The organism is Parashewanella curva (assembly GCF_003675895.1).
GTDB classification, from domain to species: domain Bacteria; phylum Pseudomonadota; class Gammaproteobacteria; order Enterobacterales; family Shewanellaceae; genus Parashewanella; species Parashewanella curva.
In genome coordinates, this window is sequence record NZ_ML014779.1 from 1 (window position 1) to 56,182 (window position 56,182).

At 39.9% G+C, this 56,182-nt stretch carries 51 protein-coding genes and 3 tRNA genes; 33 read left to right on the plus strand and 21 right to left on the minus strand.

Features of this window, described 5'->3' with window-relative positions; genetic code table 11:
* Both D5018_RS21980 and D5018_RS11085 read left to right on the plus strand, forming a co-directional pair.
* A partial coding sequence (locus D5018_RS21980; protein WP_207819278.1) for a hypothetical protein occupies window positions 1-232 on the plus strand: 232 nt, incomplete at its 5' end.
* Window positions 216-680 (plus strand): hypothetical protein, encoded by a 465-nt coding sequence (locus D5018_RS11085; RefSeq protein ID WP_121839073.1) that lies wholly within the window; start codon window positions 216-218, stop codon window positions 678-680. The genes D5018_RS21980 and D5018_RS11085, both read left to right, overlap by 17 nt.
* Here D5018_RS11085 and relA read toward each other — a convergent pair.
* A complete protein-coding gene (gene relA, locus D5018_RS11090; protein WP_121839074.1) occupies window positions 677-2,893 on the minus strand; it encodes a GTP diphosphokinase in 2,217 nt (738 codons plus the stop codon). The genes D5018_RS11085 and relA overlap by 4 nt on opposite strands.
* 36 nt (window positions 2,894-2,929) lie before the next feature.
* Window positions 2,930-4,255, minus strand: a complete 1,326-nt coding sequence (gene rlmD, locus D5018_RS11095) for a 23S rRNA (uracil(1939)-C(5))-methyltransferase RlmD (protein ID WP_121839075.1) — start codon at window positions 4,253-4,255, stop codon at window positions 2,930-2,932.
* A 72-nt stretch (window positions 4,256-4,327) separates the two neighbouring features.
* Here rlmD and barA point away from each other — a divergent pair, with 72 nt between their 5' ends.
* The 3 genes from barA to D5018_RS11110 all read left to right on the plus strand — a co-directional run bounded on the left by barA (window position 4,328) and on the right by D5018_RS11110 (window position 8,331).
* Complete coding sequence (barA, locus tag D5018_RS11100) at window positions 4,328-7,126, plus strand: two-component sensor histidine kinase BarA (RefSeq protein ID WP_121839076.1); 2,799 nt, start codon at window positions 4,328-4,330, stop codon at window positions 7,124-7,126.
* 78 nt (window positions 7,127-7,204) lie between these two features.
* Window positions 7,205-7,801, plus strand: coding sequence for a YjaG family protein (locus D5018_RS11105; protein WP_121839077.1), 597 nt, complete (start codon window positions 7,205-7,207; stop codon window positions 7,799-7,801).
* Between the two features lie 62 nt (window positions 7,802-7,863).
* Window positions 7,864-8,331: a DM13 domain-containing protein gene (locus D5018_RS11110; RefSeq protein WP_121839078.1), complete on the plus strand. Its 468-nt coding sequence runs from the start codon at window positions 7,864-7,866 to the stop codon at window positions 8,329-8,331.
* A gap of 57 nt (window positions 8,332-8,388) precedes the next feature.
* Here the strand turns inward: D5018_RS11110 and D5018_RS11115 are convergent, their stop codons facing one another.
* Window positions 8,389-8,982 (minus strand): hypothetical protein, encoded by a 594-nt coding sequence (locus D5018_RS11115; protein WP_121839079.1) that lies wholly within the window; start codon window positions 8,980-8,982, stop codon window positions 8,389-8,391.
* 867 nt (window positions 8,983-9,849) lie between these two features.
* On the opposite strand from D5018_RS11115, the gene recN reads away from it, so the two are divergent.
* On the plus strand, window positions 9,850-11,511 hold the full coding sequence (gene recN, locus D5018_RS11120; RefSeq protein ID WP_121839080.1) for a DNA repair protein RecN: 1,662 nt from the start codon (window positions 9,850-9,852) through the stop codon (window positions 11,509-11,511).
* Window positions 11,512-11,586: 75 nt separating this feature from the next.
* Here recN and D5018_RS11125 read toward each other — a convergent pair whose 3' ends face one another.
* The 10 genes from D5018_RS11125 to glyA form a co-directional block, all read right to left on the minus strand.
* Window positions 11,587-12,129 carry a hypothetical protein gene (locus tag D5018_RS11125; protein ID WP_121839081.1) on the minus strand — a complete coding sequence of 181 codons (543 nt, stop codon included), beginning with the start codon at window positions 12,127-12,129 and terminating at the stop codon, window positions 11,587-11,589.
* Between the two features lie 100 nt (window positions 12,130-12,229).
* The gene (locus tag D5018_RS11130; RefSeq protein WP_121839082.1) at window positions 12,230-12,721 is read right to left on the minus strand and encodes a phosphatidylglycerophosphatase A family protein; all 492 of its coding nucleotides are present in this window, start codon (window positions 12,719-12,721) and stop codon (window positions 12,230-12,232) included.
* Window positions 12,721-13,680, minus strand: coding sequence for a thiamine-phosphate kinase (gene thiL / locus D5018_RS11135; protein ID WP_121839083.1), 960 nt, complete (start codon window positions 13,678-13,680; stop codon window positions 12,721-12,723). Before thiL ends, D5018_RS11130 begins: the two co-directional genes overlap by 1 nt.
* Before the next feature lie 71 nt (window positions 13,681-13,751).
* Window positions 13,752-14,159 (minus strand): transcription antitermination factor NusB, encoded by a 408-nt coding sequence (gene nusB / locus D5018_RS11140; protein ID WP_121839084.1) that lies wholly within the window; start codon window positions 14,157-14,159, stop codon window positions 13,752-13,754.
* Between the two features lie 85 nt (window positions 14,160-14,244).
* Window positions 14,245-14,724 carry a 6,7-dimethyl-8-ribityllumazine synthase gene (gene ribH / locus D5018_RS11145; RefSeq protein WP_121839085.1) on the minus strand — a complete coding sequence of 160 codons (480 nt, stop codon included), beginning with the start codon at window positions 14,722-14,724 and terminating at the stop codon, window positions 14,245-14,247.
* An 84-nt stretch (window positions 14,725-14,808) separates the two neighbouring features.
* Window positions 14,809-15,912, minus strand: coding sequence for a bifunctional 3,4-dihydroxy-2-butanone-4-phosphate synthase/GTP cyclohydrolase II (gene ribBA / locus D5018_RS11150; protein WP_121839086.1), 1,104 nt, complete (start codon window positions 15,910-15,912; stop codon window positions 14,809-14,811).
* 37 nt (window positions 15,913-15,949) lie between these two features.
* On the minus strand, window positions 15,950-16,606 hold the full coding sequence (locus D5018_RS11155; protein WP_121839087.1) for a riboflavin synthase: 657 nt from the start codon (window positions 16,604-16,606) through the stop codon (window positions 15,950-15,952).
* A gap of 71 nt (window positions 16,607-16,677) precedes the next feature.
* Window positions 16,678-17,796, minus strand: a complete 1,119-nt coding sequence (ribD, locus tag D5018_RS11160; RefSeq protein WP_121839088.1) for a bifunctional diaminohydroxyphosphoribosylaminopyrimidine deaminase/5-amino-6-(5-phosphoribosylamino)uracil reductase RibD — start codon at window positions 17,794-17,796, stop codon at window positions 16,678-16,680.
* A gap of 29 nt (window positions 17,797-17,825) precedes the next feature.
* Window positions 17,826-18,275, minus strand: a complete 450-nt coding sequence (gene nrdR / locus D5018_RS11165; RefSeq protein WP_121839089.1) for a transcriptional regulator NrdR — start codon at window positions 18,273-18,275, stop codon at window positions 17,826-17,828.
* A 101-nt stretch (window positions 18,276-18,376) separates the two neighbouring features.
* The gene (gene glyA / locus D5018_RS11170) at window positions 18,377-19,630 is read right to left on the minus strand and encodes a serine hydroxymethyltransferase (RefSeq protein ID WP_121839090.1); all 1,254 of its coding nucleotides are present in this window, start codon (window positions 19,628-19,630) and stop codon (window positions 18,377-18,379) included.
* A gap of 707 nt (window positions 19,631-20,337) precedes the next feature.
* Here glyA and ettA point away from each other — a divergent pair.
* From ettA to D5018_RS11195, 5 genes are all read left to right on the plus strand, one after another.
* Complete coding sequence (ettA, locus tag D5018_RS11175; protein ID WP_121839091.1) at window positions 20,338-22,005, plus strand: energy-dependent translational throttle protein EttA; 1,668 nt, start codon at window positions 20,338-20,340, stop codon at window positions 22,003-22,005.
* Between the two features lie 48 nt (window positions 22,006-22,053).
* Entirely contained in the window at window positions 22,054-22,626 is a 573-nt protein-coding gene (locus D5018_RS11180; RefSeq protein WP_121839092.1) for a dienelactone hydrolase family protein, read from the plus strand.
* A gap of 418 nt (window positions 22,627-23,044) precedes the next feature.
* Entirely contained in the window at window positions 23,045-25,540 is a 2,496-nt protein-coding gene (locus D5018_RS11185) for a hypothetical protein (RefSeq protein WP_121839093.1), read from the plus strand.
* Between the two features lie 169 nt (window positions 25,541-25,709).
* Window positions 25,710-26,183, plus strand: coding sequence for a LabA-like NYN domain-containing protein (locus tag D5018_RS11190; RefSeq protein ID WP_121839094.1), 474 nt, complete (start codon window positions 25,710-25,712; stop codon window positions 26,181-26,183).
* A 12-nt stretch (window positions 26,184-26,195) separates the two neighbouring features.
* Window positions 26,196-26,609, plus strand: a complete 414-nt coding sequence (locus D5018_RS11195; RefSeq protein ID WP_121839095.1) for a thioesterase family protein — start codon at window positions 26,196-26,198, stop codon at window positions 26,607-26,609.
* On the opposite strand, the gene D5018_RS11200 is transcribed toward D5018_RS11195, so the two are convergent.
* Window positions 26,566-28,095: a putative bifunctional diguanylate cyclase/phosphodiesterase gene (locus D5018_RS11200; protein WP_121839096.1), complete on the minus strand. Its 1,530-nt coding sequence runs from the start codon at window positions 28,093-28,095 to the stop codon at window positions 26,566-26,568. The genes D5018_RS11195 and D5018_RS11200 overlap by 44 nt on opposite strands.
* A gap of 264 nt (window positions 28,096-28,359) precedes the next feature.
* Between D5018_RS11200 and trhP the strand changes: the two genes are divergently transcribed.
* The 7 genes from trhP to D5018_RS11235 all read left to right on the plus strand — a co-directional run bounded on the left by trhP (window position 28,360) and on the right by D5018_RS11235 (window position 35,669).
* Window positions 28,360-29,745 (plus strand): prephenate-dependent tRNA uridine(34) hydroxylase TrhP, encoded by a 1,386-nt coding sequence (trhP, locus tag D5018_RS11205; protein WP_121839097.1) that lies wholly within the window; start codon window positions 28,360-28,362, stop codon window positions 29,743-29,745.
* A 143-nt stretch (window positions 29,746-29,888) separates the two neighbouring features.
* Window positions 29,889-30,326: a hypothetical protein gene (locus tag D5018_RS11210; protein WP_121839098.1), complete on the plus strand. Its 438-nt coding sequence runs from the start codon at window positions 29,889-29,891 to the stop codon at window positions 30,324-30,326.
* A gap of 293 nt (window positions 30,327-30,619) precedes the next feature.
* Complete coding sequence (locus D5018_RS11215) at window positions 30,620-30,856, plus strand: hypothetical protein (RefSeq protein ID WP_121839099.1); 237 nt, start codon at window positions 30,620-30,622, stop codon at window positions 30,854-30,856.
* Window positions 30,857-31,037: 181 nt separating this feature from the next.
* A complete protein-coding gene (locus tag D5018_RS11220; protein WP_121839100.1) occupies window positions 31,038-31,298 on the plus strand; it encodes a YfhL family 4Fe-4S dicluster ferredoxin in 261 nt (86 codons plus the stop codon).
* Between the two features lie 175 nt (window positions 31,299-31,473).
* Window positions 31,474-32,814: an SLC13 family permease gene (locus D5018_RS11225; protein ID WP_121839101.1), complete on the plus strand. Its 1,341-nt coding sequence runs from the start codon at window positions 31,474-31,476 to the stop codon at window positions 32,812-32,814.
* Between the two features lie 41 nt (window positions 32,815-32,855).
* Window positions 32,856-34,292: a class-II fumarase/aspartase family protein gene (locus D5018_RS11230; protein WP_165905045.1), complete on the plus strand. Its 1,437-nt coding sequence runs from the start codon at window positions 32,856-32,858 to the stop codon at window positions 34,290-34,292.
* A 33-nt stretch (window positions 34,293-34,325) separates the two neighbouring features.
* Window positions 34,326-35,669, plus strand: coding sequence for an OprO/OprP family phosphate-selective porin (locus tag D5018_RS11235; RefSeq protein WP_121839103.1), 1,344 nt, complete (start codon window positions 34,326-34,328; stop codon window positions 35,667-35,669).
* 37 nt (window positions 35,670-35,706) lie between these two features.
* Here the strand turns inward: D5018_RS11235 and D5018_RS11240 are convergent, their stop codons facing one another.
* Window positions 35,707-36,258 (minus strand): prepilin-type N-terminal cleavage/methylation domain-containing protein, encoded by a 552-nt coding sequence (locus D5018_RS11240; RefSeq protein WP_121839104.1) that lies wholly within the window; start codon window positions 36,256-36,258, stop codon window positions 35,707-35,709.
* Between the two features lie 349 nt (window positions 36,259-36,607).
* On the opposite strand from D5018_RS11240, the gene yiaY reads away from it, so the two are divergent.
* Complete coding sequence (gene yiaY, locus D5018_RS11245) at window positions 36,608-37,756, plus strand: L-threonine dehydrogenase (RefSeq protein WP_121839105.1); 1,149 nt, start codon at window positions 36,608-36,610, stop codon at window positions 37,754-37,756.
* 12 nt (window positions 37,757-37,768) lie between these two features.
* Here the strand turns inward: yiaY and D5018_RS11250 are convergent, their stop codons facing one another.
* Complete coding sequence (locus D5018_RS11250) at window positions 37,769-39,619, minus strand: hypothetical protein (protein ID WP_121839106.1); 1,851 nt, start codon at window positions 39,617-39,619, stop codon at window positions 37,769-37,771.
* Between the two features lie 259 nt (window positions 39,620-39,878).
* On the opposite strand from D5018_RS11250, the gene D5018_RS11255 reads away from it, so the two are divergent.
* The 3 genes from D5018_RS11255 (at window position 39,879) to D5018_RS11265 (ending at window position 40,176) form a co-directional block, all read left to right on the plus strand.
* Window positions 39,879-39,954, plus strand: a tRNA-Phe gene (locus D5018_RS11255).
* 18 nt (window positions 39,955-39,972) lie between these two features.
* A tRNA-Thr gene (locus D5018_RS11260) sits at window positions 39,973-40,048 on the plus strand.
* Window positions 40,049-40,100: 52 nt separating this feature from the next.
* A tRNA-Phe gene (locus D5018_RS11265) sits at window positions 40,101-40,176 on the plus strand.
* A gap of 316 nt (window positions 40,177-40,492) precedes the next feature.
* Here the strand turns inward: D5018_RS11265 and D5018_RS11270 are convergent.
* Window positions 40,493-41,788, minus strand: coding sequence for an NAD(P)/FAD-dependent oxidoreductase (locus tag D5018_RS11270; RefSeq protein ID WP_121839107.1), 1,296 nt, complete (start codon window positions 41,786-41,788; stop codon window positions 40,493-40,495).
* Between the two features lie 313 nt (window positions 41,789-42,101).
* Entirely contained in the window at window positions 42,102-42,440 is a 339-nt protein-coding gene (gene glnB, locus D5018_RS11275) for a nitrogen regulatory protein P-II (protein ID WP_121839108.1), read from the minus strand.
* Between the two features lie 130 nt (window positions 42,441-42,570).
* Between glnB and D5018_RS11280 the strand changes: the two genes are divergently transcribed.
* The 4 genes from D5018_RS11280 to D5018_RS11295 all read left to right on the plus strand — a co-directional run bounded on the left by D5018_RS11280 (window position 42,571) and on the right by D5018_RS11295 (window position 44,952).
* On the plus strand, window positions 42,571-43,077 hold the full coding sequence (locus tag D5018_RS11280; protein WP_121839109.1) for a GspH/FimT family pseudopilin: 507 nt from the start codon (window positions 42,571-42,573) through the stop codon (window positions 43,075-43,077).
* 122 nt (window positions 43,078-43,199) lie between these two features.
* Window positions 43,200-43,748, plus strand: a complete 549-nt coding sequence (locus D5018_RS11285; RefSeq protein WP_121839121.1) for a GspH/FimT family pseudopilin — start codon at window positions 43,200-43,202, stop codon at window positions 43,746-43,748.
* An 80-nt stretch (window positions 43,749-43,828) separates the two neighbouring features.
* Window positions 43,829-44,308, plus strand: a complete 480-nt coding sequence (locus D5018_RS11290) for a DUF2947 domain-containing protein (protein ID WP_121839110.1) — start codon at window positions 43,829-43,831, stop codon at window positions 44,306-44,308.
* An 83-nt stretch (window positions 44,309-44,391) separates the two neighbouring features.
* Window positions 44,392-44,952: a chalcone isomerase family protein gene (locus D5018_RS11295; protein WP_121839111.1), complete on the plus strand. Its 561-nt coding sequence runs from the start codon at window positions 44,392-44,394 to the stop codon at window positions 44,950-44,952.
* Between the two features lie 12 nt (window positions 44,953-44,964).
* Here D5018_RS11295 and hpf read toward each other — a convergent pair whose 3' ends face one another.
* Window positions 44,965-45,321: a ribosome hibernation-promoting factor, HPF/YfiA family gene (gene hpf / locus D5018_RS11300; RefSeq protein WP_121839112.1), complete on the minus strand. Its 357-nt coding sequence runs from the start codon at window positions 45,319-45,321 to the stop codon at window positions 44,965-44,967.
* 166 nt (window positions 45,322-45,487) lie between these two features.
* Window positions 45,488-46,651: a PI-PLC domain-containing protein gene (locus tag D5018_RS11305; protein WP_133309279.1), complete on the minus strand. Its 1,164-nt coding sequence runs from the start codon at window positions 46,649-46,651 to the stop codon at window positions 45,488-45,490.
* A gap of 701 nt (window positions 46,652-47,352) precedes the next feature.
* Between D5018_RS11305 and D5018_RS11310 the strand changes: the two genes are divergently transcribed.
* Complete coding sequence (locus D5018_RS11310) at window positions 47,353-47,790, plus strand: OsmC family protein (protein WP_121839114.1); 438 nt, start codon at window positions 47,353-47,355, stop codon at window positions 47,788-47,790.
* A 127-nt stretch (window positions 47,791-47,917) separates the two neighbouring features.
* On the opposite strand, the gene D5018_RS11315 is transcribed toward D5018_RS11310, so the two are convergent.
* The gene (locus tag D5018_RS11315; protein WP_243637426.1) at window positions 47,918-49,708 is read right to left on the minus strand and encodes a M61 family metallopeptidase; all 1,791 of its coding nucleotides are present in this window, start codon (window positions 49,706-49,708) and stop codon (window positions 47,918-47,920) included.
* 390 nt (window positions 49,709-50,098) lie between these two features.
* On the opposite strand from D5018_RS11315, the gene D5018_RS11320 reads away from it, so the two are divergent.
* From D5018_RS11320 to istA, 6 genes are all read left to right on the plus strand, one after another.
* Complete coding sequence (locus D5018_RS11320) at window positions 50,099-51,652, plus strand: GGDEF domain-containing protein (RefSeq protein WP_121839115.1); 1,554 nt, start codon at window positions 50,099-50,101, stop codon at window positions 51,650-51,652.
* A gap of 69 nt (window positions 51,653-51,721) precedes the next feature.
* Window positions 51,722-53,077, plus strand: coding sequence for a nucleotide 5'-monophosphate nucleosidase PpnN (gene ppnN / locus D5018_RS11325; RefSeq protein WP_121839116.1), 1,356 nt, complete (start codon window positions 51,722-51,724; stop codon window positions 53,075-53,077).
* On the plus strand, window positions 53,074-53,829 hold the full coding sequence (xni, locus tag D5018_RS11330) for a flap endonuclease Xni (RefSeq protein WP_121839117.1): 756 nt from the start codon (window positions 53,074-53,076) through the stop codon (window positions 53,827-53,829). The genes ppnN and xni overlap by 4 nt, the downstream gene beginning before the upstream one ends.
* Window positions 53,830-53,855: 26 nt before the next feature.
* Window positions 53,856-54,242, plus strand: coding sequence for a DUF3192 domain-containing protein (locus tag D5018_RS11335; RefSeq protein ID WP_121839118.1), 387 nt, complete (start codon window positions 53,856-53,858; stop codon window positions 54,240-54,242).
* 73 nt (window positions 54,243-54,315) lie between these two features.
* The gene (locus tag D5018_RS11340) at window positions 54,316-54,666 is read left to right on the plus strand and encodes a DUF3147 family protein (protein WP_121839119.1); all 351 of its coding nucleotides are present in this window, start codon (window positions 54,316-54,318) and stop codon (window positions 54,664-54,666) included.
* A 213-nt stretch (window positions 54,667-54,879) separates the two neighbouring features.
* Window positions 54,880-56,182: IS21 family transposase (istA, locus tag D5018_RS11345; protein WP_133309280.1), on the plus strand; the 1,303-nt coding region annotated here is incomplete at its 3' end.

Genomic DNA, 56,182 nt, shown 5'->3' on the forward strand with positions numbered 1-56,182 from the left:
AAAAAACAAAAATAAGCATCCCAACAAAAAGAAAGCGAGCTTGGATGAAAACAGATTATCTCGAAAAGGTTTTAAAGGCTGGGCTAACTGTAGCGGACGAAATTTAAACACTCGCGCGGTTGCCCTGGAATTAACCTTTATTCATAATCCTTTTAACTGCTCTATAGGAAGGGTAGTCTTGGGGGGCAAGTTTACCTTAGAATCAAGGGGGCAAAATGCCTGCAATACATAAACTATTTGACAAAAAATCTATGCATCTAAAGGCTATTTTGTGCATGGTTGTCTCTCAATTTAGTTTCTTTTTTTCAATGAATTTGTATGCAGCAACGCCCCAAGATCAACCCAAACTAATTTTGACGTCACCTCAATCATTGTGTATTAAACCCAATGAACAAGCATTAGTTAAAATCGAGATTGACAATACCGACTCTCTGCCGAATTTTGAGATCAACGGCAAAAGCTATTATACGGTAACCAACCTCCCTGGAAACTATGAATGGGTTGGTAATGGCTTACTTTACACTAACGACAATCCTGAGCCCAATGACGAGGTAACGGTGATGGCTTATCTGGTCTATTGCCCTAACGATAAACCACCATTTTGCTCAGTTATCAAATCTCAAACCGCCACCATCAAAATAACGGGTGATGATAAGCAATGTCCTAAATCTTCGATTTAATATCTTTTAGCCTCAAACACTCCTTCGATTTGATTGAGCTTGGCAATCAAACGAGTTAAAGCATCTCTGTTGTAGAGCTCTAATTCTAAGTCGATGGTTGCCACCAGCTTTTTGGTATCCACTTTGGTCGACATATTCATCACGCTGGATTTCTCAGAGGCTAAAATACTGGTGATATCCCTTAACAACGCTGTGCGGTCGTTTGCTAACACTCTCAGTTTAACTCTAAAGCCGCCTTTGTAGTTTTCACCCCACACTACATCAACTTCACGCTCTGGAGCGACTGATAACAACTCTTTTAGTTGCTCACAGTCATCTCGATGAACCGAAATCCCACGTCCTTTAGTGATAAAACCAACGATTTCATCACCCGCAACTGGCTGACAGCAACGTGCTAAGTGACTCATTAAGTTACCAACGCCATTCACTTCAACTTTATCACCACGGCGATTGGTGGACTTATGGATTTGGCCTTTTTTCAGAAGATCTTCTACAGCATCAGTCGCATCGCCTTTTTCTTTTGGTGCGTAATAACCTTGAATGTAATTGGTAACTTGATTTAAACGAACATCTCCGCCACCAATGCCTGCCAATAAATCATCAAGGCTAAGCATGTTAAAACGCTTAACAGCGGGTTCAGCATCTTTGATGCTAAAGCCTAATGGGCTTAATTCAGCATCGAGCATTTCTCGACCAGCTTGAGTATTTTTTTCTTTATCTTGATGTTTAAACCAGCTTTGAATTTTAGAACGTGAGCGAGATGATCGGATATAGCCTAAATTCGGATTCAGCCAATCACGCTTAGGATTGGGGTGCTTAGCAGTAATAATTTCAACCTGCTCACCCGTTTGAACCTGATAAGTAAATGGCACAATGCGGCCATCGACTTTAGCACCAATGCACTTATGGCCGACATGGGAGTGAACATAATAGGCAAAGTCCAAAACAGTACAGCCAGAAGGTAAATCAATTACATCGCCTTTAGGGCTGAATACATATACTCTGTCTTCAAAAACCTGACTACGTACTTCATCAACCAAGTTACCACTTTCGGTAACATCTTCTTGCCATTGTAAAATTTTACGAAGCCAATTAATTTTTTCTTCGTAACCACTTTGTTTGCCTGATTGATTGCCTTCTTTGTACTTCCAGTGGGCAGCTACACCTAGCTCAGCATCTTCATGCATTTGCTCCGTTCGGATCTGAATTTCGACGGTTTTACCTTCAGGCCCCACAACAATGGTATGGATAGATTGATAACCATTAGGCTTTGGGTTGGCCACATAGTCATCAAATTCTTTGGGAATGTGATGCCAAAGAGTATGAACAACCCCAAGGGCGCTATAACAATCTTGTAGGCGATCGGTAACAATTCGAATGGCACGCACGTCAAATAGCTCATCAAATTTTAGATCTTTGCCTTGCATCTTTTTCCAGATACTAAAGATATGCTTTGGTCTGCCATAAACTTTGGCCTTAATACCCTCTTCATCTAATTTAGATTGCAAGTGCTCTACAAAGTGAACGATGTAAGATTCACGATCTAAACGCTTTCCATCAAGCTGTTTGGCAATATCTTTGTAAATTTGAGGATGCAGATAGCGGAATGAGATATCCTCAAGCTCCCACTTTAATTGCCCAATACCTAAGCGGTTAGCTAATGGCGCGTAAATATCCCTAATTTCTCTAGCTAAAAGCACACGCGTTTCTTCATCTGCATTTTTGACTTCACGCAATATACAAATGCGATCCGCCAACTTAATTACCACGGCACGTACATCTTCCACCATGGCTAATAACATTTTACGAATGTTATCAATTTGAGATTCTGGCGATTTATTATGAGGCGAGCTTTTTAACGCACCGATGGCATTCATGGTAACTGCACTTTTCACCAATAGCGCAAGCTTTTTACCGTACTTTTCTTCGATTTGCTCTTCTGTTAACTTCTCAGAATTCAACAAAATATACAGCACAGAAGCTTGAAGCGTCTCTATGTCCATGTGCAGCGGTGCGAGAATTTCCACCATTTCTCGAGCACGAGTAAACTCTTCTGCAGATAATGTTGCAGTTTTGCCCTCTTGCGCAGTCAACAATTCACTGAGGAAGTCTTGTAAACCTCTAGCTTCTTGCTCATTTGGCAAGTAGCGTTTAGTCCATTCTTCTAATTGGAATTGATCGTGCTGAAAATGGGTCTCACGAACCGATACCATAGCCCAATTACCTTTTTAATGGTTAAATGCTTATGACTACTTCTTGGAGAAAAGAGCCATTGCTTCAATATGATGTGTCTGAGGAAACATATCAATCATCGCCAACTTCTGCAATTGATATCCATGATCTAAAAGCACTTTTGTGTCACGAGACAAGCTTGAGGGATCGCAAGACACATATAACACTTGATTAGGGCTTAGTTTCTTGAGCCATTGTAAGCACTCAAATGCTCCGGCTCTGGCGGGATCTAATAATAATTTATCAATTTTCCCTAACCATGACTCTGCTGATAAATCAGCACTGAGATCACAATCGTAAAACTCTACATTTTTAAGCCTATTAATTGACGCATTGAATTGTGCTTGTTTTACCGCCGATTTTACACCTTCAACACCAATGACATGAGCGCCTGATTGCGCCAGTGGCAAACTGAAGTTACCCATACCGCAAAATAAATCCAATATGCGCTCACCCGATTGTGGCTGTAACCACTCTAAGGCTTGAGCCACCATTTTTTCGTTTATGCTAGCATTGACTTGAACAAAGCTCCCCGGTGAGAATTGTAAGCGTGAATTGGCAACCTGATAACTAGGAAGTAACTCATCACCATGGATACTTTCAAATTGATTGTCATTCAATTGCAGGATCATGTTTAAGTCATGTTCTAAAGCAAATTCTTTGAGTACATTTTTATCGGATGATGATAAAGCTTCTGGAGTTCGGATGACCACAAAAGCAAGCTTATCTCCTTGTATCAATTCAATATGCCCTAGTCGCTTCACACCTTTTAACTGATTTAGTGTGTCTGCTAACGGCTTAATCAGCCTATCTAAGGTTTCAGGTAACACTTTACAGCTTTCAATATCAATGACATCACGGCTTGCTGATTTTCTAAATCCAACGTTAAGACGATTAGATGCCTTACCGAAGCTGGTAGCCAGTTTGGCACGACGTCGATATCGCCAAGCCTCACCACTGATCATTTCAGGCTTTGGAGGGGTAACCTTAGCGAGCTTTTCCATTAATTGGCTTAATGTGTTGAGCTTATGTTGACGCTGGGCATCGACGTCTAAATGCTGTAAATCGCATCCGCCACATTCTTCGTAATATTGGCAGTCTGGAACAACTCGGTCGGGTGAAGGCACAAGCACCTTAATCAACTTACCTTTGGCGAATTTTTTCTTTTGCTCCACCAATTGCAACTCGACTGTTTCGCCGGATAAGGCCTTAGGAGTAAAAACTACTTTTCCCTGATGATGTGCAACCCCAGCGCCTAAGTGATCTAATTGGTTCATAGTCAAGGTCATTCTCGGTGACATTTTTTTTGATCTTTTAGGTTTATTTGTAAAAAATTGCGCCATATTCGCCTCAAAGTTGATAAAGTAGCGGGGATAAAAAAAATAATTCTAATAAAGGGAAATAAAATAAAGATCATGAGAGGTGCTGAAACCCCACCCAAACATAACTTACGTACTTGGGTATTGATGCTGGCTTTAGTCCCAACGGTGGTAATCGCTATTTTACTCGCCGTTTTTTTCACGGTAAACCGCACAATCGAGTTAGAGCAAAATATTTTATCGAAAACGAGACAGGTTGCAGAGCCTGTAGCTCTAGCAATGGGGTTGGCACTTAAGAGTAAAAATAGGGATGAAGCTAAACGATTACTCACAAGTCTACAAATCAGTGACCCCGAACTTGTAGAATCCATCGCGGTTTTTGACAACAATAATCGTCGCTTCGTTTCTTCACACTACAACAAAGGATTCATCGGGCTGAGGCACGGAGGTTCGTTAGTCACGCTCAATCAAGTTGAACAAGAAATTCACGACAATAAGCTGGTCATCAAAGTCCCTATTTTTGCCATTTCCGATGAAGAAAAACAAGCATATCAACAACCAGATTTGCCAATCGAAAAACCTGAACGCGGCCCGTTACTCGGCTATATATCGGTATTAATGAATGTTTCTGACATTATTGAAGCAAAGCACAGAAACATCATAATTTCTTTCGTAATCATCCTTATTGGGATTCAGCTCAATTTGATGTTCACGATCCGCTTAGTGAAATTTATCTCAGGGCCTATTGATGAACTGTCTATGTTTGTCAGCCGCATTAATAGCAATCAGGAGACAAATGAACTCAGTAAGCAATACATAAGCGAATTAGATTTTCTTAAAAGACACATCGTCACCATGTCTAAAACACTTGCTGCCTCTCAAAACGAGATGCAAACCAACATTGAGCAAGCGACCTCTGATTTAGTTAAGACATTGGAACAAATTGAAATTCAAAACGTCGAGTTAGATATTGCCAAAAAACGCGCTCAAGATGCGAACCAAACAAAATCTGAATTCTTAGCTAATATGTCTCATGAGTTACGTACCCCGCTAAATGGTGTAATCGGATTCGCTAAACAGTTGGCTAAAACGCCGCTTCACAGTAGTCAGCTTGAATATATACAAACCATTGAACGTAGTGCGAATAACTTGCTCAGCATCATCAATGACATCTTGGATTTCTCTAAACTTGAAGCTGGAAAAATGGTTATTGAAATCATCCCTTTTAGTATCAGGGACGCATTAGACGAGACATTAAAATTAATTGCACCTGCTGCTCATGATAAACACCTAGAATTTGTGATTGATATTCACGAGGATGTACCGGATGACGTGAGTGGTGATATGAAGCATCTCAATCAAATCATTACCAACTTAGTCGGAAACGCCATCAAATTTACCGAATCAGGAAGTGTCATGGTTAAGGTAGAATTGGAATCCAGCCACTTAGAGCAAATATTGTTGCGATTTGAGGTTCACGACACAGGTATTGGCATTAAGCCTGAGCATCAAAAACTGCTTTTCCAAGCTTTTAAACAAGCCGATTCTTCTATTTCTCGCCGCTTTGGTGGTACTGGTTTAGGGTTAATCATTACTCAGCGTTTAGTGGAAGCTTTAGGTGGAAATATTAACTTTCAGTCTGAACTTGGTAAAGGTTCTACGTTCTGGTGCATACTTCCACTTGAACGCTGCCAGCTTAGACTGGGTGATTCTCTACCCGTAGCAAATTTAAAAAATAAATCTGTACTTTTGTGTGAGCCTAACCCTCTAGCTGCAAGTGTTACATCAGATATTCTTTCAAGCTGGGAAATGCTTTATCGAGTAGCCACTTCACCTGAAGATGTTACAAATAAACTCGCAAGCAGCCAGAACTTCGATTATTTTATGTTGAGTATTGGAGATACTTGCAACCTGGCTAAAGTTCAAAAAGTTCTACAACTGGCCCAAACTAAAACAGAACGCATCATTTTACTCTTCAATAGTTCAAAGCATGAGAGACTGCTTGGCGACGTACTAAATTACACCGATGCAGTGATTAAAACCCCTTTTACCAGTTTATCATTAGCCAGACAGATGATTTACGCCCAAAAGACCACACAACCCGCTTTTTACAGTAGTCAGGCCGCAAGCCCACAACAAAAGAAGAATCTCAATGTTCTTGCTGTTGACGATAACCCTGCTAACTTAATGCTAATTGATGCACTTCTTAATGAAATAGTAACCAATGTCACTACTGCTTCTAGCGGTGAGAAAGCCATTAGACTGGCGAAACAATATCGATATGATTTGATTTTAATGGATATCCAGATGCCCGATATTGATGGCATTCAGGCTACCCAAAATATAAGAAAAGACTCGCTTAATCGCAATACTCCAATTGTAGCGGTTACTGCTCACTCTATGTCAGAAGAGAAAGAACGAATATTAGCGAGTGGCATGGAAGATCAATTACAAAAACCCATTGATGTTAGTGACTTACAAGAAACAATTGAGCGCTGGGTTAATAAACCTAGTTTTCTCCAATTTGAACGCCATACCCTCAATTGGGAGCTATGTCTTTCACAGGCAGGTCATAAAACTGAATTAGCCCTCGAAATGCTGCAGATGCTTGTAAAATCAATTCCAAATACCTGCGAGGATATTCAAACAACATTTGATGCACAAGAACCTAAATCAATGATTCAAATCATACATAAACTCCATGGTGCCTGCTGTTACTGTGGTGTCCCGACAACCCAAGGGCTTTGCAAACAGATAGAAACGGCACTTAAGGCAGGAGAAAACATTAAGCAACTTGAGCCAGAAATTTTAGAATTAATTGATGAGCTTATCAAAGTGGAGTCTGCAGCTAAGCAAATCATTACACAGATGTCTCCTGAATCGCTATACTCGTGATACTTGACGGTGTAGAATCCCCAAAACAGTGAGGTTGAGCCAACCAGAGCTCTGCCTCCTCCCATAGCGAAGAGTTACATGACTAAAAAAATCGGCTTTTTCAAACGCTTAAAATCCCTAAACCTTCATCAAAAACAAGTTTTTGCCATTGCTTTATGCCAACGCATGTATCCAAACTACGCCCTTTTTTCTCAGGTATGCGAATTTGGTAACCCGCAAGTTTTAAAAACCACCTTAGATTTATTGTGGCAAAAGCAATATGATAGAAAACTAAAATTTAACCTTGAATTGTATTTAGAGCGCTTAGATGAAGTCGTTCCAGAACCTGAAAACTATGATGTCTATGGCGTTTACCCTGCCGTAGATGCTGTCGTTGCTTTAACATCACTACTGAGTGCGATTCAAAGTAAAATTGAAGACGATATCACTAACATCAGTAAAATTTCTTCTAGTACTGTAGCAAGCTATATAGAAGCGACTTGCGAACAAGAATTCGAAACTGAAGAACAAATAGAAGATTACGTCTTTGCTCACCCTGCCATGGATGAAGAAAGAGAAGTTCAAGCTAAGCTGCTAGACGTTATTGAGTCAAACTTCTTGAGCCCTGAATTTATTAAAGAGCTAAGATCTGAAATCGTAGAAAGTGGCATATCTAATATTGGGATTTCTGTTTAGTTTTTTGATTTAAGACGGTCTACTAGTAGTATATCTTCGATTTCTCTACTTAGGCCGTTATTATGAAGTACCTTCTGCTTTTTATCTCTCACATTGCCATCGGCATCATTGGATTCGCTATCGGCATCTATACGCTTCCCATCTTGACTGCTCCCACCAGCCCAAGCTCAGCGGTTATTGAAAAGATGTCTGCAAACTCAATGTATCACACGGTATTTGTTAGGGACTTAACGGACAGCGATGCATTTCACTGGGGAGAGGGTGATATTTCAATCGGGAGAAAGCATATTAGCTTTAAAGGGAAGCTAGCTCCGGGGCCAGATTATAGGCTCTACCTTTCACCCAAATTTGTCGAAACCGAAGCAGATTTCAAACGTCTAAAATCACAAATGGTTTTGGTTGGAGATGTAAAAACCTTTGATAACTTTGTGGTTAACGTCCCTGAAAGTGTAAATCCAAGTAATTACCAAGCCGTAATTGTGTGGTGTGAAACCTTTGGTGAGTTTATTACAGCGGCAAAATACCAATAATTTGGCTTGAACTCACTAATAAGAATAATTAGCGCCTTGAATATGTGACCTTTTCTATTAAGTAGCAGAAGAATAACACAGCTTAAATTCGAGTTCTGTTGAGTAAAACTCAGGTAATAACCGAATGATCCTGCTGCTATCTGAAGGGTAGGATAATTTTGTCGCTTCTAATGATTGAAAATAAATATAAGTATTACCATGTCTACTTATATACCTGCTATCTCCTACATAAACCATGCTGTGAATGAGTTTACCCATATGAGTATGCTGAATGATATCTCCCCAACGAACCGTTAATTCGCTAAAAGAAAGAATTTCAACAAACGGGAGTTGGTCATACCATTCTTTAAAATCCCTATCTAAATAAGCTTGTTTCTTCATACCGAATATCAAATAATTAGCAAAGTGATGACAACAACCATCACTAGGAAACTTAACTCCCTTATTAAAAAGTACTGTTTGACAAACCTGTTCCAAGCCATCTGAAAAAAGCTTATTAAACCGAATCAAAGCTTGAGCCCATGGAGTAGATGCTTGGGCATATGGTAAGGTAACGTACATAATTTTAGTGGCCTGAGCACCACTAACAGATGGTTCAAATTTTGTGCTTAGACTCAGCTTCCATCCGGCTGGAAGTCGTTTATCAAACACTGAAGCGTTTGGGTCTATTTCTGTATGCTTAGAACCGAGAAGATGAAAAGGAATAACCCGAACCTTATATTCCTTTCCCCAGCGACAGTCTCTTTTATTTTCTTCATACTGACAAAATTGAATTTCATGAACTTCATCATTATGCCACTCATCCCAAAGTGGGTTTTTAACCAGTCCACAAGAAAAGTACTCGCCAGAAGTTAACTTGGCTGATGCATTAAACTTACTATCTGCTACAAAATCATAAGTCTGACAATCTTTTGCTACATTGTTGCTCGATGGGAGAATATTGAAGCACCTTACTTAATGTTATTAACACTATTTTCAGAGGCTAGCATCTCTGTGTATCAATTGTACTGATAACTACTTGGAATAATCACTCTGTTCAGCGAAACTTAAACTAGAAGGGCCTGTTGATCTTTCAGGCTTAAATTTTGTGCTATTTGAGCACTTTTCTGTTCAAGGCGTGAGCAGTGAAGCTTAGCCATCTAAGTAAGCTGGTCACAACACAAAACAGGAAGTGCTCAAAAGCATCAGAGACAGCGTAAATTGGTCACTTCTGCTGCGTTATCGTTTGCTTATGTGGAATAACCACACCGCACAAACTCTGCCTTGCATAAGATAACCAATTTAACGCTGCAAAAATAAGCACGAAAGATCAACAGGCCCTAAGCTTCACACTCCTCAGATAAAGCTGTACTGTTCATCTAATGATATAAAATATATCTTTAAATGAGATACCTTGAGACGATTCTCATTCCCAATGAGATTCACCAATTTAACCAAAAATCGCCAATCACTATTTACTGTATATAAAATCAGTATATACTGTTCATTAATACAGTACTATTTTGATTGGGGGTTAGGATGCTCTACCAACTAAACATTCAAAACTTTGCCATTGTAAAATTTCTGGAATTAGACTTTCAGCATGGAATGACCAGCATTACCGGCGAAACAGGCGCAGGTAAGTCCATTGCTATAGATGCGTTAGGTTTATGTTTAGGAGAGCGGGCTGATTCAGGTAGCGTCCGAAACGGGGCTAATAAAGCGGAATTGAGTGCAAGCTTTAATATCACAAACCTACCCCAAGCACAGCAGTGGTTAGCTGAACACGATTTAAATATCGACAGTGAATGTATTTTACGTCGAACCATTAATCACGATGGCCGCTCAAGAGCTTACATCAATGGTAGTCCTGTTCCATTATTTCAACTCAAATGTTTAGGTCAGTTACTGGTTGCCATCCACGGGCAACACGCCCATCACGCCATGCTCAAAAATGAGCACCAACTGACCTTACTGGATGGATATGCCGACCATCAGCCTTTGATCAATAAAGTCCAAAAGCAGTATCGAAACTTCAAAAATATTCAATCTGAATTAAAGCAACTTGAAGCAACACAAGAAGAGCGCAATGCCAGAAAACAGTTAATTGAATACCAAGTTGAAGAACTCAATGAGTTTGATTTAAAAGCGGGTGAATTTGAGCAAATCGAACAAGAACATAAACTGCAAGCAAACAGTGCTGAATTACAGCAAAGTTGCCAACAGAGTTTATCTCTCTTAACTGAAGATGAAACCAATATTGAATCTATGCTAAATCAAGCGGTTCAGTTTGCTGATGGCCTCGCAGAACTTGATCCCAAGTTAAAAGCGGTCACAGAAATGCTCAATGAATCACTCATTCAAGTACAAGAGAGCTGTGGCGAAATCCAGCACTATGTCAATGGAATCGAACAAGATCCTGAGTATTTTGCTCAACTTGAAGAACGACTCACCAAAGCAATGCAGTTGGCACGTAAACACTTAGTTACTCCTGTTGCGTTACCATTACATCACCAAAAATTAAAACAAGAACTCGCTTCACTATCACAAGCAGAGAATAAGCTGGATGATATAAAAGAAGTGTTACAGCAAGCACAATCAGAATATCAATCCGCAGCAAAAAAACTCAGCCAAAGTCGATTACGGTTTGCAAAAGAACTCAATAAATTAGTTACAGCATCCATTCAAGAATTGAATATGCCAAAAGCGAAATTCTATATTGAAGTCAATCATAACGAACAAAGCATGACTGATTTAGGCTCAGATCAAATCGACTTTCAGGTTACCACTAATCCAGGGCAACCATTACAGTCCTTGTCTAAAGTCGCTTCTGGTGGTGAGTTATCTCGTATTGGGCTTGGTATTCAAGTGATCACAGCTCAAAAAGTGTCTACACCCACGCTAATTTTTGATGAAGTAGATGTTGGAATTTCTGGCCCAACGGCTGCTGTGGTTGGTCGTATGCTCCGAACGCTTGGAGAGTCCACACAAGTATTTTGTGTAACTCACCTACCACAAGTCGCGGGCAATGGTCATCAACAAATGCTCGTCAATAAAAAAGTTATAAAAGGAGAAACTGAAACGTCAATGGTGCCACTATCTGAATCAAAAAGAATTGAAGAACTAGCAAGATTACTGGCCAGTGACAAAATCACTGAACATGCATTGGCTAATGCTAGAGAGTTGCTTCAGAAAGCATAAATATACTCGTGATATCTGAAGATGCATCTTCAAGTATCACGAGTATAGACGTCAGTCAGAGCGGTTACGATTCGGCTACTTTCTTGCCATTTTATTTGATGTATGAGCCATCGATTGCTCATACATCAATCGATGGCAACAAAAATATCCTCCCAACGAACTCACTTCTCCAGCGCTTGTGCATAAACAGTTATAAATAAATAGCTTGACTGCACTACCTTTGGCTAAACCAGCTAAGGTAGTTGTTCCAGCTGCAGCTAAAGCATGGCCAACAAAAACAAACAATAAACCACCACCAATTGTCAAGCTGAAGCAACAAATTCCATTGACCATATTTGTTCGATAATCACCATCCCTAATTTTTTCAGCTAAATCGGCATAGCCACTATCATCTAGACATCGGCTTAGAGCTTCTACTGCAGATTTATCAAGCCGATCATACCTAGAACCGTTTTGGGCGAAATTATGGAATAATGAGTAATCTCCACAACGACTTTTAGAAACTTTATACTTTCCTGAAAGATGTAAGTATTCTTCGCTATGCTCATCAACTTTTTGGCAGCTCCAGCAGAATAAGTCTGAAATTGTACTCGTTGAAAGGGAGTGATTGGAAGACATAAAGGTCACCACAGGTTAACTATGGCGATACTTTACTCACTGCAATAATATAAATCATTACTTTTTGATGAAGCTTTATTTAGGTGGGGGGCTCACTCAATTAAGTAAATGCATAAATCATTTGTAGACAAATCAAAGCAAAGACACCTGCCACCACGTCATCAATCATAATGCCAAAACCGCCAGAGACTTTAGAGTCCAGCCACTTAATTGGCCACGGTTTAATAATGTCGAAAAATCGGAATAGAGCAAAGCCAATCAGTAACCATATCCACCCTGCTGGCGCTGCAATCATAGTGATCAATAATCCAGCCACTTCGTCCCAAACGATGGCGCCGTGATCATGAACCCCCATATCTTTTGATGCTTTGTCGCAAATGTAGATACCGACGATAGAAACGATCAAGGTTACGATTAGATATACCGATAACGAAAATTGATTCAATACTAAATAAAGTGGAATTGCTGCTAGAGTTCCAAAGGTCCCGGGCGCCTTAGTCGCAAGCCCAGAGCCAAAACCCAAAGCTAAGAAGTGAACTGGGTTCGATAAGCTTAACTTTCTAACATTTGTGTCTTGAGTAAAGAATGCCATTAGAAGTGTTTGAATCCTTGCTTAACTGGATGATATTTCAATTTACCTTGTTTGAATGTGAGTTCAGACCCTGAAGTTATCTGGCCAATCTTTGTAAACTGAACACCAGTTTGCTTTAACGAAGTAATAAGTGAGCTTTCATTGGCATCGGAAACGGTAAACAGTAACTCATAATCTTCACCACCGGATATGGCATATTCAATCGCCTGCTCTTTACCAACAGACTCTACTAATGCTTCGGACAAAGGCAACGTATCTACATCAATTCTTGCACCAGTTCCTGAAGCTTTATTGATATGATTTATATCAGAGCCTAAACCATCAGATAAATCTATAGCTGAACTAGCAATACCTCGAATGGCCTGCCCAGCAAGTACTCTTGGAGTTGGGCGATAATGTCGTTTTACCAAGTAGTCTTTATATGATTCATTTTCAATTTGCTGTTTATCGAGCAAAATATCCAAACCTAACGCTGAATCACCGATCGTACCGGTAACATATATCCAGTCACCTACTTTAGCACCACTTCTTGTCATTGCCATTTGTGGAGGAACTAACCCATTTACGGTCAGCGTTAAACTCTTTGAACCATGGGTTGTATCGCCACCAACTAGCGCAATGCCGTAATATTCAGAAATCTCATAAAGACCTTTACAGTATCCTTCAAGCCAAGTTTCATCAATTTCAGGTAAAGTGAGTGCAAGCGTCATCCAAGCAGGTTCTGCTCCCATTGCTGCAAGATCAGATAAATTTACTGCGAGTGATTTATAACCTAAATCTTCTGCTTCCATACTCGGTAAAAAATGAGTGCCTTCGACCAACGTATCACAAGAAATAGCAACACTATTACCTTCTGCTGGGTTAACCAAAGCACAGTCATCCCCAATCCCAACAGCAACATCCTTACGCTTAGGACCTAATTCTGCAAAATATTTTTCTATAATTTGAAACTCTTTCAAACTGACTTCCGTTTATTTTAAAAATAAAAAGCATAGACAAAAAAAACGGTATCGTATGATACCGTTTTAATTTATTTTTGACTGGCAGCCAGTTTATCTAGCACACCATTCACAAATTTATGACTGTCATCAGCACCAAATGCTTTTGCCAGCTCAATCGCTTCGTTGATAGCTACTTTAAAAGGCACGCCTTTTTGAAAGGTAAGCTCGAAAGCTCCTAGGCGTACAATCGCTTTTTCAACAGGAGATACATCTTCAACATTGCGATCTAAAAATGGAGCGAAAAGCTCATCTAAGGCAGATGCTTTTGTTGCAACACCTGAGAGCAACTCTCTGAAATAGCTTACATCAACACCTTTAACGTCTTGCTCAGTTAAAAATTGATGCTCTACATCAGCAATGTTATTACCACTTAACTGCCAAGAGTAAATGGCTTGTACCGCAAGACGGCGGGCTTTGCGGCGTTCAGAAGGCTTCATGGGGTTTCCTATTACAATTGTTGCTCATGGAAATTCTCGATCTTATTGGTGTTGGCTAAAAGTCTCTTAGCTAACACCAACACGATTAATCAAGAATCTTTTCCAAATCATCTAAAACATTAACCATTTCCAGCATACCTAGAGCAGCTTCTCCACCCTTGTTACCCGCTTTGGTTCCTGAGCGTTCAATTGCTTGCTCGATAGTATCAGTAGTGATAACACCAAACGAAACAGGAGTATCAAATTCTAACGATACTTGAGCTAATCCTTTATTACATTCACCAGCAACAAAATCGAAATGTGGAGTTCCACCTCGAATAACAGCACCTAATGCAATGATACCGTCAAATTTACCACTAGCAGCTACACGACGTGCAGCAAGCGGTAATTCATATGCACCAGGCACACGAACTACGGTGATGTTGTCATCACTGACATTGCCAAAACGCTTTAAGGTATCAATCGCACCTTCTAACAAACTTTCTACTACAAAGCTGTTAAAACGTGATACTACGATGGCCACCTTGGCATTTTTAGCTTCAATCTTACCTTCAACTAGGTTCATTATATTACCTTTGACGTATTCGACGGGCTGAAAATTGGCGCAATGATACCATAATTCCAACCCCTGTTTTCAAATTAAAAAATATTATTCTGACACATACTCAGTGACTTCTAAGCCAAAGCCTGAAAGTGAATGATAACGCTTAGGTGAGCTTAACAGACGCATTTTGCTAACGCCCAATTGCGCTAATATTTGCGAGCCTACACCCACTCGGCGTGATGTACCTTCCCACTTCGCTGCTGGCGGTAACTCACCTTTATCTTCCAATTCAAAGGCTTTTACTTTTTCAAGCAAATCGCTACCAGACTCATGATTTCCTAGCAGAACTAATACACCGTCTTCCTGTGCAATTCGTTCCATAGCTTTGTCTAATGGCCAGCTACGGCTTTGATTTCGCTCTGAGAAAAGCAAATCGTTAAAAGTATTTTGTAAATGAACACGCACTAAGGTGTTATCTGTAATTTCACCTTTCACTAGTGCAAAGTGAGGTTGGTTATCAATGGTGTCTCGGAAGGTCACCATTTTGAACTCACCAAAGCGTGTTGGAAGTTTGCATTCTGACTCACGGACAACCGTGGTTTCTTTGGTGTTACGATATTCAATCAGATCCGCAATAGTACCTATCTTAATATCGTGTTTCTGGCTGAACACTTCAAGCTCAGGACGACGAGCCATTGTGCCATCTTCATTTAAGATTTCTACGATCACACCTGATGGCTCAAGCCCTGCAAGCCTAGCTAGATCACATCCAGCTTCAGTATGGCCAGCACGAACCAACACGCCACCTTCTTGTGCCATCAGAGGGAAAATATGACCAGGTTGAACTAAGTCTGCAGCTTTTGCATCTTTCGCGACAGCCGCTTGAACCGTTACCGCTCTGTCATGAGCAGAAATACCCGTGGTCACACCACGCGCAGCTTCAATAGAAACCGTGAAATTAGTAGCAAACTGAGCATTGTTATTGCTCACCATCAAGGGTAGGTTTAATTGCTCGCAACGTGCTCTCGTCATGGTTTGGCAAATAAGTCCTCGACCATAAGTTGCCATAAAGTTGATGGCCTCTGGAGTCACAAGTTCAGCGGCCATGATCAGATCGCCCTCGTTCTCTCTGTCTTCATCGTCCATCAAGATAACCATTTTACCTAAGCGAATATCTTCAATGATTTCTTCTATGCTGTGTAACGCCATGTTAAGACCTTTACTTCATTAGATTTTTTGAGTGGGTTCAACGTATAAATCCAGCTTTAGCTAGAGTTTCTATGGTTAAACCGGATTCAGTTTGAGTTTCTGTAGATGCTTGCATCAATCGCTCTAAGTAGCGAGCAATCTGATCTACCTCAATATTAACTTTATCGCCTGCCTGTAAATCGATAAGTGTTGTTTCATCTGCAGTATGAGGCACTATGGTTAGCCTAAATTTTGCACCTTGCACTTCATTTACCGTCAAGCTTACACCATCAATAGTGATTGAACCTTTATGGGCAATATATCTTGCCAACTCACTTGGAGCTTTAAGCCAAAACTCAATGGCTTTACCACGATTCTCACGTTTAACGACATGAGCGATACCATCGACATGGCCAGAAACCATATGTCCGCCAAGGCGTGTTGTTGGTGTTACAGCTTTTTCTAAATTGAGCTTTTCACCCACTTGGTAACGGTCAAAGCCTGTCAAGGCCACTGTTTCGGCTGATACATCAGCAACATAACCGTCCGTATTTAATGACACCACAGTCAAACAAACACCGTTAGTTGCAATACTGTCACCTAATTTTACATCCGAAAGATCAAGCTTGCCGCTTGATACGGTAAGCCTAATATCATCACTATTACGGTCTATATGTTTAATGTGGCCTACGGCCTCGATAATTCCTGTAAACATAGTTCTCACTACTCATTTATCCCCTCAAGTAAATTGGAAGATTGGGGGGGATGGTGATAAATGTGTATCGTTCAATTCAACTTAAATCGCATTCTCAAGTCTTGCCCTAATTGAACTCGCTCTAATAGATTCAACGATGGCAATTCTGACATTATCTGAAAATCAGGTAGCTGCATCATACTTCTTCCGCAACTTCCTAAAATTTTAGGTGCTTGATATAAATATAATTCATCGGCTAATTGTTCTTTGATAAAACTGCCAATTAATGTCGCTCCAGCTTCAATCATTACGCTATTGCAGCTTTGACCAAGAAAATCCATTAATGTCGTTAAGCGTACACGTCCGTTTTGTTCAGGAAGAACCTCATATTGGACATGGCTTGGCAGCTTATCTTTGAAATCTTGCGGGTACTCTTGTGTCGAAACTAATAATACTGGCGAGGTTATGTTGAGCAACTTCGCTGTTAAAGGCATGCGACAATGTGAATCAAGTACTACTCGCAATGGTTGTTTAATATCGCCTTGATTTAACTCGCCAGCTAATAATCCCAGTTCATCATAACGAACATTAAGACTGCAATCATCGTCAAGCACAGTATTAATACCCGTTACCACCGCACAATGCTGTAAACGCAATTTTTGTACATCTTGACGAGACTCAGTACCAGTGATCCATTTTGACACACTATTTGATAGTGCTGTTTTTCCGTCCAAGCTTGCAGCGACTTTAAGGGTTACCCAAGGTCGCCCAGCTTCCATTTTTTTCATGAATCCTAAGTTCAAGGCACGAGACTGTTCTGCATACAGGCCTGAATCAACCTGAATGCCCGCCTCTCTTAGGATTTTAATTCCTCGACCAGAAACTTGAGGGTTAGGATCATCTGCTGCAATGACGACTCTAGCAACTTTAGCTTTCACTAAAGCGACAGCGCATGGACCTGTTCTGCCATAGTGGCTGCACGGCTCTAAAGTGACATACGCAGTCGCACCTTGAGCTTTTTCTTGCGCTTGATTGAGAGCGTGAACTTCGGCATGAGGTTCGCCTGCACGTAAGTGGAAGCCTTCACCAACTATCTTCTCACCCTGAGTGATAACGCAGCCGACATTAGGATTAGGGCGAGTGGTATATTTGCCTTTAGCTGCCAGCTGCAAAGCTCTGGTCATCATTTTTCTATCGAAAGTCGACCACATGGTATTGAGTTCCACAGAGTAAATATGGGTTATTTTTCTAGTTTGGCTATGGCTTCGCCAAACTCAGAGACATCTTCAAACGCACGATAAACAGAAGCAAAACGAATATATGCCACTTTATCCAAAGTCATGAGCTGTTCCATGATTAAATTGCCGATGATTTGAGACTTAATTTCGCGCTCACCCGTTGCTCTTAACGTGGATTTTATCTTTGCTAAAGCTTGTTCAATTTGCTCGACTGAAACAGGACGTTTCTCAGCCGCAATAGTCATGCCTCTTCTTAGTTTTTCTTCATCAAACGGTTGGCGACTGCCATCACTTTTGATCACTTTTGGCATTACTAATTCGGCACCTTCAAAAGTGGTGAAGCGTTCATGGCAACAGGTACATTCACGACGACGCCTTACTTGATGCCCTTCTGAAACCAAGCGAGAGTCAATCACTTTCGTATCCGTTTTATTACAAAATGGACAATGCATTGTGCCCCCTGTGTTGCCATGACCAAAAAAAGTGGCCGAAAAGGTTCCCTTTCGGCCACAAGATTTTATCTTATTTCAATTGCTTCTGCTACTTATGCTTTCTATTTGTAAACAGGGAAGCGACTGCAAAGCTCAAGAACTTGTTCCTTAACTCGATTAATCACATCTTCGTTATGTGCGTCATCTAAAACATCACAAATCCAGTGAGTTAATGTTTGAGCTTCATCTTCTTTAAATCCACGACGGGTAATGGCTGGTGTACCAATACGAATACCAGATGTCACAAATGGAGAGCGAGGATCATTAGGTACAGAGTTCTTATTTACCGTGATGTTAGCGCTTCCAAGTGCTGCGTCGGCTTCTTTACCTGTCAACTCACGACCGATTAAGTCAACAAGCATAAGGTGGTTTTCAGTTCCGCCTGATACGATTTTATAACCACGCTCTAAGAATACTTCCACCATAGCTTTAGCATTCTTAACTACTTGTTGCTGGTAAGCTTTAAACTCTGGTAATAATGCTTCTTTAAAGGCTACCGCTTTACCTGCGATAACATGCATTAATGGCCCACCTTGACCACCAGGGAATACTGCAGAGTTTAGCTTTTTGTGTAAATCTTCATCTTGTTCAGCTGATAAGATGATACCACCACGAGGACCAGCCAGTGTCTTGTGAGTAGTTGAGGTAACAACGTGAGCATGAGGTAATGGGTCAGGATAAACACCAGCCGCGATTAAGCCTGCTACGTGAGCCATATCGACAAATAGGTAAGCGCCAATTTTATCAGCGATTTCACGCATCTTCGCCCAATCAACAATACCAGAATAGGCAGAGAAGCCACCAATGATCATTTTAGGCTTATGTTCGACCGCTAATTGCTCAAGCTCTTGATAATCAATTTTTCCTGATTCGTCGATACCGTAAGGCACGATATCATACAATTTACCTGAAAAGTTCACTGGTGAACCATGAGTTAAGTGACCACCGTGCGCTAGGTTCATACCTAATACTTTGTCACCTGGTTTCAGTAAGGTCATGTATACAGCCGAGTTAGCTTGCGAACCTGAATGAGGCTGTACGTTAGCGTAAACCGCACCAAACAGTTCTTTTACACGCTCTATCGCCAGCGCTTCAACAACATCAACGTGTTCACAACCACCATAATAACGTTTACCTGGATAACCTTCTGCGTACTTATTAGTTAATACAGAACCTTGCGCTTCCATCACTCGAGCACTGGTGTAGTTTTCAGAAGCAATTAATTCGATGTGTTCTTCTTGACGTACTTTTTCTTTTTGCATCGCTTGAGCCAATTCTGGATCAAAATCAGCGATTGTCATGTCATGTTGCTGCATTATTTTCTCCGAAAAAAATAACGTAAGTGTGGGTATAGGTTTAAATTTTTAATTTGGGCGGCATTTTACTCTTTCATGTAACATTATCCCAGTAAATTAAACCGTTTTTTCACACTGTTTTGCATTTAGAACATTTAACTCTGTTCTTCATCAAGAATAACTTTTGGTCAAAGCATTAAATGCCGAAAAGAGTTTTTCAATGTTTAAACTATTCTCATATAGTTACGAAATAAAAATTGAGATCGATCTTAATTGATAAAATAGGTGATAGATAAAGCAGGCACTTAGAGAACTCATAAATATTGTATTATTGCAGTCGTTAATTATCTATTGGGCTTCAGACATATATTAGGGCCTGTTGATCTTTCGTGCTTATTTTTGCAGCGATAAATTGGTTATCTTATGCAAGGCGGAGTTTGTGCGGTGTAGTTATTCTACATAAACAAACGATAACGCAGTAGAAGTGACCAATTTACGCTGTCTTCGATGCTTTTGAGCACTTCCTGTTCTGTGTTATGAACAGCTTACTTAGATAGCTAAGCTTCACTGGTCATGCCTTGAACAGAAAAGCGCTCAAATAGCACAAAATTTAAGCCTGAAAGATCAACAGGCCCTAGGTAAAAAATCACAATTCAGCCATCGGGTTTAAGTTTTCCTAGGATTACAATACAATTTAGTTCACTTTATTCATATTTTAGAAATAACCAATGGCACAATTCGTATATAGCATGTTGCGTGTGGGCAAGGTTGTTCCACCCAAAAAACAAATCCTAAAAGACATTTCTTTAAGCTTTTACCCGGGCGCCAAAATCGGTGTACTTGGTCTAAACGGCGCCGGTAAATCGACATTACTTCGCATTATGGCAGGTATTGATACCGAGATTGAGGGTGAAGCTCGCCCTATGCCTGGACTGAAGATCGGCTACCTTCCGCAAGAACCAAGACTTGATGAAAGTAAAACCGTTCGCGAAACCATTGAAGAAGCCGTAGCTGAAGCAAAAAATGCACTTACTCGTCTTGACGAAGTGTATGCTGCTTATGCTGAACCTGATGCTGACTTTGATGCTCTAGCTAAAGAACAAGGTGAGCTTGAAGCGATTATTCAGTCTCAAGATGCTCATAATCTTGATGTGATTTTAGACAGAGCAGCAAATGCACTTCGCCTTCCAGATTGGGATGAAAAAATTGAAGTATTATCAGGTGGTGAGCGTCGTCGTGTGGCGATTTGTCGCCTTTTGCTTGAAAAGCCGGAAATGTTGCTTCTTGACGAACCAACCAACCACTTAGATGCAGAATCGGTGGCTTGGCTTGAGAACTTCCTCCATGAATATACGGGTACTGTTGTGGCGATCACCCACGACCGTTATTTCTTGGATAATGCCGCAGGCTGGATTTTAGAACTTGACCGCGGTGAAGGTATTCCATGGGAAGGCAATTATACCTCGTGGCTTGAGCAAAAAGATGTGCGCTTGAAGCAAGAGTCTGCTGCTGAAAGTGCCCGCCAAAAAACCATTGCCAAAGAATTGGAGTGGGTACGACAAGGTACTAAAGGCCGTCAGTCTAAAGGTAAAGCGCGTATGGCTCGTTTCGAAGAGCTTAATACCAACGATTACCAAAAACGTAACGAGACTAACGAACTATTCATTCCACCAGGTCCGCGCTTGGGCGACAAGGTTATCGAGGTAAATAACTTAACTAAGTCTTATGGCGACCGCGTTTTGATTGATAACTTATCGTTCACTGTCCCTAAAGGCGCTATTGTAGGTATTATCGGTGCAAACGGTGCTGGTAAATCTACGCTATTCCGTATGCTATCAGGTTCAGAGCAACCTGATAGCGGTAGTATTGAATTGGGTGATACCGTACAACTGGCTTCGGTAGAACAGTTCCGTGACTCCATGAATGACAAAAACACCATTTGGGAAGAAATTTCCGGCGGTCAAGACATCATTCGAATCAACAATATGGAAATTCCAAGCCGTGCTTATGTAGGTCGTTTTAACTTTAAAGGTGGTGATCAACAGAAAATCATCGGCAGCCTATCAGGTGGTGAACGTAACCGAGTTCATTTAGCAAAACTACTGCAAGCCGGCGGTAACGTATTACTTCTCGATGAGCCAACCAACGACCTTGACGTTGAAACTTTGCGTGCACTTGAAGAAGCCATCGTCGAATTCCCGGGTTGCGCTATGGTTATCTCGCATGACCGCTGGTTCTTAGACCGTATTTGTACTCATATTCTTGATTACCGTGATGAAGGCCAAGTGAACTTCTACGAAGGTAACTACACTGAATATTCTGCATGGTTAAAAGAGCACTTAGGTACAGATGTGATTGAACCACACCGTTTGAAATACAAGCGTATAAGTAAGTAATTCAAATTTAGACAGAGGCTTACGAGCCTCTGTTTTTTTAAGGCATTTATGAATATTGTCGTTAGCGATATTTGGGGAATGACTTCTTATCTCCAGAATCTAATATGTGAAATTGGATCAGAAACAATCATCCACGACTCTTATGATGGTCAGTTAATGAGCTTTAAAAATGAGCAGCAAGCATACTGCTACTTTATGGAACACTCTGGGATAGATTCGTATTCGAAATCGCTTAACGAATTATTGGAACAGATAAAGATGCCTGTAAACTTGATTGGATTCAGTTCTGGCGCATCTGCGATTTGGAATATTACGGATCGTATTCATGAAAATAATATTCAAACTGCAATCTGCTTCTATGGTGGACAAATTAGGCATACTCTAAACAAAACTCCGAAGTTTAAAACCATTCATATCATGCCTAGAAAAGAATCACATTTTGATTTACCAACTGTTATAGATAAGCTCGCAGCTAAACCAAATACTGAAATCATCCAAACAGAATATCTGCATGGTTTTATGAATCAATGCTCACCTAACTTTTCTTCAAAGGGGTATCAAGAATACCTAACATTCCTCAAAGGTCGCCTACGAACAAAATCTCAGGCTCCCTATATTTAGTCTGAGCTATGCATAACGTAATCCCCCCTTTAATAGAAGAGGAATTTTGTTAAAAATATCGAATTTAAGCACTTGAAGTCCCCCAAAGAAAAATTGTTCAAAGAAATTTAAATGCATTGATAGCTGGAAAACTCACTATTTGGCCTTTCACATAAGCTCTTGTGTGTTAACAATAATTAATAAAATTAAGATTAAACATCATTCAAAAACGATGCAAAATCAAAGACTATTGAAGCATAAAATTGAACTAACTGAATTGGGCAACGCATTAATGGCACGCCGTTAATATATACTCGTGATAAAAAAGAGGATAGATGGATAGAAAGCAAGACTTAGTTTTTAAGTGACACATCTTCAATACATACTGTTTAGCTACTTAGGTTTTTACACTAAAAAAATGACTTATGAAGGAGATACTATGACTGACCCTGCAATACCCCCTGAGACCGCTCAACATCATTATCCTACTGCCCAAGCTATGAGCGGCTTACCACCAGAAAGTACTGGGGAGCAGAGTAGCTCAGCAAGCAACCAACACTGTAATCCAACAACTCATTCATATACATTTTCAGAGGCACAAGTTACTCAAGCCTTCGCTGCATTAAATTTTCATAATGCTCCTGTCAATCTTCCTCCAAGTCATCATGATGCACCTCCTAGAAGTCAAACACCGTATTTTGTAGCACAATATCAACCATCTTGGAGTGAACAACATCTGCATCAAATGGGGGGATTTCCTCCACGTCAACTTACTGGATATACTCCACAACAAATGAGTAGCTACCCGCAATCCGACGGTAGATACCCACAACCCGTCGGTGGATACCCACAACCCGTCGGTGAATACCCACAATCCGGCGGTAGATACCCACAATCCGGCGGTAGATACCCACAACCCGTAGGTGGATACCAACAACCCGTCAGTGGATACCCACAATCCGGCGGTGGATACTCGCAAACCGGCGGTGGATTCCCTCAACCTGTCGGTGGATACTCGCAAACCGGCGGTGGATTCCCTACTACACAAATCGGGCAACCCCTTCAACCCACTAGATACCGTCGCCTGCCCCCCCCTTCGAAACAACAACAAGTAGGTGAACACAGTCAACCGTCTCCAACGGTAAATCCTCATGAGACCGAGACAGGTGATTTATCAAGTTTACTAGACACCACAGAAAACCATGTCACAGTTAACGAAATAAAACAGACTTCAATAGTTGCAGTAGCTAGACTTGAAAGAGAAAATAAATTAAGAAAATTAAATGCCACTATTTCTCAAGGTATAACTGAAATGCATAAGGATATACTGAGAGGAGCTATTATAGCGGCTGATATAACGTGGGTGAATTTACTTCCTTATCTTGAAGGTGCAATAAGTAAAACTTTACCAGCTGAAAATAACGGCGAAAAAAGCATACCTAATATAGAAAGTATTCTAAATCAATTTGACTCTGATTTTTTATCTCAACTTTATGAATACCAACAATCATTTAATTTTGAACAACAATTCAATCAAGTCTCCGAGATTTTTGCTAATTGTGTGCAAATGGATATAAGTGAAGCTAAGCACTATGTTTTAACTGCGATTTACCAAGAACTGTTTAAAGCTCAATCCAGCATCACCTCATCAATGAACACATCATCAACATTCTTAAAGGTCAAACAGTTAGTTGAACAAGCGAATAAAGTCGGTAAGCCAGTTGAGTTGACGCGAGTTAAACCCAACGTTGAAATTCAACTCCAACTGTTATCAGCAATTGAGGAAATATTAACTCAAACACTAGGAAACATAGACATCGAACAAACAATTCAATACTTTACCTTTACCCTATTGAAAGAGTTGGATAGTTTCTTACCTGAGTTATCTGACCGTACTCTCAGTAGTATATTAGAAAAACATAAAAACCTTGGGCGAATATTACAACATACAGATCGAAATGTTTATCTTAGAACTGCACTCGTAAAGGATAGGTATGAAGCTGCGCGTACATATGCTCCGAACAGCCCTAGATGGAGAAGCAATGGAGCGCTTTCATTAATAAGCACCGTAATATCTGAGTACATGAAAGAAGAATTGCAATGCGACGAGTCTAAAGCCAAAGCTCATGTCCACAGAGCAATACTTTCGTCAAAATACGATTCTGTCACCGGACTCAAAGAAAAAATCAACGCTACAGCCGCAGCCGTTGTATGTCATCGTACAGTGGTATCTGATATAGCCTTAGTAAAAGTAATGCTGCAAGTCACTAAAACAGACCTAAAAATGGATAAACCATTAGCATCTCGGCGGGCGAAGCAAGCTGTAACTTCAGAGAATTCTCCGCATCCACTTGACCTCGTGACTTCCCCTGCTGGAGATACGGCTTCATCGCAATTACAAAAATCACCTGTTACAGCGCTTCCAATTACATATCATCAAACTCCCCCCCCCGTTACACCAACACATCCTGATACCACAACTAAAGTCCAACAAAAGCCAGTAGCAACAACTAAAGTCAAAACAAATCCAGTGGCAACGAAGCAACCGATAGCTGTTGAGCATAAAAAAAGTGAGGAAGGTAAAGTATCCCCTGAAGCTTTCATTGAACAGCAATCTGAAAGCCTAGTTGCAGCATTACAGAGTTCACTTCAAACATTCTCAAACACCTTATTTAGAAAGGGTATGCTTAAGCGAAAATACTCTTTTTCAACTCAACCAGCCAAAAGAGCTGAGGTTGAAGCAGTCCTTAATGAAGTCAAAAATTTCTTCAAAATATGCAGGCATCAAAAAGCAAAGCGGTGGGATGACTTTTTAGAAGCTTTAGATTTGAGTGATCCACTGGCTGGAAATGGCTCCGCAGGGAGTCGGAGCAAAGATGTGAAGCTAACTCCCATACAAAATATAAGGCTACAATCGCGACAAGTTGTTGTGTAATACATATATTCAAAATCAGTAAGCTGGGGCACCAGCTTACATAGGCCAAGTCATCAATGCTGTGATAACATCAAAAGCTCAATTTTGAAGTATTGTAATAGCATCAACCTGCATTCAATCATGATCGCTCAGTAATAAGTAGATGCTATCTATAAATTAAGGATTATTTGTGAGCAGAATCGCTGTATTTGTCGATGTTCAAAATATTTATTACACCACTAGAGAAGCTTTTGGTCGCCAGTTTGACTATCGTAAATTTTGGGCTCAACTTAGTGAGCGAGGTGATATCGTCATCGCACACGCTTATGCCATTGAGCGGGATGACAACGGCCAAATTAAGTTTCAAGATGCGCTAAGGCACATCGGATTTGATGTAAAACTCAAGCCTTTTATTCAGCGTGCCGATGGCTCTGCAAAAGGAGATTGGGATGTCGGTATAACCATAGATGTACTAGAGGCAGCCCCAGAAGTTGACGAAGTCGTTTTACTTTCTGGTGATGGGGATTTCAGCCTTTTACTTTCCAAAATATCTTCTAAGTACAATATCCAGACTAAGGTTTTTGGTGTACCATCTTTGACGGCTAAATCCCTGATTGATTCTTGTAATGAATACATAGAAATCAACAACTCACTTCTAAGGTAGCACTAGAAACACATGCACAACTTGAGTCAAACCTTTCACTTCCCAGTCCAGATTTATTACGAAGACACCGATTTTTCAGGTGTCGTATATCACCCTAATTTCTTAAAATACTTTGAAAGAGCGAGAGAGCATGTGATCGGGGCAGCGCGATTAAAGCAACTGTGGGAACAAGAACAACTGGGCTTTGCCGTTTATAAAAGTGAAATGACTTGCCAAGAAGGCGTTGAATTTAGTGATATCATTGATGTAAGAACTCGATTTTTCATCGAAAGCCAGTACCGCACTGTCTGGCATCAAGAAATTTACCGTCCAAATGCAACTAAACCAGCGGTGATAGCAAAAATTGAGATGGTGTGTATGAATAGCAAAAGACATTTAACCGCTATGCCAGATACATTGATGGCCGAGTTAACTCAGCAATTCTAGTTTTGCTGAGTTCATCCCACCTTAATTCTAATTCAAAAGGCTTTAGCGGCTCAGAATAATAAGTGCCCTGTATTTTGTTTACGCCCATTCTTAGTAACAACTCGCGAACTTTGCGGCTTTCCACACCTTCAACGGTCACATCCAACCCTAACTTTTTAGGCAAACTAATACTGGTTTCAAGAATAAAAAGTGAAGCCTTGTCATTAAAAATATCTTCTAAAAAAGATCGATCTACTTTCACTTCATCAATGGGGAGTCTTTTTAAATAGGCAAGTGAAGAATGACCTGTTCCAAAATCATCAATAGCAATCGAAATTCCTAAATCACGTAATGAATGCAGTGTTTCAGTGGCTTTTAGGGTATCTTCCATCAAACTGCTTTCGGTTAATTCAATACTCAGGCAATCCCCGGGCAAATTGTGTCTCTCTAACGCTGATTTAATATCTTTAACCAAATTATCACAACATAAATCTGATGAAGACAAGTTTATTCCAACTTGGGTATATAAACCTGCGCTACGCCATAATACTTGCTGATGCAGTACTTTTTCGATCACCCAGTGACTGATAATATCGATCATTCCAGCTCGCTCTGCCAAGGGAATAAATTCCGCAGGTGATATGAATCCTATCTCAGGGTGCTCCCAACGGAGCAAAGCTTCTACTTGCGAAAACCCGCTGCATGGTAGCGATTCTTTGGGCTGATAAACAATGTTCATTTCATCTTTTGTTAACGCCTTTGGTATCGCAGCAATAATTGCAAGTTCTCGATCTTGAATTCGATCATCGCCGGCTTGATAGCTTGAAAAGAGTAATGGACTGGTTACAGACTTTTTTAGGGCAAGATCTAATCTCTTCAGCATTGTGCTGACATCTGAATAGTGTTCTTCCAGCCCTAATACCGCCATTTTTAATTTCACACTTATAGGAGTGTTGTTAATTTTTAAAGGTGTTTGTAGTTGCTGTTGTAATTCAAGCAAATCTTCAATTGGGCAATAGTGTTCAAAATACAAAAAGAATTCAGCGCCGCTCATTCTTGCCATTAACCTTGGTCGTTGTGGCATGGTTTTGAGTCTATCTGTAAATCGTTTTAGTAATTGATCACCCAACGAAAAGCCAAACATATTATTTACAAAGCGAAATCGGTGGATATCTAACAATACGAAATAGCCCTTTTTAACCGGCATAAGCATGGCCAAACGGCTTTTTAAACCAATACGATTCATCAAACCTGTAAGTTTGTCGAGGCCTGTTGGGGGTGGAATAACTTTAAGGAAATTGTCGATTGCGGAGTAAAGTATTCTATAACGTAGGGGGACATCGTACATTTTTAATGGCGTACGATGTTCAATTTGTTGTGCTATTTTACTTGAAAGCTTACTAATGAACTCATCTTCAAGGTTAGATTCTCTGTACTTACTATATAACACCCAGCAAAGCATAACTAACGCTATGGCTAGAGTTGTAGTTATCCCTAAAATTAACACGCCTATTATCCTTATTGGTCGCTGATTTTTTATTATTTAAATGTTGCGCAAACTTTGTTCAACAAAATATGGCTCTAATCTCCTTAAATGACAAGTCGTTTTCTTAGAAAATTACCGATTTCTTCCTGAATATTTGTTTACTCGCAATGACATAAATCAAAACCTAGTAATTTTGTCGGATTAATTTGCATACTAATGGTGGGATTCAGTAAAATACGCTCCCCGCAAACGGCGGCGTTGTTACTGGAAAATTTGAGAGTATTTATGTTTACACCTGAGCTATTGTCTCCTGCAGGCACACTTAAAAATATGCGTTACGCTTTCGCCTATGGCGCTGACGCGGTCTACGCTGGTCAGCCACGGTATAGCTTACGCGTCCGTAACAATGATTTTAAGCTTGAAAACCTTAAAACCGGTATTGATGAAGCTCATGAATTGGGCAAAAAACTTTATGTAGTAAGTAACATTGCCCCGCACAATGCCAAATTAAAAACCTACATCCGCGATATGGAACCAGTGGTTTCGATGAAACCAGACGCGCTAATCATGTCAGATCCAGGTCTGATCATGATGGTTCGTGAAGCGTTTCCGGATCAAGAAGTTCATCTGTCAGTTCAAGCTAATGCGATTAACTGGGCATCGGTTAAGTTTTGGGAGCAGCAAGGCATCAAGCGTGTCATTTTATCTCGTGAACTGTCACTGGATGAAATCGAAGAAATCCGTCAACGCTGCCCAGATATCGAATTAGAAGTATTCGTACATGGTGCTTTATGTATGGCGTATTCAGGTCGTTGCTTACTGTCAGGTTACATCAACAAGCGTGACCCTAACCAAGGCACATGCACTAACGCTTGCCGCTGGAAGTACGACGCCCATGAAGCGAAAGAAGATGAAAGTGGTGATGTAGTCGCGGTAAACCCTAACGATAATGGTGTTCAAATTGAAAAGCCAACCTTAGGTGAAGGAGCTTCGACAGACAATATCTATTTGCTACAAGAAGCCGGTCGTCCTGGTGAATATATGCCTGCATTTGAAGATGAGCATGGCACTTACATCATGAACTCAAAAGACTTACGTGCCATTCAACACGTTGAGCGCTTAACAAAAATCGGTGTCGATTCACTAAAAATCGAAGGCAGAACTAAGTCTTTCTACTATGTTGCTCGTACCGCTCAACTTTACAAACAAGCTATTGCTGATGCCGTAGCGGGTAAAGAATTCAACCCTAACCTAATGCGTCAACTAGAAGGCTTAGCTCACCGAGGTTATACCGAAGGCTTCTTACGTCGCCACGTGCATGATGAATATCAAAATTACGATTACGGTTATTCAGTAAGTGACACTCAACAATTCTGTGGTGAACTTACAGGTGTTCGTAATGCAGCAGGTTTAGCTGAAATCGATGTCAAAAACAAATTTATGGTTGGTGACAGCGTTGAATTGATGACACCACAAGGTAACATGAATCTTAAGATTGAAGGATTAGAAAACCGTAAAGGTGAAGCTGTAGAATCCGGTAAAGGTAACGGTCATATTGTCTATCTTGATGTACCTAAAGAAGTAGATTTGAATAAAGGTATTTTGCTGCGTAACTTGCAAAATGGGCAAGATACCCGTAACCCACAAGCTGAAAAGCAGGCAACAGTTTAATCTTCCCCTGCAATCAAATCTAAGGCACTCATCGAGTGCCTTTTTTATGAAAAAGTGTTAATCAAAAGCACATGAATAGGTAATCATCGTCGAATTACTACTTGATATAATTCTTTGAAATGAACCGCTATATTGGTAGTAAAATGTCATATCTAAAACGTGTGTTCCCACTACTGTTAATATTTTTCTACTCTGCGTTTTCATATTCTGCCATAACATCAGCTCAGACTCAGGATACGTTCACCAAACAAATGCACTTCGATAATAACTTTGATCCTATTCCACCTAAAAATGGATTGGATTTTTGTAACAGAGCAACCCATGAAAAAATGAGAACATGCATGCCTATCTTCGTATTTAACTCTCAAGATGCTCTAGAGGTAAACATCGTATTTGGCATTCACGCAGGGAAAGTATTAATTCACAATAATGTTGGTGTTTTATTTTTCTCGCGACACTTTCTCATCTCAGAGTTTACAAAGGTAGTAAACCCTAATACTCACAAAGTGCTTTTTTGGGGCTTTCTGCACAACAAGCAGGGCATCATTTGTAATGATACTCAGTGCCGACGGTGGAAGTGATGAGAGAGAAATTGAATTCAATTTCACCGGATAGCCATCCCGTTTTTCTTATGTCTTTCCAATAAGATCAAGCAGGTATTAATATGCGGAATTCAGCACTATTTATAACCCTCCCCCTACTAAGTATTAATTCATTTTATTCGATAAATGAACTTGCTTCCCTTAACTTAGTTAATAATTTTTCCCTGCATAGCATCATGTCGACAACTGGAGCAGAAGCCTGCAATAACGAACAAAAACAGACCCAATCATCAAAACCTGCACTCCTATATTAAGAATACTAGAGGCCGTATATGGCCTCTAGCAATGATGAACTTACTATCACTTGGAAAGTAACCGCTCCGGTGCCAGATAAAATGACTATGGATATAATCCCATTGTCTGAAAAAATATTCGGTAATGATAAAATACTAGAAGAAGTATCCGCACTTGTTATCGATAAGAATACCAACAACCAGGTATTCAACGGACAAATAAAAAATTGGGTTGGATTAATTTGTGATTCCAGCCATTGTTCAGACTGGCAATAAACACAATTAGACTTCGTTTACAGCCTACAACAAAAAATGTGTGTTATTAATTGTGTTACGCAAAACCGACTTTTATAGTAAAATACCGCCTTTCAAGGTAATCAATAGTAACCACGCTTTGTTGGTACATATTCTCTGAAACCCTTGCTGTAACTGAATTTATTGTAGGAATATCAACAACGTGGCATTACTAATTAATGACAAGTGTATCAACTGTGATATGTGTGAGCCTGAGTGCCCTAACGAGGCTATCACATTTGGTGAAGAGATCTATGAGATAGATCCAGATCTGTGCACAGAGTGTGTCGGCCATTATGATAAACCCACTTGTATTTCTGTTTGCCCTATTGATTGTATTGATCCCGATCCTAATAGAGAAGAGTCTCAAGATGAACTTTTAGTTAAGTACGGGATTTTGACTGGAAAGATCAAGCTGGATTGAGCGAGTGATGCCCCTGTGAGTATAAATAATCCAGCGTTTGTACTATAAAATCTCCCTTCTCACGTCTAAATTAGCCGTCATTTTGTGATCCCTCTCACAACATGAGGTGGCAGAATAAAACAACATACCCCTTCATTGCTTACCTTTACAATTTTACCACCTAAAGGCTTTCTTTATGAAAAAAAGCTTCCTTGTGGGATTTAATATTTTATTGTATGCGACCTTATTTAACATTCTTCCATTTAAGCCGCTTTTAGCAAAAGGCTTTAGCGAATTTATTTTTATCGCAATCCTTTGGTTAACAGAGGCTATCCCAATCAGTATTACGGCGTTATTAGTTCCCTTATGCGCAGCCGTAACAGGAATACTTCCACTAAAGCAAGCCCTATCAAGCTTCTCAACCCCTGTTATTTTTCTATTTTTAGCCGGCTTTGCTCTTGCCGCATGTTTAAAAAAACAGGAGTTGGATTTATTGTTAGCAGACAAAGTTATTCTGTTCGCTAAAGGAAAGCTTTTCAATGCTATTTTTCTTATTTTTTTATTCGCGGCTTTTATGTCAATGTGGATGTCAAATACCGCGACTGTCGCAGTGATGACGCCTTTAGCATTAAGTCTAATAAAAAGAAGTACCAAGACGCCTTCAACTAAAGTTTATGTTTTTACCTTGCTCGGCCTTGCTTATTCATCAAGCACTGGCGGTATAGCAACTCTAGTCGGGAGCCCTCCAAACGCTATAGTAGCCCATGAAATGAATTTAAGTTTTATGGATTGGATTTGGTACGGCTTGCCTGCTTCAGTTTGTCTACTTCCGTTGGTTATCGGCATTCTTTGGCTCTGTATTAAACCGGACCTAAATCAAACATTTGATTTCACACCGCAACAGTTTGAATTTACCCGTTCTCGCCAATTAACTGTATTTATTGCGCTATCAACAATCGCGCTCTGGATTTTTTCTAAACCCATCTCAACTTTTCTAGGCGGGATAAAGAATATTGATGTTGTCATTGCACTTTTTTCTATTGGAATGATGGGAATTTTTCGAGTTGTAGGCTGGAAAGATATTGAGAAAGAGGTTGAATGGGGTGTGCTGCTTTTGTTCGGTGGAGGTTTAGGGTTGTCAGCCGTATTAAAGGTAACAGGAGTAAGCGATTACATTGCACATTCAGTTAGCACATACTTAGTTGGCACTACACACTGGGTCGTTTTTACTGCCGTTGCATTACTGGTTGTATTCCTAACCACGCTTTCTAGCAATACCGCAAGTGCAGCTATTTTAATCCCCATTTTTGCTCCAGCCTCCCAAGCTATGGGAGTAAACCCTATGATTATGGCTGCTATGATCGGCGTCGCGGCTTCATGTGCATTTATGCTACCTATTTCAACTCCCCCTAATGCCATTGTATATGCCACAGGCAAGGTTCCGATGAATAGTATGATGTCCTATGGGCTGATCATAAGCTTAAGTTGCATCATCATCTTACTGCTTTTAGCTGAGTTTATTTGGAGGTTTATTTAAGCACTTTTTCTCAAAATAATTCACCAAATTGAGGAATGACTATGAACAAAACTATCGCTGCTGTGACAACAACAATATACCTAATTACAGGGTGCTGTAATGTTGCACAAGCAAAAACCAGCACCAATACTATCGCCCCAAATGTATCAGTCTTTGATTCTGCCATATACCGTGACTTATTTGGCACGCCCGAAATGCGATCTATTTTTTCCGATGAGAACCAAATAAAAAACTGGCTGCTATATGAGAGAGTCTTAGCAAGCGCTCAAGCCAAGTATGGGGTAATCCCCAAAGCAAATGCTCGTAAAATAGAGCAAGCTGCACAATTTAAAAATATTGATATAAACGCTTTGCGTGCAGGCACCAACAAAGTAGGAAGACCCATTAAAACCCTCATAAAGCTAGTGAATAAAAAAGGAGGACGAGCAGTTAGTAATTACTTGCACTGGGGTAGCACTACCCAAGACGTAATGGATACTGCAACCGTTTTAGAAATAAGAAATGCGCTCAAACTCCTCGATAAACAGCTCGCTGATGTTATCAAGCTTACCGCCCAATTATCGGAAAAATACAAACGCACAGTGATGGCTGCCAGAACCAATGGCCAACAAGCTACCCCAACCTCCTTCGGTTTTCGTATGGCCACTTATATGGTGGAGTTCTACCACCACAGACAACGAATTGCAGAATTATTACCTCGAGTATCCATTGGGCAATCTACTGGTGCGGTCGGTACATTAGCTGCAACTGGCCCCAAAGGGCTAAAAGTCGAAGCCGAAGTCAACAAACAGCTTAATTTAAACGTTCCAATAATTCCTTGGAACGCAAGTAGAGACCACTTTGCAGAAACCCTTGCAGTAGTTGGCCTAATAAATGGCACTCTCAGTCGTCTTGCTACTGACATTAATAACTGGTCCCGCATAGAAGTAGGTGAAGTTAAAGAAGGTGAAGGAGGCGCTAGTAGTACTATGCCTCAAAAGAAAAACCCAAGAGCATCAGAATTTATGAGTGGCCTTGCTCGTATGGCGAGAGTCAGAATGTCTGGAGCGCTAGAAATCACAGATCATGCAGATACACGAACTGGCTCTCCATGGATTGCAGAGTGGTCTCTTATCCCTGAAATGTTTTTGATCACATCAGAATCACTAAATAGAGCAGAAAGAATGTTCTCTAAGCTCAAGGTTTATCCAGAAAGAATGAAACAAAACCTAGAGTTATCCCAAGGCTACTCGATGTCGCAAGCAGTCATGCAATACTTAGCTGTAAAAATTGGTAGAGACAAAGCCTACAAAATGGTTAAGGCTGCGATAAAAAAAGCCAAACCCAATCAAACATTTCGACAAGTTATTTTATCCAACCCTACTCTCAAGAAGAGTATCGGCGACAATTTAGACCGATTACTGAACCCCGAAAACTATCTTGGTGCAGCACCAGAGATGGTGGATAGAGCCGTAAGGACAGTAAAAAAAGGAATTTGATTGCTTTTAACCAACTGACATAAGAAGTTTGTTATGACTATCAATAAAAAAATGCTAATGAGCATGGTTTGCATTGAGCTGCTAGCAAGTCATGTAGCCTTTGCTCATTCTAGAAATGATGAAACCAACCAATTAAAACAACGTATATCGAAACTTGAAAAGAGCGCAACAAAAATAAAAACCACGGGAGGTGGGTTACGAATATCCAATAAAAATTCTGGTTCAAGTTTTAAACTCAACGGCCGCTTTCACCTCGATTATGATAACTTTGACGGTGCCTATAATGGAATGAACCAAGGAAAACGTGCAAGTGATTTATTTATTCGGCGGGCTCGAATTGGCATATCTGGCAATATGAATCCTATCTGGAGTTACAAGTTCACACTTGCTTTTGGTGGTGGGAATCGCTCAGGAACCAACAGAGAAGATGGACGAATTCAAAATGCTATTTTGAGTTACAACGGCTTCAAAAAAATGGGAGGCCCTCAGGTTCAAGTCGGAAAAATCAAAGAGGACACGACTCTTGAAGCCACCACCAGCAGCAATTACATCACGACGATTTCTCGCTCAACCATAGTCAATGCTGTCTCTCCCTTCTTCAATTGGGGGCTACGAGTAAATCAAAATTTTAAACAATATGGTTTGCGATATGCCGTTGGTATGTATCAAGCGGCAGATGGTTCAAGCAACGGTCGCGAAGATGCTAATGGAAAAAACCTCTGGGCATTTACCGGCCGAGCTAACTTCGCACCAATCGCTACTAAAGATAAAGTGATTCATTTGGGTATTTGGGGGTCGTATAGAGACAATGGTGATGCCAAGTTTAGAAATCGTGCAAGAGGTGAAATCCGAAATACTAATATTCGATTACTGGATTCAAGAATGGGTGGGCAAGATGTTGCTGTTAAAAATATCACTGAAGGCGGGGTAGAATTTGCCGGCGTTTATGGACCATTTTCGCTTCAATCAGAATATATAAAACGCAATACAGATACCGTCGATTCAGCAGACTCTAAGCCAAACCTTTCAGGCTATTATGTCACTGGTAGCTATTTTATAACGGGTGAATCTCGATATTATGATCAAGCTAAAGGCGTATTTTCACAACCTAAAGGGATTCGTCATGCACTTGAAGCTTATGTCAGATTCAGTGATGCAGATAGCAAATTCGATAACGCTGAGCTGGATAATGAACCACAAGGGACTGAAGTGGAGGTGCTCACTTTAGGTATGAATTATTACGTTAATCCGCAAGTCAGGCTTATGTTTGACTATTTAGATACCAAAGTTTCTGGTAGTAGTGATGCGTTAGCGGCGTTGAGCAACTCACAGGATAAAGGAAAAGGTGTAGTTGCTCGAGTTCAGTACTTGTTTTAATAAAAAACAAATTATTCAATAGCAGCCAGAGTGATGTTTAACAGCCTGATGTTATCACTGAGACTTCTGGACTGTCTAAAGGAGCGCTCGGTACTCCCGTTTTGTATCTAATAAAACAGTTTGTACTTTCTGGTGATGTTGCAGGTGTTCCATTTGTGCCATCGCCAGATAACTCTCCAAAGCCGACAACAAAACCACTGCTACCATGAAACACTAAATCATGTGTGGTATTATTTGAGCCACTTCCGTATCCTGCGATATCTCTATCTAGAAGCCTCAGAATCCCTCTGCTCTCTTGATATGGATACTGATTAACAAAACTAACCTGAATACCATCAATATCCACACTGGCTATATACTGCTTTCCAATACCTTTCATCACAGCCTTTGCATGTGCCATTTCAGCTGCGCTCTTCATAGAAGCAGCTAGCCGCTCTATAGCAGCAATTCTTGCATCTCGTTTAAAATCCATAAACTTAGGCAGCGCAACAATACTTATGATTCCTACGATCACAATAACCATCACCAACTCTATAAGCGTGAATCCTTTTTCTGATCGGTTAACCGCAACTTTTAAGTCAAACATCATTCTTAATCCATTTTAGAAAATGCAAAGCCATAAGCTTGTTAGCTGGAATGATATAGAATATTTACTCCACACAAAAGTACAAAAGGAAAAATTCTTAATTTGTGATTTTAAAACACAGCTATTGAATATCGTGATAACGAGTCAAATTTTCATAAAAAGCAGACATTGCTTACATAAAATTCATCATTATTTTTAGCCATTTAGAATGTTTGATCTAAATCACAGCACAGTCATTTTGACCTTGTTAACTTAGTAGTCAGAAAAAGAGGCAATTCCATTTAGTTTTCGGTGAGAGATAAGCGGAATTGCATTTAAACATTAAATTTAAACTTTATAAAAGGAACGCATCATGGCTGCTAAATTTTTTATTCCTTCAGTCAATGTATTAGGTCAAGGCGCAGTAGATGACGCCATTGGTGATATTAAAACTCTAGGCTTCAAACGCGCACTTATTGTTACTGATAAGCCATTAGTTGAAATCGGTATTGCTGGCGGTTTAGTTGCTAAGCTTGCTGATGTAAGCATTGAGTCATTTATTTTTGATGGCACTCAACCTAACCCAACTGTAGGCAACGTTGAAGCAGGTTTAAAAATCCTAAAAGAAAATGACTGTGACTTTGTTATTTCTTTAGGTGGTGGTTCTCCACACGATTGCGCGAAAGGTATTGCTTTAGTTGCAACTAACGGTGGCAGCATTAAAGATTACGAAGGTGTTGATGTTTCTGCTCACCCACAACTGCCTCTTGTTGCAATCAACACTACTGCGGGCACTGCAAGTGAAATGACTCGTTTCTGCATCATCACAGATGAAGACCGTCACATCAAAATGGCTATCGTTGATAAGAACACCACGCCTATCTTATCTGTGAACGATCCTGAGCTAATGCTCAAAAAGCCAAAAGCACTAACTGCAGCTACTGGTATGGATGCATTAACTCACGCCATTGAAGCTTACGTGTCTATTGCGGCAAACCCAATTACTGATGCATGCGCGATTAAAGCGATTGAACTTATTCGTGACAATTTAGAAAATGCGGTTAAAGATGGTCAAAACATCGAAGCTCGTGAGCAAATGGCTTACGCTCAGTTCTTAGCAGGTATGGCATTCAACAATGCAAGCTTAGGCTATGTTCACGCAATGGCTCACCAACTTGGTGGTTTTTATGACCTTCCACATGGTGTTTGTAACGCGCTACTTCTACCACACGTACAAGAGTACAACGCACAAGTTGTTCCAGCTCGCTTAAAAGACGTAGCAATTGCGATGGGTGTTGATGCAGCTGAAATGAGTGACGAGCAAGGTGCTGCTGCTGGTATTGAGGCGATTAAAGCACTTTCAGCAAGAATTGATATTCCAGCTTCTTTGACTGAGTTGGGTGTTAAAGCAGAAGATATTCCGACATTAGCTGACAATGCGTTAAAAGATGCTTGTGGTTTCACCAACCCTAAACAAGCGACTCATGAAGAAATCTGTGCAATCTTCAAAAATGCACTTTAAATTCACCTAAAATCAGGTTGAATTAGATTCGTTAAACAGAGTCATTCTTAGATAAGGAATGGCTCTTTTGGTTTGCTGGATACCTAAACCAATTAAACTTTGTCTTGTTGCAGGAGTTAAATACCAGTCGAAAAGTGAACAAGGATCATAAAGTTCCGTACCCCTTAATGCATATACACTTGCTTCAATTTCTTTATGTGTAGCATCTACTATTTGTCTTTTAAAGTGTTTTACTAAGTCACTCTTCACCGTATCCGTTTGTCCTAACACTACACCTAAAATTAGATAATAATTTACATTATCAACAGAAAGTTCCATGCCGCAAATCTTATCGACGTATTCAAACAAAAAGTATTGCGCACTAGCGATAGCTCTCAATTCAATACAAGTCACAAAAAAGGCATTGATAAAATGCCAACATGGTATTTTTATAGCATTGTTGATTAAGTGGTCGGTAAGGGCGTTAACAGCTAAACCCGCCCCACTCAATGAACATGCTCGCAAATACAGTCGCGAAGTAGTCAATGATGGTGACAATTTCTTGTAAGCTAATACTTCCAGTATTCTCCTGATTTGTTCAGACTTACATTCAGATATAGCCAACCTATGTAAATATTCATTACAGCACTCAATGGTAATGCTGAACCCCCATCTATTGGAGGCCTTTGTGAGTATATCTTCCAAGGTTGTGGAGTATTTGGCTAAATATAAAATGATTACACAAAAACCACGGTTAGTTAGCATCAAAGCTTGATTTTGTATTAACTTTTGAACTGCATTATAGGCAGAAATATATTCAGTGCCGCACCTAGTGATAAGGTTATGAATTAAATCTTGAAACTGATCTTGCTTATCTTGGTTAGTTTGCAGTTCAAATAAAATACCTTGATTCAAGACAATTCTATCTGCCAATGTGTTTAATATTTTACATGTTGCTTGCGCGGATAAATCTCTATCTTTAATTAAAGGTAGTATTTTTAGAACATCCCCATTTAACAGCATTTTATGCGTTAAGAAACCATAAAATGCTGAATACCCCTTAAACCTCTCTATCTGAACCAGCCTATTATTTAGCTTTCCTGCAATTATGTCATCCATCCAACTTGAGATTTTATTGGCCATGTAAGCAAACTTAGGAGTCAAATTATTATCATCAACCATAGCGTAATGCTCATTAAGCCAACCGTCTCCTATTTCATAGGGTGCGCAAATTAAACAAGCTAAAAAAGCTTCATAAAACCCTCGAAGTCTGTTTAAGCCCCAATTTGTAGCCATACTTTCTAACTGTATGATGCCGTCAAAGCATTCACTCTCTATGCATATTTTAAAAAAGGATCTACAGATATTAAGGGAGGGTTTTATTTTTAACTCCGGACAAATTTCAAATATGATTTGTTTTAGATCTGTATAATATTGTCTAACTTTCCCTTGTTCTTCCCCCTTATAATCAGAAAACACTTTCATAATTTCAAAAACAATTCTTCTTAATTCCTTAAGCGATGTTGTTGCTGGCAGATACTCATCTTGCAAATATAAACTCGCAAGCCGACTAACCCCTTCAGGCACCTTTAACAAAGCTGGTTTATACCCATTTTCAAATGTCGATCTGTCAAACCATTGTGATAAAGGAGATGCAACTCGCGGAGAAAGTGTATGCTCTGAAAGGTCTGGAAAATATTGATATTCACACATACCGAGCATCGTAGTTTGGTGATAATTAGCTGCAATTTCGTCTGAGGGTGAGGGGAAGCCTTCCATTGGATAGGATATAGCAGGTAAGCTTTCACTATAAGGAGATACTGAGAAAATAGGAAACTGACTGCTCACTGCATCTTGCTCGTAAATTATTTTGTGTAATTTCATTACAAAACAATTATAAAAGCAAAATACAATGAATCCTTATTCAGCTGATAGTCAAATCGGCAGTCCCATAAACATCGTTTTCAGCAGTTTTATTAGCTTATTCTCGATAAATTGTAGATTTTCGTCTCACTTTGAACACTTACTCAGCAATCAAACATTCTTTTATTAAAAAGAACTTGCGAGCCTGAACTCTCCGCTATATGATTACGCCCGCTTCCACAGAGCAGCTTTGAAAACAAAGTTGTATCTAGTGAAAGAAGCCCGAATAGCTCAGTTGGTAGAGCAGAGGATTGAAAATCCTCGTGTCCCTGGTTCGATTCCGGGTTCGGGCACCATTTTTATTTAGAGAATGTGCCGACATAGCTCAGTTGGTAGAGCAACTGACTTGTAATCAGTAGGTCCCGAGTTCGACTCTTGGTGTCGGCACCATTCCTCTCCTTATTAAAAAGGAGAACAGATAAACAATTTAGTTTATATCACTGCCCGAATAGCTCAGTTGGTAGAGCAGAGGATTGAAAATCCTCGTGTCCCTGGTTCGATTCCGGGTTCGGGCACCATCTTTATTTCTTTACTCAATTTCAAGATTAATCATTATTAACTACTTATTTTTATTAAGCTTGTAGTATCTGAACGTTACTTACCTAAAGAGCTTGTATAGGAAAATCATACTCCTTTAACTTTACCGCCAGAAAATCAAAATGGGATGGTTTTATTAAGTGACCGTCAGGTAGCACAAAAAGAAATAACACATATTGTTGGACCAATACTCAGACTCATAAACAGATTTATAACGGAGAGATAAAGGATATGATTGGAATTAAGACTTAAAGCAACAATCAAAGATCCCACCTTTAATTGCTGCTTTAAGACAAACTAATGCAATTTTAACTTAGGTCTTTGCCAACGCAGCAGTTTTTGCGCCATTCGATAAATAAGTGCTGAAAAATAGCCAAATAGACTCGAAAGATGCCGCTGATATAACGACATATACATTAAGCGTGCAACATGACCTTCAACAAAAAATTGCCCAGATCTTAAATTCCCCATTAAATTACCAACCGCTGAAAAACGGCTTAATGATACTAATGAGCCATAGTCTCGATATTCAAAGGCTTTTTCGGCACGACGACCACTAAACTTACCAACAAAGTTTTTATAAAGTTGATGTGCCATTTGATCAGCAGCTTGTGCTCGAGGTGGAGCAAATTTCCCTTCTTCTAGTTCAAGTTCAACACAATCACCGATGGCATAAACATTCTCTACGTCTTTCACTCGCATGAACTCATCAACTTGAATTTGATTGCGCTTTGTTATTGGTAATTGCGTGAAGTTTTTACACACTTCAGGCCCTTGAACACCTGCCGCCCATACTTTGATATCAGAAGGGATCAAGTTGTCATCATGAGTGATAAAGCCTTCTTTAGTTACTTCTTTGACATGAACGCCTATGTGGAGTTTAACGCCTATCCGATCTAAAAGAGATTGCGCTCTAGCACTGATTCTCTCGGGTAGTTGTGGCAAAATTTTAGGGGAAGCTTCGATTAGATGAACATCTAAATGACCGTCTGATACATTTTGGTAGCCGAACTCGTTTACAGTGTCGATAACATGAAATAATTCGGCAGCAAGCTCAACCCCTGTTGCCCCCGCTCCCACAATACCTATTCCGAGTTTTTTATCTTCCGATTCACTCAACTGCAATAAAGCATCTAGTAACTTCTGATGAAATAACTCAGCGTTATGTAAGTTATCAAGCAAAATACAGTTATCCAGTGCTCCGGGGGTTCCAAAGGTATTAGATACACTACCTAAAGCAAAAACCAGATAATCATAAGACACCTCTCGTTCTGCTAATAACAGCTCTCCGTCCTCAGCAAAAACAGGGGCAAGTTGCAGTTTATTAGCCTCAACATCACACCCTGTCACCTCGCCTCGCATAAAACGGTAACCGTTCTTGAGTCCATGATCTCGATATAACAAACCATCCAATGATCGATCTACGGCACCAACTGCAACTTCGTGTAACTTGGGTTTCCAGATATGGATAGGGCTTTTATCAATAAGACAGATATCAAGCTTTTTCCGTTTACCCAATTTTCGTCCTAACTTGGATGCCAACGCTAAACCACCAGCACCACCGCCAACAATCACCATTCGTTTCACTGTCATATTTGCCTCTTTTGGTAAATTGGTCTGACCTACCTTTGAGATTAATCTAACTTATCAAAAAAAGTTAAGCAGTGTAAGGATAATAGAAAAATTCGATCAGCGATGAAAAATAGAGAGTAAAACGCTAGACGCAGTTATATTAGGCGTTGCAACAAAACAAACCGACATATTTAGAATGAATAGTGAATAAAAAATAATGAAAGCGAAAGCTTAATCTTGGATACAAGTTTACATAAATATCAATTGCGTAAAGGATAAAGAAAGAGAGATGCAACCTACCCAGATAGGTATAGATAGGCAGCGATAAAAACTATTAAACAGCGTCGTCGTTTTCTTCACCTGTACGAATACGAATAACACGTTCAATATCAGTCACAAAAATCTTTCCGTCACCAATTTTTCCGGTATGAGCTGTTTCGACGATGGTTTCGACTGCTTGATCAAGTAGTTCATCTTGTACCACTATGTCGATTTTTACTTTAGGTAAAAAATCGACCATATATTCAGCACCTCGATAGAGTTCTGTATGGCCTTTTTGGCGACCAAAGCCTTTTACTTCTTGAACCGTCATCCCTGTAATACCAACTTCTGCCAGTGCTTCCCTGACATCATCAAGCTTAAATGGCTTAATGATAGCTTCAACTCTTTTCATCGAAAAACTCTCCAGTCTCGAACATTTTAGACGATTCTAACTCGTAATATTGATACAGGTACAGATCACTCTTTTCATCCTTTACGCAAAAGGTTAAAATTCATACAAACCTAACATCAAGGATGATGCTGTGAAATACACACAAGGAGTAACCTTAGTTGAGTTAATTATCACTATTGCTATTGCAGCAATTCTTCTTGCTGTTGGAGTTCTCTCGCTTCGAAGCTTATATGAAGGAACTCGAGCTAACAGTAACATCGAACGTATCCAAAATACTTTTCACTTTGCCCGAAATCAGGCCATATCTTTAGGACGAAGGGTAAAAATCTGCCCTTCAGATGGTGATACTTGTACCAATAACTGGATACAAGGAGCCATTGTTTTTACTGATGATAATGGCAACCTCAAAAAAGATGGCGATGAAGTGATACTCAACCGCATCCCAGCATTCGATGACTCAGACCATATTAAAAGCCCGCATTCATCTTATACATTTTCAGCAACGGGTTTTCTAGCAAGTCGAGCAGGAAGTTTAACTTATTGCCCAAGTAAGATTGACCATGAAGCATCACAAAAAATACGCATAAATTTTAATGGGAGAATTAGACGAGATCCTAAACGCGTCGACTGTAAATAACCTTTGTTGAGTATTATCAACAGAGGTTATAAGGCATTAATTTTTCATCAAGTTCTGGTTTTAATAGTAATAAACTGAATATACTTGTAGTACTTGTAGTTTGGTTAGTAAGTATATCAACAATGAAAATAAACGGATTTACCCTAGTTGAAATGATGATCACCATTGCTGTAGCCGCGATTTTATTAACGGTTGGTGTTCCTTCTTTAACCTCTTTTTATCAACAAGTTCGAGCCGAGCAAAACATTAAACAAATTCAATCACTATTAGCTTACGCTCGTAATCAAGCCACCAGTTATCAACGTTCGATTACCATCTGCCCTAAATCAAACTCGACGAGTTCTACTTGCGGTAATGACTGGCATGAAGGAATGGTCGTATATGCCACAATGGGTCTATCTGGAACTGGTGGTACAGGTAGCTCACCCACTCAGAAAACTTTACGGCAGTTATCTAAATTTGATGATGGAGACAGCATCAATTTCAAATATACCTCTATAACATTTAGTTCCGAAGGGCAGATTTCGTCTTTTGGCGAAGATGAAGATTCTGCCGACATGGTTTATTGCCCTGATAACAAAGTCTCTTTAGCTAAAGGTATAACAATTTATGCTAGTGGAAGTAATCAACTCACAGAGACAAGTCTAAACTGCACTACTCCCAAAAACTAAGTGGATTAGAAGTAAGTCAGCGAAAAGGGTATACTCTTTGCTCTCGTTGTAAAGTCTACCTAACCCAAACGGAGCTTTTTTTGACTGCTAGCTACATCCCGCTTGAACGCTATAAACGAAAGTGGATTTTTAATAATCATGAAATCCCTGTTTCTGAGCAAGAAAAACAACTCATTAAGCCCCTAACTGAAAAGAGCTCGATGGAACTATGGAATCGCTTTATCAGTAACAAAAGCAACCATTCAGAACAATTTACTAAAGGGGACTGGGGAGCACGTAGCAATAGCTGGAAAAAGGCTGATACTTGGCAAACAGCATGGGATAGCCAAGACAATAATTTACCTCTGTTAATCGCTGAAGATATAAATTGGCCAGATGAAACTTGCGTTTATTTTGCTTACGACAAATACAATTTAATTGAAACAAATTGGCTGACTTTCAAAAACAACTGGAAGTGTTTTTTGTTTTTTGATGACGGCCCATTATTGTTTTCGACTGAACAGAAGCAAGTAATATGGTTTCACCAAAGTGGAGAGTTTCAGGTGGGGCACAGAGGCTAATCTTCCTCGATTGAATGTTGTACTATTTTGCTAACAGCATAAAATGAATTATCTCTAATAAACCTTAACCTTTTGAGGTCACTATGAAAATCGTAAAACTTATTCTTCCACTTGCTCTGTTAGCAGGAACATTCCAGCTTCAAGCAAAAACCATTGAAGGTGTTAATGTTCCTGAGCAATCAGTTATTGCCGACCTGAACATGGCGTTAAAAGGCGCTGGTGTTCGAAGCAAGTTCTTTTTTGATTTATATGTCGGTAGTCTTTACCTCCCTAGTGATCAGCCGAAGTATTCAGATGCTTTCAAACAAGGTTCTGTTGCTATTCGTTTGAACATTATCTCAGATATGATCACTCAAGAAAAAATGCAGGATGCAATAGCTGAAGGATTTGAAGACGCAACTGACGGTAAAGTGGCTCCGATCAAAGCACAAATTGATAAATTTATGTCTCTCTTTGATTCTGGTATTAAGGTAGGCGATCAATTTACTTTTGTGTCAAATAAAGGCCAAGATGTTGTTGCTTTTAAGAATGGTAAACAATTAGCTGATATTCAAAACCAAGCATTTACAAAAGCGTTATTTGATATCTGGCTGGGTGATAAACCAGCTCAACGTAGCTTAAAAAAGAAAATGCTTGGTAAATAAAGGCTTAATTGCCTATGTAAGTTTCATTTGTTGAATGTATTCGTGGGCAATTTCTGGGGTCGTACAGTTTGGTTTTTGGTGCCTATCGGCTTTTAAGTGACCTTTTCTGTGTTTGAGGGCGGCGTCTAATTTTTTTGCCGCCTCAGCAATGGCTGGGTACATGACGTCATCTTTACCAGAAGCAGAAATTGCTGCGCCTTCGTAATTCGTTCTAATTTCTACTTCGTACTCTCCATGTTCTTTGGAAATGATCATATCAAGTGAAATAAGACTAGGAAAATGATTGGAAATTTTGGAAAACTTTTCGTTTACGTGTTCTCTTACCGAATCGGTAACATCAACGTGGTGACCGGATAGATTTATTTTCATAGAGTTTCCTTCTTGCGGGGGGATGTAGTCTTTGACCCCATCGTTGATACGAACGTTCGTTATATCATTGAGTTTATCTCGGTAATGTGATCTTGATCGACTAGTAATACCATTCATATCAATTAATCATCCCTGAGAACAAAACTCAGGGCTGAAGTTAATATCTTTAGAACGCAGGCTTTTTATGTGGATTCGAATCAATGACACTTTGAACTAACCCTGGTCCAGGAAAATCTGCAACAATGATTCCAGCATAACTGGGGTTATTGTCCAATAAATACTGCTTTGTAAGTTCATTTGTGCCTTCAAAAGCAATTGAGCAAATAGTCACAATAAACCATGCGCAATTTACTCTAGGGAAATCCAAATCGTCATTTTGCCAACCGGGTGTGGTTTTACCCGTCATCAATAACGGCGCACCATTTTGTGGAGAGGAGTGCCCACTAGCGACAAAGTACGCAAAGCTTCCACCATAACCGGTTAAATAATTAATGATCCCCGTTTGTTTTTTATCCTTAGCTGCAATCAGCTTATCTTTCACCAACTCCCATCGATGGTACAAATCCCAATTGGTATTCATATGAAAATCAGGCTGAACATTAAAGTCACGAATGCTGAACTCAATCGAATCCAGCGTGGGATCTGGGCGATTATTGATTAAGACCACCTTCCCTCTAACGTCACCAAGTGTTGGATTATCCGAATCCTTAGCCCAAACAACATCAGAGTTTTGATTCACGGCTTCTAGCAATTCATCGTTATAACTTTTGCTATTGTATGCATCGCCAAGCTCACCAGCATCAAGCTTGAGTAATATGGTCTCTGAGGGGTGATGTTGTAGAAAACCTCTAAAACTGGAAAGCATATCTTGCAATGTATATTCATACGGTAGCTTCTGTCCGTGGGGAATAAGAATGTCATCATTAACCCTCATTATATTGGGGGACAATGGAAAACGGTAATATGATAATAGGTGAGTAGTTTTACACTGATTTGAATGACAATCTTCGTCATTTTTAACAACTTGATAAGCAAAAGAACCGCCTTGCATATTTGAAGGACCTCCAACGGCAATGGTGTCATTAACCAATTGAGCCTGTACTTCAATAAATCTTATTCCCCCATTTAACTGCTCAGGAGTATGTAAAACTTGATAAGAATGTTCTATGTCCTTTACTGGGACATCTGAATGATGAGTCCCTGGTATCGACATCTCTTTCAACGGAGTGTCATCGGGTATATTCTTCATCCAATCAGTATTCGTTGGAAGTGTCCCATTGTCAGCGTTATAGCCATCACCCCACTCTGCAGCCGTTACTTTAGTAGCCACAAGTACACATAAAGCTGATGCAAGCAAAAAATTGACTGTTTTTCATGACTATTACCTCGCCTTAGTTCATGTGCGGCTAGAGGTAACAAATAAAGACTTAATCAATACTGAACATAAACAACAAGAAATGAGTAGGGAAACAAGGTAATCTGATTAAATAGGGACGTATTCAGACACAAAGGGGGACTGTGTTAACGTTTGTTTATTTGACAATCTGTAACGTCAGTTTATATCAGGGATAATCGTCACGCTGCGCAGACTCTGCCTATAAATAAGATGACTGAGTATATCGCTGTAAAACAAACCATGAACAATTAACACTTTTTAATATTGATATAAAAAATTCAACCAATATATACTCGTGATACTTGAAGATGCAACTTTCAGGGCTTGTTCAGCGTTGCATTATTCTAGGCGTGAAAGTGAAGAACTAGTGGGCTAATTTAAGCTTTCACAACAAAGAAGAATCAATGCTGAAAAGCCCACGTAGTGCGAGTTTAATTGTCATTTATACTGCGTTACTTTCCCTTGAAATAGAAACGAAGTAACGACAGTTTTGTTTGTCGGTAATAACCATTACTACAGGAAAGTGCCTTGCCTAAATGGCAATTAATTCTCGCTGAAATCCTGCATCTTCAGGTATCACGAGTATAGAACTAATTTTCACAACCAAGATGTTATTTACCTCAGGAACATCAATCATGACGTTTAAGATATCAATTGACTGGCAACAACAAAAATCAGACCAAGGTGAATTTAGTCGAGAGCATAAAATTGAATTTGGCAGTGGTCAGATTGTAAATGCCTCTTCTGCTCCAGAGTACAAAGGTAACCCTGAAATGGTCAATCCAGAAGAAAGTCTCCTCGCCGCACTATCTTCTTGTCACATGCTGACGTTTCTCTCCATTGCACATTTAAAGCGACTGCCGGTAAAAAGTTATCGTGATAATGCTCAAGCAATATTAGGAAAACTAGAAACAGGCAAGCTTGCGGTAACTGAAATGATATTAGAGCCAGAAGTTACTTTTGTTGATGGCATTGAAGTCAGCGAAGAGATCTTACAGAAGATGCATGATAAAGCCCATGCAAACTGTTTTATCGCTAACAGCATAAACAGTAAAGTGACGGTGAACGTTTGATTTTATATTAGGTTACAACGTCGTACCTGCGAAGGCAGGTACTCAGTGACTTGTTATAACAAAAGCTAAAGACACTTAACCGACTGGCTTCAACCACAATGAATACTGTGTATCTCTAGCAAAACCATTACTTCTTCAAATATTGCCCTTTCGCATCAAACGGCCAATCAATGCCTAACCAAGCTTTTAAGAACGCCTTTTGCGCTTTGGTTGGCTTTTCTACGGCTTTGATTTGTACTTTGCCTTCAGGTTTAGAACTCAACTTAACCTCAAAGTGTTGCAGTTTGTCATCTTTAAATGCGGTCACTTCGATACTGTCACCCACTTTAAAGTCTTCCAAACGTTTATTAAACCCTGAAGCCGTAACTTTTAACCCATTGATAGCCACAATTTGATCGCCTGCACCAATACCTGCATTCCAAGCTGGGCTACCTTCCGATACTCTTGCAAGCTTCAAACTATCCGATGACAAACTCATCCCTGAATACACTTTGTCTTTACCAAATTTCAGCTTCAAACCAGCATTGGCTAGTAACGATTTAAAATCTAAAGTCGAAGGTTCGCTGATATGCGACTTCCACCAACCTTCATAAGACTTACCCGTTAATCCTTTAATGATGTGCTTCACATCATCATTGGTGTAGCCTTTTGGTAGTTTATAGTTTCTATAAAGTTCTCTATGTACATCGCGATAGCTATGTTTCAGCTTAGTATCATTCAACATTGACATATCTAATGCCAAAGATGCCATGTAGCCTTCAGAGTAGATATTTACACTGTTATTATGAGCATAATCACCGCCTGTCGAAGTCCACTCATTGGCACTCGATTCTGCTACCGATTGAACCTGCTTACCCGGCTTATTGATATTTGAATTGATGCGTTTTGCTAAGTCAGCGAAATATTCTTTTGGCGTCATCACACCCGCAGTCAACAATAGTTGATTTTGGAAATAACTGGTTGAGCCTTCAGCTAGCCAAAGTAACTCTGTCAGTTTGGGGTGCTGGTAATCATAATTCGCAATTTCAGCTGGACGGTAAGCTTTCACATTCCAAGTATGAATAAACTCATGAGATGCAGTACTAATAAAACGTAAGTAGTCTTTACGCTCCCTAAACATAAATCGAGGTAACTGAATAATGGTCGAGTTTAAATGCTCAGTTGCCCCTCTTGCACCACTTGTAGCGTGAACCATATAAACGTATCGCTTAAATGGGTAGTTATCCCACCAACGGTGAGCTTGCCCACTGATCTTTTTAAGATCAGCAACAATTTGGTCGATGTTGTAGTTACCTTCTCCCCAAATGACCAACTCATAATTTCTTCCATCGGCTTTAAAGCTGCGGTGATGGCTTATCCCTGTTTCAATTGGTGAATCAACTAAAACATCATAGTTAGGAGCAACAAAGCTATTCTTACTTTCAGACTCTAATCCTGAATAGCTCTTCCATTTTTTAGGTACTTTCAACTCAATATTAAGTTCTTCATTTCTAAATATTGGGCTATACATAAACACGGCACTAGCGTCGAGATAAGCATGTGTACTGCTAATATGTCGTGTACGTGTACCTAACTCATTGGCATATAGGTTATAGCTTACTGTTACTTTACTAGGCTTATTCAGCTGTACTTGCCAAGAACCGGTCTCTGTTCGAGTCCAATCTAACGTCTTACCTTTAGCATCTTTTGCAACAAAGTTACGAACGCCATCAGCCGTTGGCAAAACTTTGTACTTGCCTGTACGCCATACAGGAAGATTCACAGTAAGTTCGTCAGAGCTTACTTTCGGAAAAGCCACTTCCACTTTTGCCATATGATGCTCAGGCTGAGTTAAATCTATGGTGTAAGTTACTTGGGAGAATACTGGAGCTGAAAATAGCAGAGAAACGGGAAGCCAAAACTTGTTGCCGATATTCACAAATCTATCCTTATTATTTTTAGCAAACTAATCTAGTCGCGAGTATACCAATCTTGATTCAAATTCAATAACCAGAATCACAGTTCAGAGTAAATTAAACTGGATAGACATAAAAAATTTTAAGAATGATACATATTATCAACATTTTTCATCAACAAAGATTGACCCAAATATTCATTTCGATACCATTAGAGTCAGGTCTTTTTTATATTATTTGTAATGATATTTTAACTAAGTCATCATAAAACTTGTGACAAAGGTAACAAACTCTCATTTATAATAATTAGGAAATTTGACAACCAGATAAGACCTACGAAAATGAATCATTTTATTCACACTCACCGTCCCCGAGTATGATTTTTTAGTAGCCTTTTAGAAGGGAAGCAGAGTATGAAGGATACTGCAGTACAAATTACGACTCACGAACTAAAGCAACAACTTTTAGACTGCAAATCAGAATTAAAAGCAGTTCTTCAAGATAGAGATGATAAATTCAAGCGTCTGTTAAATTTTATCTCTGATCTCAGTATTGTCAGCAAAGGTCAAAACTTTGAGCTTGATAATAAGTTGGCTAAATTACGTCGACAATTACTCAAATTTGAAGATATAGGCAACTATCAGCAAGATATCAATGATATCGAACGAACATTACAAACCCAGCACCGTCAGTTAACCTCGAGCCTTGATGAAAGCCGTCATGGTTTAATGACAGTTGCTAGCCAATTGCTGCGCGTTAAGTCTTTACCCGAGAAAAATAAACGTGAACTCATTCATTTCAAAAATGAAATCAAAAACCCATTTCATACGGTATGGGAATATTTACCTAAAATTGAGCTTCTTATTAAACATTATGAAAAGGTGTTAGAGCTACAGTTTAAACAAGACTCTGAGTTCGAGATTGAAGAACAGCACGTTGCGCTTGCTCGTGAACTATTCAGTATCATTGACGATTTAGAGTTTAAGCCTGAGCAACGTGATAAAGTAAACACCATTCAAGCCGTTTTAGCCAATAAAATCGACTATGATGAACTGCTCACTGCTTATCATGTTATTTTGAGTTTAGTGGTTGATAATTTACTGCGTGAAAAAAGTTCAGCTCAAGAGTTTTTAACCATTTTAAACCAAACACTTTCGACCGTCGGTGACATAACCAGCACTGTGAAAGTGCAAAGCGATAAATGCCATTCGATCCATCAAGAGCTGAATCAAGCAGCGAGTAATCACATTGCTAATGTTGGAGTATCACTATCTATCACTCACGATATTGATGAGTTAAAACAACAGATCCGCACCCAACTTAGCGAGTTACAAACGGTACTCACTCAAAAACAAAAAGTCGAACTAAGGGATAAGCAGCAACTCCAACATTCATTGGACTCAATGTGCAAAGAGCTAAGCCAATTGACTGACGAAGTGTCTTTATATAAAGACAAATTGCAAGAGCAGCAAAAACTTAACTTGCTCGACCCGCTTACTCAATTGCCAAACCGCACCGCACTCGAGGAAAAGCTAAACATCGAATATCAAAAAGTAAAGCGACAACAATCCGATCTCTGGATCGCCGTTGCTGATATCGATCATTTTAAAGTCATTAATGATAACTTCGGCCACAGCACAGGCGATAAAGCCTTACAAGTGATTGCCAAAGCCATTAAAAGTTCACTAAGAGACAGTGAATTTGTTGCCCGCTATGGAGGTGAAGAGTTTGTTTTAATTTTACCTGATATTAGCAATGACAATATCAAGCCGCTATTATCAAGAGTGAAAGATAGAATAAAAAGCATCCCATTTAAATTTAAGGGGCAACCTATCACTGTCACGCTTTCAATCGGAGCGGCAAAAGTTGCTTCTGGAGAAGATATAGATAGCACCTTTAACAGAGCCGATTCAGCACTGTATCAATCCAAAGAACAAGGTCGAGATAAAGTCATCATTGATATCTAGGGCGTGCCCTAGTTTGAGAGATTAGTTTACGCTCGGCCATCAAGCACATAACCGTTACTTGGAGGAAATATGAGAAAATACATCAGTCCCCGAGGTAGTATGGAGCTAATGTCTCAGTTTGAGGTCAAACGACTCAAGCACAGTGCGTCTAGTGAGTTATATCAATTATTCAGACGCTGCTCATTAGCGGTTTTGTGCGCGGGTTTACAATCGGACAGTGATGAAAGCCTGTTTTCTCTGCATCAAGATTTTGATATCCATGTTATTCAACAGGCTCGTGGCGTAAAACTAGAGCTTGTGAACCCACCAGCCAAAGCTTTTGTTGATGGAAAAATCATCGCTGGTACTCAAGAATTGTTATTCAGTGTGCTGAGAGATATCGTCTACCTGAGTAACAAATACGACAATATAAAAAACTTAGACCTGAATAAACCGTTTCACATAACTAATGTAGTGTTTGATATTTTGCGTAATGCTCATGTCATTGCCAAAAGACATTCACCTAATATTGTTATATGTTGGGGTGGTCATAGCATTAAGCAGCACGAATACCTTTATACCAAAGACGTTGGCTATCAAATGGGGCTTAGAGGTCTAGATATTTGCACCGGCTGTGGTCCCGGAGCTATGAAAGGCCCAATGAAAGGTGCTGCTATTGGGCATGCAAAACAACGAAATTATCAAGCTCGTTATATTGGTTTAACTGAGCCAAGTATTATAGCCTCTGAACCTCCAAATCAAATCGTCAACGAATTAGTTATCCTTCCAGATATCGAAAAACGTCTAGAAGCTTTTATTCGATTAGGACATGGCGTAGTCATATTCCCAGGAGGAGCCGGTACAGCTGAAGAATTACTTTATTTGTTAGGTATTTTACTCGCACCCAAAAACAAAAATAATCCAATGCCTGTAGTGTTAACAGGACCAAAAGAATCAGCCGATTACTTTACGGAAATTGATAAATTTATTGGACGCACTTTAGGCGCGGAAGCTCAAAGCAAATATAAAATTGTTATTGATAATCCCAAAGAAGTGGCTCAATTAATGGCTAAAGGTATGGCCGAAATTAAACAGTATCGACGTTCAACAGGTGACTCCTATCACTTTGCTTGGGAGCTGCATATTGACGGCCAATTTCAGCAGCCTTTTAATCCTAACCACAAAAATGTCAGTGAACTTTTACTCGACTTTAATATGGAAAAGTCCGAGCTTGCGGCTAACTTAAGACGAGCCTTTTCCGCCGTTGTGGCAGGAAACGTAAAAGGTGAAACCATTCAACTTATAAAAGAACATGGACCATTTCATATCAATGGAGACAAAAAATTAATGGCGATGATGGACAAACTGCTTTCAGCGTTTGTAGTTCAAGGGCGGATGAAGCTGCCAGGAAGTAAATACATACCTTGCTATCAGGTGAACAAATGAATCGTTTACTGATAATAGACGCGCTTAATTTGATCCGCCGTATGCATGCTACTCAACCGGATGAGTCAGATATGGATGCCTTAACTTTGAGGTTAGTATCAGCAACTCAAAAGCTCATTAGCTTTCATAGCCCGACTCATCTGGTGTTTGTTTGGGAGGGTAGCAAAGAGTCTTGGAGAAAAGAGCTTTACCAAGACTATAAAAAAGGTCGTAAACCCATGCCTGAGGCTTTAAATCAAGGCCTCAAGCAAATAAAAACTGAGTTTGATGAAAGAGGTTGGTTCAGCCTTACCGCTGAATCAGAAGCGGATGACGCGATAGCCACCCTTGCCACTAAGTTAGCCGAACATGGTGGAGAGGCCATTATTGTCTCAACCGACGCTGGCTTTACTCAGCTATTGCACCCGAGCATAAAGCAATGGGATCACTACGCTCAGCAGTATTTTGATGTTAAAAAGCTAGAGCAAAAATATGGAGTGGAACAAAACCAATTTTTAGAGTTTTGGGCGCTAGCGGGCTCCAGTGGTAACAAAATTCCTGGTATTACAGGTATTGGCCCTAAATCGGCTGCTGAACTATTAAAAACGTTTAGAAGTATCGCTAATATCTACATCTCTCTAAATACACTTGGAGAAAAACAAGCTAAAAAACTGGCAGAAGGGAAAGAGATGGCGAGAATAAGTTATAAGCTTTCAAAAATGGTTACAAACTCACCATTGAAAGCTCGCTTAAGTGACTTTAGAATAAATTAATCAACAAAAAGAATACGGAAATCACAATGAAATCTAAAGTACCTATCATTATCGGCATTGGTTTTGCGGTTTATACTGTCTTTGTTGCTATTGCCGTGACCAATTATGAACCCACAATAGCTGATATGGATTGGGAAGACAGACAAGCTCACAATCAAGGTGCACTGACGCAATTAAGTCTCGGCCAACATATTGAAACGGTGAGAAGCAAATTAGGTGCAGCTGATTTTAGTGAAGCTAAAACCAGTGATGATAAGAAAATGCTAGTACTGTTTTACCGTACTCATCATGGCAAATCTGACGGTAAAACCACCAAAGATGAGTGTACACCATTACTCTTTGTCGATGATCATCTTGTAGCTTGGGGGCCCGATACTTACAAACAATATCTTGATGCCAAGTTAACAATTTAAATAAAACTATTTGAGCGCTGGTATAAAATAATATACAACTGCAGTTATCCTTTGATTTGTATGAACTAACAAGATGTATTGGATAGTTACCAAGTATTTGATCACGGCTGCAGTCATTGTTGCTGTTTCTGAAATTGCTAAGCGCAGCGATAAACTCGGCGCCCTCACCGCAGCGCTACCAATGGTTACGATTTTAGCTCTCATTTGGATGTATATTGAAGGCCAAAGTACCGAAAAACTTGATAACCATGCTTGGTATACCTTCTGGTACGTTGTACCCACCCTACCTATGTTTTTAGCGTTTCCATATCTTCATGCCCGTTTTAGCTTTTGGGTAACATTGGGAATATGTGCCCTTATTTCAGTTATCTGCTTTTGGGGCTTTTCAGCTTTTGCAAAGTTGTTTGGTGTTAACTTGTTATAAGCTGCATAATTCGGAGCAATCCGGACACTGAATTCGGCATTATCCGGACACCTGTTTCGGGATAATCCGGACATTGAATTCGGTATTATCCGGACGATTTTTGTTCAAGTCCGGAATCGCTGTCCGGATCATCCCGAAATCCCTGTTTTTCTCTTTTTAAATCAATGGATAACTATCCTTAACCCTGTTTATTCATGGCTTAAGGAAACGTTAATGTCTAAGAAGAGAACGACGATGAACAAAGTTAGAGAAATATTACGGTTAAAATTTGATTGTCAGCTTTCACTTAGAAACATAGGTACATGTCTCAAAGTGGGAAGATCAACGATCTCAGAAATCCTCAGCCGCTTTAAACTTAGCGAATTAGGTTGGCCATTACCTGACGGTATCTCAGATCAGGAACTATCAAAAGCCCTATATCACACCAAAGTCCCTTCTAGTGACAAAGTGATGCCAGACTTTGCAAAATGCACACAAGAACTTAAGCGTAAAGGGATGACCAAGCGCTTACTGTGGGAAGAGTATCACAGTGAATTTCAGCAACAAGCCTATGGTTACACACAATTTTGTGAGCACTATATCAGGTGGCAGAAGTCTCAAAAGCGCAGCATGAGGCAGATCCATATCGCTGGTGAGAAACTGTTTATCGATTACTGCGGACCAACAGTTCCTGTCGTCAACCCTGACACCGGAGAAATCAGAGATGCTCAGATCTTTGTAGCAACCTTCGGTGCTTCCAATTATACCTACGTAGAAGCTTCTCCTAGCCAGAAGCAAGAACACTGGCTCCAAGCCCACGTTAATGCCTTTGAACACTTTGGTGGCGTACCTCATTTACTGGTGCCCGATAATCTAAAGTCTGCTGTGATCAAACCTTGTCGCTACGAACCTAAGCTTAATGAAAGTTATCACAAGCTGGCTAACCACTATGGAACAGCGGTAATACCAACAAGGCCTTACAAGCCAAAGGATAAAGCGAAAGTCGAGAACGCTGTGCTTGTTGTTGAACGTTGGATATTAATGCGGATCAGGTATCAGACTTTCCATACCTTTGCTGAGCTTAACCTGACAATCAAAGACCTGATGAAAGATCTTAATCTCAGAGTAATGCGACAAGTTGGCGCCACCCGTTTAGAGTTGTTTGAAAAGTTGGATAAACCTGCACTTAAGCCACTGCCTTCAGAGCCTTACTATCATGTAGAAACGAAGCGTGCCAAGGTCTGCCCTGACTATCACATCCTGTACCAAAAGCATTATTACTCAGTGCCACATCACTTAGTTGGTCAGCATGTTGAACTTGAAGCCTCATCAAAGATCGTGAGGATTTATCATCAAAATGTGCTTGTCGCACAACATCCCACCAGTTCTGTTATTGGTAAAAAAAGCACGATTGACGAGCACATGCCTGAAGCTCATCAATACCAAAATTACAAATGGACACCAGAAAGAATAATGAGTTGGGGCAATGCCATCGGTACAAGTGCCGAAAATGTAGTGCAACAACTCATGCTTAAAA

Excerpts from the sequence above, each read along its gene's own strand:
- D5018_RS11310 (WP_121839114.1), top strand. The coding sequence starts at position 47,353 with ATGACGTTTAAGATATCAATTGACTGGCAACAACAAAAATCAGACCAA.
- ettA (WP_121839091.1), top strand. The coding sequence starts at position 20,338 with ATGGCACAATTCGTATATAGCATGTTGCGTGTGGGCAAGGTTGTTCCA.
- trhP (WP_121839097.1), top strand. The coding sequence starts at position 28,360 with ATGTTTACACCTGAGCTATTGTCTCCTGCAGGCACACTTAAAAATATG.
- recN (WP_121839080.1), top strand. The coding sequence starts at position 9,850 with ATGCTCTACCAACTAAACATTCAAAACTTTGCCATTGTAAAATTTCTG.
- D5018_RS11285 (WP_121839121.1), top strand. The coding sequence starts at position 43,200 with ATGAAAATAAACGGATTTACCCTAGTTGAAATGATGATCACCATTGCT.
- D5018_RS11195 (WP_121839095.1), top strand. The coding sequence starts at position 26,196 with ATGCACAACTTGAGTCAAACCTTTCACTTCCCAGTCCAGATTTATTAC.
- ribD (WP_121839088.1), bottom strand. The coding sequence starts at position 17,796 with ATGTGGTCGACTTTCGATAGAAAAATGATGACCAGAGCTTTGCAGCTG.
- D5018_RS11085 (WP_121839073.1), top strand. The coding sequence starts at position 216 with ATGCCTGCAATACATAAACTATTTGACAAAAAATCTATGCATCTAAAG.
- ppnN (WP_121839116.1), top strand. The coding sequence starts at position 51,722 with ATGAGAAAATACATCAGTCCCCGAGGTAGTATGGAGCTAATGTCTCAG.
- D5018_RS11250 (WP_121839106.1), bottom strand. The coding sequence starts at position 39,619 with ATGAAATTACACAAAATAATTTACGAGCAAGATGCAGTGAGCAGTCAG.
- D5018_RS11105 (WP_121839077.1), top strand. The coding sequence starts at position 7,205 with ATGACTAAAAAAATCGGCTTTTTCAAACGCTTAAAATCCCTAAACCTT.
- D5018_RS11125 (WP_121839081.1), bottom strand. The coding sequence starts at position 12,129 with ATGTCTTCCAATCACTCCCTTTCAACGAGTACAATTTCAGACTTATTC.
- D5018_RS11155 (WP_121839087.1), bottom strand. The coding sequence starts at position 16,606 with ATGTTTACAGGAATTATCGAGGCCGTAGGCCACATTAAACATATAGAC.
- rlmD (WP_121839075.1), bottom strand. The coding sequence starts at position 4,255 with ATGGCGCAATTTTTTACAAATAAACCTAAAAGATCAAAAAAAATGTCA.
- glyA (WP_121839090.1), bottom strand. The coding sequence starts at position 19,630 with ATGCAGCAACATGACATGACAATCGCTGATTTTGATCCAGAATTGGCT.
- D5018_RS11130 (WP_121839082.1), bottom strand. The coding sequence starts at position 12,721 with ATGGCATTCTTTACTCAAGACACAAATGTTAGAAAGTTAAGCTTATCG.
- glnB (WP_121839108.1), bottom strand. The coding sequence starts at position 42,440 with ATGAAAAGAGTTGAAGCTATCATTAAGCCATTTAAGCTTGATGATGTC.
- D5018_RS11240 (WP_121839104.1), bottom strand. The coding sequence starts at position 36,258 with ATGATGTTTGACTTAAAAGTTGCGGTTAACCGATCAGAAAAAGGATTC.
- nrdR (WP_121839089.1), bottom strand. The coding sequence starts at position 18,275 with ATGCATTGTCCATTTTGTAATAAAACGGATACGAAAGTGATTGACTCT.
- ribH (WP_121839085.1), bottom strand. The coding sequence starts at position 14,724 with ATGAACCTAGTTGAAGGTAAGATTGAAGCTAAAAATGCCAAGGTGGCC.
- D5018_RS11295 (WP_121839111.1), top strand. The coding sequence starts at position 44,392 with ATGAAAATCGTAAAACTTATTCTTCCACTTGCTCTGTTAGCAGGAACA.
- D5018_RS11320 (WP_121839115.1), top strand. The coding sequence starts at position 50,099 with ATGAAGGATACTGCAGTACAAATTACGACTCACGAACTAAAGCAACAA.
- D5018_RS11225 (WP_121839101.1), top strand. The coding sequence starts at position 31,474 with ATGAAAAAAAGCTTCCTTGTGGGATTTAATATTTTATTGTATGCGACC.
- barA (WP_121839076.1), top strand. The coding sequence starts at position 4,328 with ATGAGAGGTGCTGAAACCCCACCCAAACATAACTTACGTACTTGGGTA.
- D5018_RS11235 (WP_121839103.1), top strand. The coding sequence starts at position 34,326 with ATGACTATCAATAAAAAAATGCTAATGAGCATGGTTTGCATTGAGCTG.
- D5018_RS11230 (WP_165905045.1), top strand. The coding sequence starts at position 32,856 with ATGAACAAAACTATCGCTGCTGTGACAACAACAATATACCTAATTACA.
- nusB (WP_121839084.1), bottom strand. The coding sequence starts at position 14,159 with ATGAAGCCTTCTGAACGCCGCAAAGCCCGCCGTCTTGCGGTACAAGCC.
- D5018_RS11340 (WP_121839119.1), top strand. The coding sequence starts at position 54,316 with ATGTATTGGATAGTTACCAAGTATTTGATCACGGCTGCAGTCATTGTT.
- D5018_RS11110 (WP_121839078.1), top strand. The coding sequence starts at position 7,864 with ATGAAGTACCTTCTGCTTTTTATCTCTCACATTGCCATCGGCATCATT.
- D5018_RS11180 (WP_121839092.1), top strand. The coding sequence starts at position 22,054 with ATGAATATTGTCGTTAGCGATATTTGGGGAATGACTTCTTATCTCCAG.
- D5018_RS11185 (WP_121839093.1), top strand. The coding sequence starts at position 23,045 with ATGACTGACCCTGCAATACCCCCTGAGACCGCTCAACATCATTATCCT.
- D5018_RS11270 (WP_121839107.1), bottom strand. The coding sequence starts at position 41,788 with ATGACAGTGAAACGAATGGTGATTGTTGGCGGTGGTGCTGGTGGTTTA.
- xni (WP_121839117.1), top strand. The coding sequence starts at position 53,074 with ATGAATCGTTTACTGATAATAGACGCGCTTAATTTGATCCGCCGTATG.
- D5018_RS11210 (WP_121839098.1), top strand. The coding sequence starts at position 29,889 with ATGTCATATCTAAAACGTGTGTTCCCACTACTGTTAATATTTTTCTAC.
- D5018_RS11215 (WP_121839099.1), top strand. The coding sequence starts at position 30,620 with ATGGCCTCTAGCAATGATGAACTTACTATCACTTGGAAAGTAACCGCT.
- hpf (WP_121839112.1), bottom strand. The coding sequence starts at position 45,321 with ATGAAAATAAATCTATCCGGTCACCACGTTGATGTTACCGATTCGGTA.
- ribBA (WP_121839086.1), bottom strand. The coding sequence starts at position 15,912 with ATGGCGTTACACAGCATAGAAGAAATCATTGAAGATATTCGCTTAGGT.
- D5018_RS11335 (WP_121839118.1), top strand. The coding sequence starts at position 53,856 with ATGAAATCTAAAGTACCTATCATTATCGGCATTGGTTTTGCGGTTTAT.
- relA (WP_121839074.1), bottom strand. The coding sequence starts at position 2,893 with ATGGTATCGGTTCGTGAGACCCATTTTCAGCACGATCAATTCCAATTA.
- yiaY (WP_121839105.1), top strand. The coding sequence starts at position 36,608 with ATGGCTGCTAAATTTTTTATTCCTTCAGTCAATGTATTAGGTCAAGGC.